34 protein-coding genes and 1 rRNA gene are annotated in these 46,574 nt (G+C 64.2%); 12 read left to right on the top strand and 23 right to left on the bottom strand.

What is annotated here, in order from left to right; translation table 11 throughout:
• Nucleotides 1-88, top strand: a 5S ribosomal RNA gene (gene rrf / locus AB0F86_RS26050); the annotation flags it as partial.
• 54 nt (nucleotides 89-142) lie between these two features.
• Here rrf and AB0F86_RS26045 read toward each other — a convergent pair.
• Complete coding sequence (locus tag AB0F86_RS26045) at nucleotides 143-421, bottom strand: MoaD/ThiS family protein (RefSeq protein ID WP_356986038.1); 279 nt, start codon at nucleotides 419-421, stop codon at nucleotides 143-145.
• Between the two features lie 5 nt (nucleotides 422-426).
• On the bottom strand, nucleotides 427-1,524 hold the full coding sequence (locus AB0F86_RS26040; RefSeq protein ID WP_357171731.1) for an exo-alpha-sialidase: 1,098 nt from the start codon (nucleotides 1,522-1,524) through the stop codon (nucleotides 427-429).
• A 321-nt stretch (nucleotides 1,525-1,845) separates the two neighbouring features.
• Here AB0F86_RS26040 and gntA point away from each other — a divergent pair, with 321 nt between their 5' ends.
• Together gntA and AB0F86_RS26030 are read left to right on the top strand one after the other, a co-directional pair.
• Nucleotides 1,846-2,529 (top strand): guanitoxin biosynthesis heme-dependent pre-guanitoxin N-hydroxylase GntA, encoded by a 684-nt coding sequence (gene gntA / locus AB0F86_RS26035; RefSeq protein ID WP_357171729.1) that lies wholly within the window; start codon nucleotides 1,846-1,848, stop codon nucleotides 2,527-2,529.
• 42 nt (nucleotides 2,530-2,571) lie between these two features.
• On the top strand, nucleotides 2,572-3,450 hold the full coding sequence (locus AB0F86_RS26030) for an ATP-grasp domain-containing protein (protein WP_356986039.1): 879 nt from the start codon (nucleotides 2,572-2,574) through the stop codon (nucleotides 3,448-3,450).
• 51 nt (nucleotides 3,451-3,501) lie between these two features.
• Here AB0F86_RS26030 and AB0F86_RS26025 read toward each other — a convergent pair whose 3' ends face one another.
• The 5 genes from AB0F86_RS26025 to AB0F86_RS26005 form a co-directional block, all read right to left on the bottom strand.
• Nucleotides 3,502-4,407: an ADP-ribosylglycohydrolase family protein gene (locus tag AB0F86_RS26025; protein ID WP_356986040.1), complete on the bottom strand. Its 906-nt coding sequence runs from the start codon at nucleotides 4,405-4,407 to the stop codon at nucleotides 3,502-3,504.
• Nucleotides 4,408-4,470: 63 nt separating this feature from the next.
• On the bottom strand, nucleotides 4,471-4,770 hold the full coding sequence (locus AB0F86_RS26020) for a hypothetical protein (RefSeq protein ID WP_356986041.1): 300 nt from the start codon (nucleotides 4,768-4,770) through the stop codon (nucleotides 4,471-4,473).
• A gap of 8 nt (nucleotides 4,771-4,778) precedes the next feature.
• Nucleotides 4,779-6,272, bottom strand: coding sequence for a hypothetical protein (locus AB0F86_RS26015; RefSeq protein WP_356986042.1), 1,494 nt, complete (start codon nucleotides 6,270-6,272; stop codon nucleotides 4,779-4,781).
• Nucleotides 6,269-6,595, bottom strand: coding sequence for a WXG100 family type VII secretion target (locus AB0F86_RS26010; RefSeq protein WP_356986043.1), 327 nt, complete (start codon nucleotides 6,593-6,595; stop codon nucleotides 6,269-6,271). The genes AB0F86_RS26015 and AB0F86_RS26010 overlap by 4 nt, the downstream gene beginning before the upstream one ends.
• A 37-nt stretch (nucleotides 6,596-6,632) precedes the next feature.
• Nucleotides 6,633-6,959, bottom strand: coding sequence for a WXG100 family type VII secretion target (locus AB0F86_RS26005; RefSeq protein ID WP_356986044.1), 327 nt, complete (start codon nucleotides 6,957-6,959; stop codon nucleotides 6,633-6,635).
• A 381-nt stretch (nucleotides 6,960-7,340) separates the two neighbouring features.
• Here AB0F86_RS26005 and AB0F86_RS26000 point away from each other — a divergent pair, with 381 nt between their 5' ends.
• Both AB0F86_RS26000 and AB0F86_RS25995 read left to right on the top strand, forming a co-directional pair.
• Nucleotides 7,341-8,507 (top strand): hypothetical protein, encoded by a 1,167-nt coding sequence (locus tag AB0F86_RS26000; RefSeq protein WP_356986045.1) that lies wholly within the window; start codon nucleotides 7,341-7,343, stop codon nucleotides 8,505-8,507.
• A complete protein-coding gene (locus AB0F86_RS25995) occupies nucleotides 8,504-9,379 on the top strand; it encodes a DMT family transporter (protein ID WP_181699311.1) in 876 nt (291 codons plus the stop codon). Before AB0F86_RS26000 ends, AB0F86_RS25995 begins: the two co-directional genes overlap by 4 nt.
• Here AB0F86_RS25995 and AB0F86_RS25990 read toward each other — a convergent pair.
• Both AB0F86_RS25990 and AB0F86_RS25985 read right to left on the bottom strand, forming a co-directional pair.
• A complete protein-coding gene (locus AB0F86_RS25990) occupies nucleotides 9,360-10,037 on the bottom strand; it encodes a phosphoribosylanthranilate isomerase (RefSeq protein ID WP_356986046.1) in 678 nt (225 codons plus the stop codon). The two genes, AB0F86_RS25995 and AB0F86_RS25990, sit on opposite strands and share 20 nt — an antisense overlap.
• Before the next feature lie 222 nt (nucleotides 10,038-10,259).
• Nucleotides 10,260-10,409 (bottom strand): hypothetical protein, encoded by a 150-nt coding sequence (locus AB0F86_RS25985; RefSeq protein WP_356986047.1) that lies wholly within the window; start codon nucleotides 10,407-10,409, stop codon nucleotides 10,260-10,262.
• Nucleotides 10,410-11,434: 1,025 nt separating this feature from the next.
• Between AB0F86_RS25985 and AB0F86_RS25980 the strand changes: the two genes are divergently transcribed.
• From AB0F86_RS25980 to AB0F86_RS25970, 3 genes are read left to right on the top strand one after another with little or no spacing between them, the layout of a single operon-like run.
• Nucleotides 11,435-11,899, top strand: coding sequence for a hypothetical protein (locus AB0F86_RS25980; RefSeq protein WP_356986048.1), 465 nt, complete (start codon nucleotides 11,435-11,437; stop codon nucleotides 11,897-11,899).
• Nucleotides 11,896-13,224 carry an AAA family ATPase gene (locus tag AB0F86_RS25975; protein WP_356986049.1) on the top strand — a complete coding sequence of 443 codons (1,329 nt, stop codon included), beginning with the start codon at nucleotides 11,896-11,898 and terminating at the stop codon, nucleotides 13,222-13,224. The genes AB0F86_RS25980 and AB0F86_RS25975 overlap by 4 nt, the downstream gene beginning before the upstream one ends.
• The gene (locus tag AB0F86_RS25970) at nucleotides 13,224-14,681 is read left to right on the top strand and encodes a hypothetical protein (protein WP_356986050.1); all 1,458 of its coding nucleotides are present in this window, start codon (nucleotides 13,224-13,226) and stop codon (nucleotides 14,679-14,681) included. The genes AB0F86_RS25975 and AB0F86_RS25970 overlap by 1 nt, the downstream gene beginning before the upstream one ends.
• A gap of 438 nt (nucleotides 14,682-15,119) precedes the next feature.
• Here AB0F86_RS25970 and AB0F86_RS25965 read toward each other — a convergent pair whose 3' ends face one another.
• Nucleotides 15,120-17,252 carry a DEAD/DEAH box helicase gene (locus tag AB0F86_RS25965; RefSeq protein ID WP_356986051.1) on the bottom strand — a complete coding sequence of 711 codons (2,133 nt, stop codon included), beginning with the start codon at nucleotides 17,250-17,252 and terminating at the stop codon, nucleotides 15,120-15,122.
• A complete protein-coding gene (brxD, locus tag AB0F86_RS25960) occupies nucleotides 17,249-18,562 on the bottom strand; it encodes a BREX system ATP-binding protein BrxD (protein ID WP_356986052.1) in 1,314 nt (437 codons plus the stop codon). The genes AB0F86_RS25965 and brxD overlap by 4 nt, the downstream gene beginning before the upstream one ends.
• A gap of 164 nt (nucleotides 18,563-18,726) precedes the next feature.
• On the opposite strand from brxD, the gene AB0F86_RS25955 reads away from it, so the two are divergent.
• Complete coding sequence (locus AB0F86_RS25955) at nucleotides 18,727-20,634, top strand: DUF2075 domain-containing protein (protein ID WP_356986053.1); 1,908 nt, start codon at nucleotides 18,727-18,729, stop codon at nucleotides 20,632-20,634.
• Between the two features lie 249 nt (nucleotides 20,635-20,883).
• On the opposite strand, the gene pglZ is transcribed toward AB0F86_RS25955, so the two are convergent.
• The 5 genes from pglZ to AB0F86_RS25930 form a co-directional block, all read right to left on the bottom strand.
• Nucleotides 20,884-23,694, bottom strand: a complete 2,811-nt coding sequence (pglZ, locus tag AB0F86_RS25950; protein ID WP_356986054.1) for a BREX-2 system phosphatase PglZ — start codon at nucleotides 23,692-23,694, stop codon at nucleotides 20,884-20,886.
• Nucleotides 23,691-27,596 (bottom strand): phage resistance protein, encoded by a 3,906-nt coding sequence (locus tag AB0F86_RS25945; protein ID WP_356986055.1) that lies wholly within the window; start codon nucleotides 27,594-27,596, stop codon nucleotides 23,691-23,693. The genes pglZ and AB0F86_RS25945 overlap by 4 nt, the downstream gene beginning before the upstream one ends.
• The gene (gene pglX / locus AB0F86_RS25940; protein ID WP_356986056.1) at nucleotides 27,596-31,216 is read right to left on the bottom strand and encodes a BREX-2 system adenine-specific DNA-methyltransferase PglX; all 3,621 of its coding nucleotides are present in this window, start codon (nucleotides 31,214-31,216) and stop codon (nucleotides 27,596-27,598) included. Before pglX ends, AB0F86_RS25945 begins: the two co-directional genes overlap by 1 nt.
• Nucleotides 31,213-35,691, bottom strand: a complete 4,479-nt coding sequence (gene pglW, locus AB0F86_RS25935) for a BREX system serine/threonine kinase PglW (protein ID WP_356986057.1) — start codon at nucleotides 35,689-35,691, stop codon at nucleotides 31,213-31,215. The genes pglX and pglW overlap by 4 nt, the downstream gene beginning before the upstream one ends.
• A gap of 138 nt (nucleotides 35,692-35,829) precedes the next feature.
• Entirely contained in the window at nucleotides 35,830-36,207 is a 378-nt protein-coding gene (locus AB0F86_RS25930) for a DUF732 domain-containing protein (RefSeq protein WP_356986058.1), read from the bottom strand.
• A gap of 127 nt (nucleotides 36,208-36,334) precedes the next feature.
• Here AB0F86_RS25930 and AB0F86_RS25925 point away from each other — a divergent pair, with 127 nt between their 5' ends.
• Entirely contained in the window at nucleotides 36,335-37,798 is a 1,464-nt protein-coding gene (locus AB0F86_RS25925; RefSeq protein ID WP_357171727.1) for a serine/threonine-protein kinase, read from the top strand.
• A gap of 217 nt (nucleotides 37,799-38,015) precedes the next feature.
• Here the strand turns inward: AB0F86_RS25925 and AB0F86_RS25920 are convergent, their stop codons facing one another.
• The 4 genes from AB0F86_RS25920 to AB0F86_RS25905 are packed head-to-tail and all read right to left on the bottom strand — an operon-like array spanning nucleotide 38,016 to nucleotide 42,638.
• Nucleotides 38,016-39,323: an AAA domain-containing protein gene (locus tag AB0F86_RS25920; protein ID WP_356986060.1), complete on the bottom strand. Its 1,308-nt coding sequence runs from the start codon at nucleotides 39,321-39,323 to the stop codon at nucleotides 38,016-38,018.
• Nucleotides 39,323-40,783 carry a hypothetical protein gene (locus tag AB0F86_RS25915; RefSeq protein ID WP_356986061.1) on the bottom strand — a complete coding sequence of 487 codons (1,461 nt, stop codon included), beginning with the start codon at nucleotides 40,781-40,783 and terminating at the stop codon, nucleotides 39,323-39,325. The genes AB0F86_RS25920 and AB0F86_RS25915 overlap by 1 nt, the downstream gene beginning before the upstream one ends.
• A complete protein-coding gene (locus tag AB0F86_RS25910) occupies nucleotides 40,780-41,865 on the bottom strand; it encodes a hypothetical protein (protein WP_356986062.1) in 1,086 nt (361 codons plus the stop codon). Before AB0F86_RS25910 ends, AB0F86_RS25915 begins: the two co-directional genes overlap by 4 nt.
• A complete protein-coding gene (locus AB0F86_RS25905; protein WP_356986063.1) occupies nucleotides 41,862-42,638 on the bottom strand; it encodes a hypothetical protein in 777 nt (258 codons plus the stop codon). The genes AB0F86_RS25910 and AB0F86_RS25905 overlap by 4 nt, the downstream gene beginning before the upstream one ends.
• 158 nt (nucleotides 42,639-42,796) lie before the next feature.
• Between AB0F86_RS25905 and AB0F86_RS25900 the strand changes: the two genes are divergently transcribed.
• Nucleotides 42,797-43,255: a DUF6228 family protein gene (locus AB0F86_RS25900; RefSeq protein ID WP_356986064.1), complete on the top strand. Its 459-nt coding sequence runs from the start codon at nucleotides 42,797-42,799 to the stop codon at nucleotides 43,253-43,255.
• A gap of 19 nt (nucleotides 43,256-43,274) precedes the next feature.
• On the opposite strand, the gene AB0F86_RS25895 is transcribed toward AB0F86_RS25900, so the two are convergent.
• Together AB0F86_RS25895 and AB0F86_RS25890 are read right to left on the bottom strand one after the other, a co-directional pair.
• Nucleotides 43,275-43,655, bottom strand: a complete 381-nt coding sequence (locus AB0F86_RS25895; protein WP_181699370.1) for a hypothetical protein — start codon at nucleotides 43,653-43,655, stop codon at nucleotides 43,275-43,277.
• A gap of 169 nt (nucleotides 43,656-43,824) precedes the next feature.
• A complete protein-coding gene (locus AB0F86_RS25890; RefSeq protein WP_356986065.1) occupies nucleotides 43,825-44,301 on the bottom strand; it encodes a hypothetical protein in 477 nt (158 codons plus the stop codon).
• A 579-nt stretch (nucleotides 44,302-44,880) separates the two neighbouring features.
• Here AB0F86_RS25890 and AB0F86_RS25885 point away from each other — a divergent pair.
• Nucleotides 44,881-45,159, top strand: coding sequence for a hypothetical protein (locus tag AB0F86_RS25885; RefSeq protein WP_356986066.1), 279 nt, complete (start codon nucleotides 44,881-44,883; stop codon nucleotides 45,157-45,159).
• Between the two features lie 647 nt (nucleotides 45,160-45,806).
• Here the strand turns inward: AB0F86_RS25885 and AB0F86_RS25880 are convergent.
• The gene (locus AB0F86_RS25880; RefSeq protein WP_356986067.1) at nucleotides 45,807-46,427 is read right to left on the bottom strand and encodes an ATP-dependent DNA ligase; all 621 of its coding nucleotides are present in this window, start codon (nucleotides 46,425-46,427) and stop codon (nucleotides 45,807-45,809) included.
• Nucleotides 46,428-46,574: the final 147 nt, after the last annotated feature.

Here is a 46,574-nt window from a genome sequence, read left to right as displayed (position 1 = left end):
CGGTCCCATTCCGAACCCGGAAGCTAAGGCCACCTGCGCCGATGGTACTGCACTCGACAGGGTGTGGGAGAGTAGGACACCGCCGGACAATCATTCACGAAAGCCCTCTGACTACGGTCAGGGGGCTTTCGTCGTTTCTGGATCAAATTCGGCCGCCGGCAACGGCCGGAATAATCATCACCTCGGTCTCTTTCTCGACCGCAGTTTCCTGACCGTCGAGAGTCCGGCATTCGTCACCGTCGACATAGAAGTTCACATACCGGCGCAGTACTCCACGTTCATCCCGCAGGCGTCGTTCCAGCCCCGGATACTGCTCACGCAGCGCATCGAGCACCTGGCCCAGATCAGCCCCGTCGATGTCGAGTTCCCTTGCGCCGTCGACGTATGCGCGAAGCACCGACGGCAGACAGACGCGCGCCACTGCCCTTATCCGATCACCGCGGCGCGCACACAGAGCACGTCCGGGAGCTTGTCGGCCACCAGCTGCCAGTGGTCGCCTTCGTCCGCACTGCAGTACACCTCGCCGTTGCGGGTGCCGAAATAGATGCCGGTCGGCTCGGCATCGTCGGCGCACATGGCATCACGCATCACCGCCGCCCAGAACGGCACCTCCGGCAGCCCATCGCTGAGCGCCGACCAGGTCTGCCCACCGTCCTCGCTGCGGTACACGGCGCACTTCGCGTCGGGCGGAAATCGAAAGCGATCCATGTCCGCGACCAGCGGGAATGTGTAGATCACGCCGGGTCGCCGAGGATGCGCGACGATCGGGAATCCGAAATTCGACGGCGGCAGCCCACCATCGATCGACTGCCAGCGCTCCCCGGAATCGGTACTACGGAACACCCCACCATGGTTCTGCAGATACATCGTGTCGGGATCCGCGGCATCGAGCGCCACCTTGTGCACGCACTGCCCCCATTCCGGTAACTCACCCGGCATGAAGTCCGCTGTGACCCCCTTGTTCGTGGGTCGCCACGATTCCCCACCGTCGGTGGTCTGATACACCCCACCGGTCGACATCGCGACAGCCATCCGCCTGGTATCGGCCGGATGCGGAAGGATCGTGTGCAGTGCGAGCCCGCCACCTCCTGGCTGCCACTGCGTCCGATGCGGGTGGTCCCATAATCCCCGCACCAACTCGAAACTGCGCCCGCCGTCCTCGGAACGGAACAGCGCCGACGGCTCAACTCCCGCATACACCACATCCGGCTCCGCCTCGGTCGCCGGCTTGATCTGCCAAACCCCTTGCAGCGCAGCATCTGTGTCGTCCGGAAACGCCAGCGGCGCGTCGTCCGGCTCACTCCACGTCTGCCCGAGATCATCGCTGACCACCATCGTCGGACCGAAGTGACTGTTCAACACCCCCGCCAGCACGCGCGGCGTCTCCGATCGTGTGTCGATCGCCAACGCCTTCACATCGGCAACCGGAAACTGCGGCGGCGATACCTCCCAGGTCTTGCGCCCGTCCCGGCTCCGTGCCAGAAACAGCCCCTTACGAGTCCCTATCCCGAGCAACACGTCCATCGCAGACCTCCAGGTGGTCACCGCAACGCTGACGAATCTCGACGTTACTCTTCGACACCGACAAGCCGAAGGGATCGCGCCGAGCGGTCCGAATTGCTCTGCGAGTGTGCCGACCCGCGCCGCCGGAGGTGATCCGCGACACGCTCGCCCGTCCGATTGTGCCCTCAAGCGGGGCGAATGATTGTCGGTGTCGATTCGATCGATTAGCGCACTGGCTGGTCGGCTGACAGGATCAGCTCGCAATATGGGCCAGGTGGCTGCATTCGCCGAATGGCTCGCACTCCGGCCCGGTAGAGATGTGGTCGGAAAGGAACGCCGGGGTTGACGACGGATGCGCGAGCCGAAGTGGGGAACTTCCTTCTCGGAGACCGGTTCGCCTGTCTGGCGGGTCGCTCCGCCTGGCGCCAGGGCGGAATCACCCATTGCCACTACGACGTGCTCGGCGGCGAAGAATCCGCCCGCCTGATGGCCGCCGACCTGGCCGAATTCGTCGGCGCCGCAGACTGGAGCTCACGAAAGTTCACCAGCTTCATCGCCACCTTCGAACAGCCCCGCGGCGTCGACGAACTCCGCTTCGAAGAACTCCTGTGGCAGCACCTGCAACTCCTCCACGAGGCCGACGCGCAACGCTTCGCCTGGGCGGACGGTTGCTCTTCCGACCCCCAATCCGAAGAATTCAAATACAGCGTCGCCGGCCACAAATTCTTCGTCATCGGCCTCCACGAAACTCACCGCCGCCTCGGCCGCCGCCCACCCTTCCCCATGCTGGCCTTCAACTCCCACGACCAGTTCGCCCGCATCAAAGCCGACGGCATGTGGGACCGCCTGGCCGACAAGATCCGCAAACAAGACATCATGCTCCAGGGCGACATCAACCCGAACCTCATGGAGTACGAAACCCTCTCCGAAGCCCGCCGCTACTCCGGCCGCCCCAAACCCGTCGACTGGCAATGCCCCTTCAGCGCTCGTCCAGCGCTGGAAGGTGCAGAGGCTCAGCCCGCCTGAAATGCCTGACCGCGCGATTACCTCGCCGACTATTGTGCGAGGGTGACCGCCACCCTGCTGTTCTGCTGTGACCCGCTGAACCCGCGAAAGGTCGACGACCACTTCGCCGAGCAGGCCGAGAGCGCACGAGCTGCGGGTGCACCTGTCACGCTGCTGGACCACGACGCGCTCCTGACCGGTGATGTCGATGCTGCCGTCCGCCGTGTGGCTCGGGACAGCGGAGAGCTGTGGTATCGCGGCTGGATGATTCCCACGCAGCGATATCGCGAACTGGCCCAAGCGTTTTCATCCCGCGGCTGCAGCCTGGCCGTCTCACCGGACCAGTACGCCTCAACCCACGAACTGCCGGGTTGGTATCCCTCGTTCGAGGAGCTGACGCCGCGATCTGTCTGGTCGGCGACAGGACCCGGCGAGATCCCCGATGAATCGGCACTCGCACAGTTGGTCGCGCCGCTCAGGGACGGTGCGGGGATCGTCAAGGACTACGTGAAGTCACGCAAGCACGAGTGGGACACCGCCTGCTTCATTCCCGACCTCCGGGATTCCGAGAACCTGCGACGGGTCGTCGAAAAATTCGTCGAACTGCAGGGAGAGTTCTTGGCAGGTGGACTCGTGGTGCGCGAGTTCGAAGACTTCTCAGACACGGCGGGCAGCCCCGCATCGGAGGCCCGAGTCTGGTGGCTCGACGGAGAACCCATTCTCATCGGCCCGCACCCCGACAACCCGGCAATCCACGTCGAACCGGACCTGACCGCAATAGCGCCGACCGTCTCCCGCTTCGGCCGCCGCTTCATCACCACCGACGTCGCCCGTCGCATCGACGGGGTGTGGCGAGTGATCGAAGTAGGCGACGCCCAGGTCAGCGACCTACCCTCAACCATCGACCCCGCCGTGTTGATAGGCCGGCTCGCCAACCGGTGACACGATCTGTCCGTTTCAACTCTCGCCCAGCCTGCCTGACCCTGTCTCAGTTCACATGCGGCGGCGCGCCGAGTTGATCGAGGTGAGCCAGGAAGGCAACGGTTCGCGGGCAGCGAGCCACGCCGAGGGTACTCCGTTCGCGGTACCGGTTCCGGTATACGCGGCAACGATGCCTCCGGTAATGGCGCAGGTCGTGTCGATATCGCCGTCAGCTTCGATGCAAGCGGCGACAGCTGCCGGGTAGTCGTCCAAATATGTTGCGGCTGACCACAATGTGAAGGGCACCGTGTCCTGCGCCTTCACCCGGGATCCGTTGCCCAGTTCATGTGCGGCTTCTGTGACGGTCGCGCCGAGCAGGGCACGAGCGCGGTAGACGCCTCGTGTCGTCTCGCCTGGTTCGAGACGCTCCAGGACGGCGGCGAGGAATTCTGTTGCAGTGGGCCGAGTTCCGGTGCGGCGGGCATGAGCGGCCTGCCCCGCCGCGACGGCCACGGCGACCGCGCCGAGCACTCCGTCGGGGTGCATGTGAGTTACCTGTGCCGACCGGGCCGCTTCGGTGACAGCCCGTTGCGGATCGTCCCAGTAGTAGGCGCCCAGCGGGGGGACCCGCATAGCCGCGCCGTTGCCGCAGGAACCCTGACCCTCGAACGTAGCTGTGGCCGTTTCTCGCCAGCGCGCACCATTGCGGATACGACGAAGCGTGGTGACTGTCGCATGCCCGTAGTCGCGTTCCGGAGAGAATCGGCGCGCGAACTCGATGGCCAGGCGATCCTGATCGATGTGCTCGTGGCGGCGTAGTTCGGCGACCAGACCGCAAGCCATCTCGGTGTCATCTGTCCAATCCCACGGCCCTCTTGGCGGCCTGCCCGACCGAAGTTCAGAGAGCGACCTCCCCATGATGAAGAACTGCGCCCCCAGCGCATCGCCGACCGATAGCCCGTCGAGCGAATCGAGCATCAGTGCCACACGGTCAGCGGCGGTATTCGACCGCCATCTCCATCTCATCACGGAATCATCGTGTCAGGAGTTGATCGGGTTGCCGATGGGATCGAACACACGGCGACCATCCGGGGTGAGCCAGAAACCTTCGCTGTCGCGGAGGTAGACCAGTGCACCGTTCTCGTCGCGCCATTCGTGTCCGTCGGGCGAGACTGTCCAATTCTCCTGAGCGGTGCCGGACCTGCCGTCGTCCTTGATGTGGGTGACATTGCGCGGAGCCGTGGGATCCAGTGAGCGGCGGCGCACTTCGGAGCGCATGTCTTCGAACGCGGCCAGTTGCCGAACTGCCCGCTCGTACTCTTCGTCGTGGGGAGTCGTCATGACTGCGGTTACCTCTCGACCATTTGGATCACGACCCGGCCCGTAGCAGGGTCGACGAACTTGTTGTGCACCATGAATTGACTGTTCGAAGGAAACAGTACTTCGTCGTCCGTGCCGAACGGCGCGCCGTTGTCGGGGTCGGAGTAGGTGCGTCCGTTCTTGGACACGATCTGCATTTCCACATTCCGGTTTCCCGCGAAGACGTCGGAGACACCATCGGGCTTGTTCGACGTGGACATGAATCCGGGGTCTCCCCACGGCTTGTTGGGTTCGAACTCGGCCAGCTGCTCCGGGGTCATGTTGACATGTCGCACCACGGGACCCTCGTGTTTGGGCAGCTTTTCCAATGCTTCGTTCAGTCCGTCGATCTGACGTTGTTGCTCGGGTGTCGGGGTCTCACCGCGGCGCAGCAAACCACCGAGATCGTTGCCGTACTGATCGGACGGCCCCCGCGCCAGGATTTCGCGATCCTTCGGGTCGAGGACATTCGGGGCAAGCCCGTGTCTTCGTGTCGATGGGTTCTTGGCGCGCATGTCGAGGAGGCGTTGCATCTCCTTCTTGTGGTTCGCGAAGTCCGGCACGCTGGTGAAGCCGCGCGCCAGGCCGTTGCTCCTGAACACAGTGATCAGCGGCCGGATCTTCGGGCCGTACCTTGCCACGATATGGGCAACACGGCCCGCCGCGATGGCAGCACCACCGACGGCGGCGGCGCCGAAGGTCACCAGCGATGCCGCGATCGTGATAGTCGCGGTGATCGCCATCTCCAGGGCGATATCTTTCGCCATGTCCTGGAGGAATCCCTCGATGGCCTCGCGCATCGTGACCAACGCGCTGCGATGCGTCTCGGCACTGGCACCGATTTCGGCGAATCCGCGGACAACGTCATCGGCGGCCGCCTTGATCGCCCGGATGTCCTCGTCGATGGAGTCGTATTCCTCGGCTGTGATCTCGGCGAACAAACCGGCGATGCGGTGAAGTTCGGCGACGAATCCGGTGACGGCCTCAGCGGTCGAGAGATTTTTCCAGAGGGTGGCGGCGTTGCCGAGCTTGCCGGTGTCGCCGTCGGGCACGGTGATGCCGACCTCGGAGGCCAACCCGATCAGATCCGAGAGTCCGTTGCCGGGACCGCCGGCAGAGGGGAGCGGAACCCGGCAGAACGCCATCAGCTCCGGTGGCATCTGCGGCTTCGCCGGCAGGTCGGCACCGAATTCCGTGGTGGCGAAATAGTCACCGAGTTCGTGGTTGTAGCCGAGCTCGGTGAGCACACGGCCGTATGCGTCTGCGGCCGAGGCCACCTGGCGGACCGAGTCGATCAGCTCGTTGGCTTTGGTGTCGTACTGCGCGGCCCAGGTTTTGGCTTCCTCATAGGAGCCGCACATGCTGCCACATTGCGCCAACGCCGCCCATTGACCATCGATGGCGGTCCACCAGGATTCGGCGGCCGCGCACAGCGCCTTACCCGCGGTGTAGTAGGTCTCGGTGTCGACATCGACGAGAGTCACGTCCGGTTGCTTTCGTCGCCGGTGGCATTGCCGCCGCCACGGCCGAGCAGGGCCCTGTTGGCGTTGATGGTCGCGGTATAGGAATCGTGGGCGCCTCGGGCAGCCGCCCGCATCTTCTCGATGCCGTCCGCTGCGGTACGCGCCGAGGCGAGCCAATCGACGTGCGCGGTGTCGTAGGCGTCGGCGGCAGCGCCGCTCCAGTCGGCCCGCATCGTCGCGACTCGCTCATCGATTTCGATCAGCGATTCCTCGAGGAACACCTTCAAAGCGTTGATCTGGATCACGGCATCGTCCAGATCGATCAGATTCACCCGGTAACGCATCCCTCTCCTCTTCGGCGTTCCGACCTCCCAGCTGCGATCACAGATCGAGCGAGGAGCCGTCGGCTAGCGATCCTGCCCAGTCACGGTCCTCTTCGGACAGCGTCACACTGGTCACCCCGAGCGCGTCCGCCATGACAGCCAGCGCCTCCAAGACACCGGCTACGCCTGTACATGCCTCGCCCCAGCCCGTTCGAAACGAATCCGATGCCGGACCTTGCCATGTTTCCAAGAGCCCGTCCACGTCGGCATCGGTCGCACGAACCCCCATAAGCAACGACTGTGCGGTCTGCTGGATGTACTGACCAGCACTCTGCACATGGTCGGGGATGATCGAAAATGCCCCGTTCGGAACCTCAGATGTCACCTTTGCCCGCCCCTTCCTGCCTCGATTGCGCCCGTGAGAGTACTCGTTCTCACCGAACTGTCTGTCGCTCAGGTCACCGTCGCGCCGGCCGAGTACGTCGCGAGTCGTTGCGGTAATGAATCCGCCGGTCCGATCCGGAAGCGGTCTGTTTTGCGTCTGTATAAGTGAAAGGACCTGGGGCGAAGTGGCTTCGGAGCAGATCTGTAAGGGGAAGACATGTCCAATCTCGATGAGCGGATGAGACTGGCGGTCGAATGGTTCGAGCGTTACCAATTCTCCGATGGGGCGGGTGGGGCCGGGTGGGGCTGGATTCACGACGTACCGCCGAATCCGCAGAACACCGCCGAAGTGGTGTGCGCACTGACCGCGGCGGGGATCCCGGTGCCGCGGGCCGACGAGGTGTTGCACCTGGTGCGCAGGCAGCGGATCGTGCCGCCCACCGCGGGCGCGGGCGAATTCACCGGGCCGATTGATATCGCGTGGCAGTTGCGGGCGATGCATTGTCTCGGCGTGCCGGACACGGATCCTGATGTGGCCGAATGCATTCGGCGGCTGATCGAGGAGCAGGACGCGGAATCTGGCGGGTATCGGATGTCGGGGTGGATCGGTCCGGTGTCGCTCACCGCGACGTCCGCCGCGATGCACGCCCTCGCACCTTATGCGGCGACAAACGAAGAGGTCGCCAAGGCCACACTGCGTGGGGTGACGTTCCTGGCGTTGACGATGCTGTCCGATGACGTCCGCGCCGAACCCCTGTACACCGCAGCGCACATCGTGACGGTACTGGCGCGCCCGGAGTTCGCGTCGGTCGGCGGCAAACGGGCGCGACGGGCGTCGGAACTGGCGATCGAACGCATTCTCGACGCGTTGGCCGACGGTGGGAATTGCAATGGGGACGAGTACTTTCTGCGTGGCGACATCGCGCACACGTGGCGTCATCTCGGCCTGCACTCGGCAGTGGGCGCCCTCCTCGTCGCGGACGGCAAGCTGATCTTCCATCCGGCGGTTCGCGCCGCACTCACCTCGCTGTTCGAGCTGCAGGAGACCTCGGTGCGGCTCCCGAGTCGTGGTGGGTTCAGGACTTCGAGTGAAGGTTTCGTCACCGCGTACTCGACGACATCAGCCGTCGAGGCGATGGTGCACGCCCGGGCGGCCGTCGGCGAAACAGCCAATCCTGGAAAGATTTTCGACCTGATCTGCCGAGCCGACGGCGCGCACCACAGCGACGGTCAGGTGCTGGCGAAATTGGGACGGCAGCGGCTGATCATGAACAGCTTTGCCGGCTTCGCGGTGTTCCTGTTGGCGCTGACAGCGGGGTTGACCATTGTGGCCCACGGTGCGGAGTTGAACGCGAGGTACGAGAATCCGGACTGGCCGGTAAAGCTGGCGGCGAGGGCGCTCGTGATCTGGGGGACAACCGTGATCGCGTTCGGCACCCTCACCTGGCTCACCAGCCGGTTTCCCAGTTCGTCGTCGCGCGTGGTTGCGGCGGCTGTCTTCGGAGGGTTCACTGCTGTAGTGCTGCCCATCGTGACCTATGCGATTTGACCGTAGCCCGGTCGTCCTACACCCGAGCGTCGCCGTGGATCATGCTCGCGGCGACGCTGGTGTGGGGCGCGTCGAGCGCGGCGTTGGCAGCTGTTGAAGGTGCCCTGACCTCCTCGGCGCTGGTCGCCGCAGGTGGCGGTGCGACGCTGCTGCTCATCGCGGGAGTTCGTCGTCAAGATCCGCTGCGGATCCTGCGGGAGTCGCCCGGGTTGTATATGCGACTCGGCGCGCTCGAAGCGGCCAACCTGATCCTGTTCGTCGCCGCGCTGAAATGTGGTCCGCTGCCCGTAGTCGTTGCGCTACACCTGATCGCGCCACTGCTCTTGCTCGCTGCCGATATCGTTCGCGGTCGACGGCGGCTGACATCGTTGGTTGCGATCGAATTTCTCCTGGTCGGTGCCGCAGTAGCCGTTGCGGTGCCAGGTAGCTCGAGTGAGATCCGCACGGACAGAGCACTATTGGGTTGTATCTTGGCGGTCGGCAGCGCGGTGTGTGTCGCGATGCTGGTCAGCCTGATCGCTCGCGAGTCGGCGCAGCGGCCGACGATCGCGTCGGCCGGCTGGCAGCTGGTCGTGGCCGGAATCCTCGGCGCCGCACTGATATTCACCGACCCACCCGACCCACGTACCGCCGGTGCGCTCGTGCTCGTCGGTGCGCTACTACTCGCCCCCGGTTTTGTGCTGTATTGGCGCGGTCTACGCGGACTCGACGCGACGAAGGCCAGCATCATCGGACTCAACGAGGCAGTGTTCGCCGCGGTGGTGAGTGCGATTTTCACCGATACACCGATCACGACGGGCGCGGTGATCGGCGGGCTGCTCGTCCTGGGCGCGGTTGTGCTGGACGACAAATCTAGACAGACGCCGCCCTGACCCTTTCGACGAAAGCAGCGCACTCCGCCTCTGATTTGTCTCCCTCGGCGTCGTCGACACCCGAATTGACGTCGACGCCGAAAGGCTTCACAGAATCGATCGCCGCACGAACATTGTCCGGCGTCAGCCCGCCGGCCAGGACCACGCGCTTGCCCCGATCCTTCTGCGACTCGACGATCTTCTTGCTGATTCGCCAATCATGCGTCTGACCCGTCCCACCGAGTCGCTCCGAGGTGCGCGAATCGAGCAGGATCACGTCGCAGTGATCGACTATGTCCTCGACGTCGGAGAACACGCTTTCGTCAAGGACGTGCACCGCACGAATGATCTCCCGTGTATCCCTGCGTGCATACACTTTCTCGAGATTCTCCGGGCTCACCAGGCCGTGAACCTGAATGGCATCCACGTCGACGCTGTCGGCGAGCGCCAGAATCTCGTCGGCCTCCGTCAGGTGGGTGACCAACACGCGTTTCACCGACGCTGCGAGCTCGCGGGCCAGTGCGGACAGCTCGCGCGCTTCCACAGCACTGAGCTCATCCTCGCTGAAATGAGTAAGACCGCAGATGAACCCCACGGCATCCGGCCGCGCACGTAGAGCCCGGCGCAGGTCACCTGTTGACCTGATGCCACAGATCTTCACCTGAACGGGCTCTGTCATGACGCCCAGCCTAGTGACGTCACAGGGTATCCAGCCACCTGGGACGTCTGAATCACGGATGCTGTTCGACACTGTCCGTCGGTGCTGATCGATCGCGGATTGTTGACCTGCATGTGCGGTTGTTAGCGTCGTTCACTGCCTTGTCGGGACGGCCGCGATCCCCGCGAGAACGAGGGCACAGGCAATGGCAGGCCGGTCCGGTGGTTCGTCGCCTGGAGCCTCCTACACCAGCAAATCGACCAGTCGATCAGGGTTCAGACACCATGCCTCGGCATCGGACAGAATGCTCTCCGCGTCGAGCGTGCCCGCGGACTCGACCAGATTTACAGACAGCTGATCGAGCACCTGGTTCCTCTCGATGAAGAGGCTCATTCCGCAGCTCAGACCATCGTCGCGAAGGTCCTCTGGGTAGTGCACACGGGCCCAGGTGCCGTTCTCGAATCAGTACACGCAACCCAACTCGTCGTCGCGTCGAGGAAGGTGCATGGGTAGCGAACCGAGGCACGGTTGAGCTCTGCCAGTTCGATGTGCTCCTACGCGATGTGGCCGTGGGCAGCCAGCCACTGGCAGTCGGACAACGCCAATCAGATTGCAGCGTCCTGAGTCCCACAGGACTCGTCGTCGAAGTTTCTGTGCAGCAGAATCATTCGATCGGTGTTGCTGCGGGGAGCGCCGGATTCCGACGAGCCGGCGGAAGGCTTCGCCGCTGCCTGCGGGGGGCGAAGGCAGTGAGCGTGGTGCACCAGTCTCCGACTGAATGACCTGCATGAGCGCAAGCAACGAGGCCGGTTCGGATTGGTTTGTGCCCGCATGGCGCATGGCGGCAACTCTCGCTCTGCCGCGACTCTCGTTACCTCGGAGGTCGTCTGGATGTCGTTCAACGAGCCCGGACACTGTGGATTCCAGGCGTCCTGCTAGGCGGGCGCGGTGATTAAACGGGGACTGCTGCCATGGTGGGTGGCATGGGTCGGGTGGGCCGCAGCCAGCTGGATCTCCTGGGCACTCGGGGCTGCGAGCTGGGCGGGTCGCCGCGTGTGGGGGTTACTGATCGGTGCGGCGTTTCTCGCTGCTGGAGTCTTCGCCACCGGCTGTGTGCTGCTAGCGGCGATCAATGCCACTCACGGACCATGAGGCCAGCCGCTATCGACCGCGCAGTCGGTAACTCGTGAACGGCTCATCGGTCGCAGTCTCGGTACTGACCGTCCCGCCTAGTACCTGCGTCGGACCAGAGATGACGTCGACTGGGAGGTGATTTTGCAACCAACACTTGCAGTTGCGGTCTGACATACTGCGACACGGCCGCAGGGGTCAGTGGTTTCTCATTCCCCGGACAGTGTGGCACTGCCTATGTGTCGGCAGCTGCGGGTGCGAGACATGTTAGGGATAGGATCAACGGCGTGCCGCACACCTCAGATGAAGATCACTTCCGTCGCGCGGCGGAGCGCCATCACGACGATGCAGTGCATCTGCAAGACAGTGCGCGGCTTCCAAACGCGGATCACCACTACGGGTTTGCTGTCGAGTGCGCGCTGAAGAGCTTGATGCTGCGGTACGGCGGCGCCAGTATGGGGCCCAAGAAGAACGGCAAGCTGCCGAACAAGCCCTGGATCGGCAGCGGCCAGAACGATCTCGGGCACCTTCCTGGCCTTTGGTCCGAGTTGCGCCTGCATCTTCATGGTCGCTCCGGCGGGAAGTTGATGGCGCTACTTACCCGCTCCGAACCGTTCGACACCTGGGATGTTTCGGATAGATACCGCGAATGCCCCGGACTGCTCGAATCGACGGTGACACAGCGAAAGAAGGCATCAACGGAAATAATGAGCCTTCATCAGGAAGCGCTCCTAGCCGGGAGATTGCCATGAACGTGACGCCTGAACCGCTTCGGTTCGATGATGTGATCCCGCGAGCACGACTGATCGCGGAAGAGGTCGCCGCGACGGGGCTCGATGTCGTCATTGTGCGAGACATCGTGGGCAGAGTCTCCCTCTTGGTCGACGACCGCACTGCTGCGGATATGTCGGACGATTCGGTCGAGTCATGGACATGCCGGTTGGTTGAAGAATTGGGGCTGTATGCCGGTGAGGAGCCGATGGTGTTCGCATCGGGACTTTTTCTCGCTGAGCAGCTGTTGTCAAGGGCTTCGTTCGGTGTAGTGCCAGGGCAGTCGTCTGCGTCCGGTCGAGTCGGCCGCATCGAGAACACGGTGGTGGGGCAGGACTGGGCACAGGTTCGCGCGCAACGGGCGGGAACCGCGCCGCGCCGCGTTGCGCTCTACGGATTCAAAGGTGGTGTCGGTCGCTCGACTGCTACCGCCATGCTCGCACGGCATTTGGCTGACCAGGGAAAATGCGTACTGGTAGTGGATTTGGATCTCGAATCTCCTGGCTCGGGCCCGATGCTACTAACTGCAGAGGACATGCCGACTTACGGTGTGGTCGACCAGCTGGTCGAGTCGGCGGTCGACAACGCGGATGGGTTAGATCTCGTCGTCGCAGCATCGGGGTTCACCGCTCGTGGGAACGGCGAAATATGGGTAGCACCGGCGCGCGGAATAGGGAAGAGCCCGCGCGCCTATTCCTACGTGGATAAACTCAATCGCGTTTATGGTGAATTTTCGGGCGGGGAATTATTTGCGGATCGAATGGAGGCGGCAGTTTCCGCCTGTGAAAAAATGGTCACAATGCGCAGTCGTCGCCCCGACATCGTGCTCCTGGATAGCCGTGCAGGGCTTCATGATCTCGCAGCGGTGACGATCTCGAAGCTCAGTGATATCGCCCTGCTTTTCGGGGCAGACAACTCACAGACCTGGGATGGTTATCACGATCTGTTCAAGTATTGGTGTGAATGTGGGCAGGCTGAAACCGTGCGCGACAAATTGCAAATGGTTGCATCGATGGTGCCCGACCGCCGGGGGATGTCGAAGGATCAGTACCTGAGCTCGTTCGTAGAGCGTTCGTGGACTTGCTTCTCAACGCTCTACGATGATGTGTCAGGAGCCGACCCGCTCGGCTACAATCCCAGCCCCGAAGATGTCACCGGACCACATTATCCCATTCCTATTCTGTTCACCCAGGATCTCGTCGGAATAGACGCTGTGTCGACCGAATGGGTCCATCTCGACTTCGTACAAGTTGCCTATTCCGCGTTTCTTTCGGAAGTTACGAACTTGATTGGAGGAGAACTGTGATGAGGGCTGACTTGGCGGTCGACGAATATCGCCGTCTACTGAGTGATGCCCTTCCGACAGCGCAGGACGCGGACACCATCGAGCCGTCTATTACAACTCTTTTCACGCCTGACGGGCACCGACGTGCTCTCGATATCGATGCGACCGTCGTACGCGGCGGCCGCGGTGTCGGTAAGACCGTGTGGTGCCGCTCGCTGTTGAACGACGACCTGCGTAAGCTCGCGGCAGCAGAGTATAATCTGGACCGATTGAACCGAGTGCAGGTCTCGGCGGGATTCGGGTCTGCTCTTACAGATCGCTACCCCGGACCGAGCGAGTTGCGTCAGCTCATCGATTCAAAGGCCGACGCGTACCAGCTGTGGAACGCGGTCCTGCTGGTCGCGCTGAATCATCCGGATATCATCGCGATCAGAGGTTGGCGCCTGCGGTTGGACTGGCTGCAGGACAACCCCGGAGAGCGCGACCGATGGATTGCCGGCGCGGACAGGGAAACCCAGGCAGCTGGGAAAACGCAATTGGTCTTGTTCGATGCGCTCGACCACCTGCACTCCGACCGTCGACAAGCTGACCGTTGGGTGCGCGGCATTCTGCAACTTGCACTGGAACTCCGTCTGCGGACCAAGGCGATTCGATTTAAGGTATTCATTCGTCCGGATATGCTGGAAACATCAACCCTGCAATTCCCTGATGCCTCGAAGCTGATATCGAATGCTGCGGATCTGGGTTGGTCAACCTCGAATTTATACGGGCTATTTTATCATAGTCTCGGTAATTCTCGACTCGTCGAGGCGGCTAAATTTCGCGCCGCTACCCCTCGTTGGCGTGAACCAACGCCTGGACGGCATCTTCCTCCGGAGTCGCTTGTCCGCGAGGCGGAGACGCAGCGTGCGGTTTTCGAAAAGATCGCTGGACCCTATATGGGCGCCAATTATCGCAAAGGTATCACCTATACCTGGCTTCCGAATCACCTGATGGATGGCGGCGAACAGGTGAGTCCTAGAAGCTTCATGGGTGCACTTCACGAGGCTGTGCGTGATACCACTGAAAGTCGCCCCTCAAGCATTCACCCGATCTATCACGAGGGCATTCGACGCGGTGTGCAGCAAGCATCCAAAACAAGGGTCTTGGAGATAAGTGAGGATTTGCCGTGGGTAGGTACTGCCGTAGACAAACTCAGCGGTCAGCAAGTGCCGATCGAAGAAGCGGTGGTCGTCGATCTGTGGGAAAAGGAAGGTCTGTCCGGAATTCTCCGTACCGAGTCCGACCGTATGTCTCGTGGGGGAGATGACACGGAAGTTCGAACAGGACCCAAGAACCCTGACAATTACAGTCTTCTCATCGGTGAGCTCATTGAACTAGGGGTCATGAAACGACGCAAGGATGGGCGCCTCGATCTGCCCGATGTGTACCGAATCGCCTTCTCGATAGGGAGAAAAGGTGGCGTACCAAAAGCGTAGTTTGGTGCTCGATTCCGGATGCCTCACTTGAAGTTTCCGAGCGGATCGTCTGCCTGTCAGGCGCATTGTCTTTACGCTGACTCGTGCTCGCGACTAATGCGCGAGCGGTGCGGTTCGAAATGGGTGTTGTCGAATAACGTCGCGTCACTAAAGTGCCCCGTCGAAGGAAGGGCTGCCGGGTATTGTCCGGGGCGCAGGGTGGGCCAACCGCGGTGACGTCCAATGGCCGTTTCCCAGTTATCAGCCGACTCCGTATCGGATCGCGAGGCAATCTCGGCATCGCGAGTTCAAGATTCGGCTCCGACTGGCTTCGGTCATCGCTGCAGTCGCCAGTCTGCGACCTCCAGACGGCCGTGCAGGTGGCCAAGTGGACCGGGCCGTTCTCCGGCGCGAAGGCTACACCGGGTCAGCGATTGACGTCGGGGACGGCCGAATCTGTCAATTCGCGTGTATTTTGGAGGGCTCGCCGAGCACGCGCAGGGCACCGTCGACGTCGGCGAGGCGCGCCGAAACGGTGGCAAGAGCAAGATAGTCCGGCAGGACGTCGGAGAACTTCAGGCCGCGGACGGCGCGCTCATCAGCCTCAGGCAAGACGACCACCGAACCTCGAGCACGTTGCTCGGCAAGAGCTTCGTGCCATAGATGGGTAGTAAGGTCCGGTCGTAGTCGGATACTGAAGTCGTTGGGTCGCTGGGTCGGGTCGACCACGGTGGAGAGGGAGGCAGCGAGGGTGGCGTTCGCGCGGAAGCCGGCCCAGGTCCACCATCGCGCCACATTGTCCGTGCGCTCAACAATGGTGGCTCGGTGGTCCACAGCCCCCGGACCTTTGGTGTCCCGGAGGTCGTCCAACTGAGCGCGTGCTCGTCGGGTGAGGTCGACCGGTGGGTCGGTGCCGAGAAGTACATCCCGAATCGCTCGTGTCAGCTCGAACGACAATCCACGTACACCGGTACTGGACCATTTCGCCTTCCCCCCGGAGTCCGCGGGTTCGACGAAGGCTCGCCGCCTGGCCCAGTCGATGTAATTGACCCGCCAGCTGCGTCCGGCCAGGAGCAGGATTCGGGGCCCGGTGGTCTCGGCAGTGAGGACAGTGGGGTCGGTGTGTCCGATTTCCTGGCGTCCGGCGAGAACCGTGAATTGCGGAGGCGCCGTGAAGGCGGCGGTCAGGTCGAGAAAATGACGCTTACCGAAGCGCTTTTCGGCAGATGGTCCGATGTGCAGCAAACCACCGTCATCCTCGAGGTGACCTTCTTGAATCAGATGACGGAGGATGGGTGTGGCGCTGCCATCGAACGGTGCCAGACCATTCCATCCGTCTACCCAACGTCGATCGCCGATACTGTGCTGCTGCAGGGTCAGGGCGAGTAGCTGTTGGGCAACAAGATGTCGTGGTTCTGGTGGCGGGGTCACCGGTTCGACCCATCCACGGCTCCACAGCAGCAACAGACCCGCTGCTTGCAACAGGGCATCGTCGTCGGTGGTGAGGAACAAACAGTTTCGAATGCTGTTCGCCCGGCGTCCGGTGCGCCCGAGGCGCTGCAGAAATGACGCGACGGTTGTCGGCGAGTCGATTTGGATGACCCGGTCGAGATCGCCGACATCGATGCCGAGTTCGAGGGTGGAGGTGGACACGATCACGCAATCGCGGGCTTCGGCGAAAGCTTGTTCGGCTCGGGTGCGTTCGTCTACCGACAGTGACGCGTGCGACAAGAAGACAGTCACCTGTCGGGTGCGCAATGCTGCGCCGAGCTCCTCGACTTGGCGACGAGAATCGCAGAAAACCAGGCGCTTTTCACCTCGATGCAGTGCCGCAACAACTTTGGCCGCGTTCTCCAACGAGCCCACATAGTCGAGTTCGATGTGCCCAGGCGGCAGTGCCGAGCTGACTTCCGGCTGGGGCAGCGTCACGCCGGGAGCGACCACACGGCCGGGTCGGATATCGGCGCCCGATCCCTGCAACCACGTGAGAAGGTCGTCTGGATTGCCGACCGTGGCCGACAGGCCGACCCGCTGGATAGGCCGATTGGTGACACGCTGCAATCGTTCCAGCACGGCGAGCAGGTGCCAACCGCGGTCGTCCCCTGCAAAGGCGTGGACCTCGTCGATCACCACGGCACGAACGTTTCCGAGGAGCTGATCGTGATCGGTCTTGGTACCGATCAGCATGGCTTCCAGGGATTCCGGCGTGGTGAGCAGAATATCCGGGTGTTCACGGCGGATGCGGTCGCGACGGGAGTTGGAGATATCGCCGTGCCACAGCGCCGCGGTGCGGCCCAGCCACTGCGCGTACCCGTCGACGCGGGTCACGAGGTTGTTCAGCAGTGCTTTGAGCGGGCACAGGTAGAGAATCGAGGTGCCCGTCCACTGACGCTGTGTCATGGTGCTGAGCAAGGGGAAACAGGCTGCTTCGGTCTTTCCGCCTGCCGTCGGTGCGAGGAGGATGGCATCCTCCCCGTCCATGAGCGGCGCGATCGCTTCTTCTTGCAGCGGTCGCAGCCCCGGCCATCCGAGGGTGTTGACGATGTGGTGCACCACGACCGGATCGAGTCGGTCCCAGGCCTGCTCGGTCACAGCTCGAGGTCTATCTCGTCGGCGTGGACGAGGTTGCGCTCGGCATCGGTAAGTTCGGTGACCCCGACTGTCAGCGTGTAATGCTGACGCGGATCGAAATCGGGGAACTGGTCGATGCGGTCGAGTACGTCGCCGACCAGCTTCTTGAGGTAGACGCGCGGCGCGATTCCCACCTTGCCGCCGAGCGTGCCACTGACTGCGGTAGCCAGATCGGCGATGTAAGTGTCATCAGCGACGCGCCGGATACGGTCCGGATCTGTGCTCCCGCCTGCATACAGATCGCGAATCGTGCTACCGAGGGCAACAAGGGACTCCATCGTGAACCCAGGGAGCCGCAGCTGCACGGCCCGTGGATTGTCGAATCGGGGATCGGTGGTGAAGTCGGTGGCGAGACGTTGGGCCAGCGGCGCCAAGCGCTGCACACCCTGCTGTCCGTCGAAGAACGCGGGCGTTCCGGTGATCAGGAGGTACAGGCCGGGGTAGCGGCCGGAGTGGACTTCGTCGATGAGCTGACGCAGCGCATTGAGTGCTTTGTCTCGTGCATCCGAACGGACTCGCTGCAGTGTTTCGACCTCGTCCAGGACCAACAGGAGACCGCGATGGCCGCTGTCACGCAGGACGGTCAGCAGTCCCTGGAGAAACCCGAGCGCGCCGAAATGATCGAGCTCGCCCCGTACGCCGGCGGCCCGTCGTGCGGCGGCGGCGACGTTGGGTTGACCGCCGAGCCAGGCGATGATGGCCGCTGCCGTGGCGTCGTCGTTGTCGAGCAGCGCGCGGTGATAACCGCGAAGCGCGGTGGCGAACGACGGCGCATGCCGCGACACCTCGGCCAACCTTGCGGACATCAGGTCACCGACCGCCTCCCCCAACTTCTCCTCGGTAGCTCCGCTCGCCAGGGCATCTTCCTCGAGGGCGTAGAACCAAGCGTCGACGACCGGACGCAGGGCACTGGGCGGAAAACTCGCGGTGGCGAGCTGTTCGGTGACTCTTCGATACACCGTCTCGAGCTTGTGCAACGGTGTCTCGGTCTCCGAGATCTGGACCTCGGCGACCGCGAACCGCTTGGCTCGGGCCCGCTCGCCGAGCCACCGCGAGAAAAACGTCTTACCCGACCCGTACTCACCGCGCACCGCCTTGAAGACCGCACCGCCAGAGGAGACGGTTTCGAGTTCGGCGTCGAGTGCGGCTTCGAACCGGCCGAGTCCGGTAGCCAACAGGTCGAGCCCATTGCCGGGCACCGCACCGCGCCGCAGGGCATCGATGACGTCGCGGCGGCGGACTGCACTGACCGGGGAGGGGACGCTGCTCACCAGTGCGATCTTGCCATGTTCGACGCCCGGCCCAGCATGTACAGGTTGTAGCCGAACCGCAGTTGTCCTGCCCACGATCCGACGGCTTGCAGCGTGCCAGGGCAGCGTTGTGACTGAAAAGTCTTGCTAGGCAAACGGTTTCAAGATCGCATAGATTTCTTGCTGTGAGGCAACCGTATCGTGCAACAGCTGATGAGATCTCGAAGTACAAGCCGAAGGGTTCGCGGGTCGAGGCCAGGTTGTCGGATATCCTCGCCGAGCATCTCGGTGGTGGAAAGTCGGTGCGGAAGTCGTGGGATGCCAGTTTGCCGGCGTTCGCAAAGCTGCTCGTCGAGGCTGGACTCGGCGACATCGACATGCTCATCGAGTATCCGATGCCAGGGACCGACCTCAGCGCGGCTGACGTCGTACTCGCAGGGATCGACCCACGCGATGGTGCCCAGATCTATTTCGTTGTCGAGCTCAAGCAGTGGAGCAGGACGGAACCAGGTTGGGGAAGTCCGCGACTTGTGCAGGTGCCGAATCTGTCTGTCCAGAACCATCCCATCGACCAGGTGCGTGGCTACTGCCAGTTCATGGCGAATTACGTCGCCGAACTTCATTCGCGCCCACATGCGATCCATGGACTCGCTTACCTGCACAACGCGACGCGGGCAAGTGTGCGCAGCCTGTTCGATCGGCAGCCTGACCAGTACGGGCGGTTGTACACGGGGAGTGACGACGCGGACCTCATCGCCTTTCTTCGCGAGCGGATCACGCCTGCGCCGGCTGTCGTCGATGAACTGCTGGATAGTGAGATCCGTCGTCGACAGGGATTCTTCGATAGCGCTCGTGAGGTACTCCGAGGGCATTCCACCATCGCGCTTCTGGATAATCAGCGACTCGCCGCGACGGCAGTGCTCAACGAGGTCGAACAGGCCTCCGCATCGGAGGGTACACAGAAGCGGTTGGTAGTTGTCACCGGTGGCCCGGGAAGCGGTAAGAGTGCGATAGCCCTGGAAATAATGAATGCACTTCGGGATACAGCCCATACGGTGGTCCACGCGACGGGTTCGAGCGCCTTCACAACAACACTGCGCAGTCGCTCGGAGAAACGTGGTTCGGAGGTGAACGCCTTGTTCACCTACTTCATGCAGATCTACAAGAACCACGGCAACAGCGGCGGAGTCACGGTCCTGATCTGCGACGAGGCGCACCGTGTTCGTCGCGTCTCGGACGGACCGCGCGTCAAGAAGACAGGGCTGACGCAGATCGACGAGCTGGTGAGATGCGCGCGAGTGCCGGTCTTCTTTCTCGACGAACAACAGGCTGTCCGCCCCGATGAGGTCGGGACGGTGGCTATGATCCGGGAATACGCCGACCACAACAACATTGTCGTGCGTCATATTCAGCTGGAAGACCAATTCCGATGCGGTGGAAGTGCGGACTACCTCGAATGGGTGCGCAGTCTGCTCGGGCTGCGCACAGGTACGTACCCGGTACCATGGCGTGGGGACGATTTCACAGTGCGCATTGCCTCCACGCCTCAGGAAATGGAGGACTTTCTCAGAGCGCGCGTCGATGCCGGAGAAACAGCCCGGATGACGGCGGGATTCTGTTGGGACTGGAATTCGCCGGTGGACGGCCGGGCTTTGCCGAATGATGTCGTGATCGGTGATTGGGCACGACCGTGGAACAAGAAGGGTAAAACCGCCGTACCGTCAGCGGCGTCCTCGGATCTCTGGGCAACGGATCCACGGGGATTCGGCCAGATCGGCTGCATCTACACCGCGCAGGGATTCGAGTTCGATTGGGCTGGAGTAATTCTCGGGCCTGATATAGCTCTCGGTAAGGGCAGGTTGGTCGTAGATCCGACGGAGAATCGAGACACACCGCTCAAGGGAACCAAGAACAAGCCGGTCTTCGATCACGACGTCGACCGCCTCATCCGTAACGCCTATTACGTACTGCTCACCAGAGGTCTGCGCGGGGTGGTCATCTATGCCGTTGATCCGGCGTTGCGGAATCTGCTGCACGAGCTTGTCGACAACGGATACCGACGACGAGTCCCCGCAGGAAGTGTTGTGTTATGACCAGAGTCGGCGAGGGCATGATGCGCAACGACTACCCCGCCACCTGCGCGATGTGCGGTTATGGGCTCGGGCCGGGGCAGGGCCTTGTACAGACTCGGTCGAAACGGCCGTTCCCAGTGTTGTGTGACTCCTGTATGACCGAGGTCGACGACGCCGAACGCGAGGCGAGGGATTTCCTTATGGAATGACCCCCGTACCCAGTCGGCGGGTCGGACGGCGACGCAGGGTGCTGGCGCCGTCCGACGAGCCTCAAAGGATGTTGAACTGAGAGCGAAGTAGTCCCACGTTGAGGCGCAGGGTTCGGCCGTCGGCGAGGATTTCCAGGACCTGTACGCCGTCCACATTGAGTAGCTGGCCGAGAATGGCGGCGAAGCTGTTGGCGCGCATCGGTGGGTCGCCGACGCGCTGGGCGAGGGCGGTGGTGGATTGGGGGCCCTCGAGGAGTGCGCGCAAAGCCTTCTCGAGCTTCGAGGTTGCGGGTTTGCGGGCAAGTTGTTCGAGTTGTGCGGCGAATATCTCGGTGTCGAGGAGCCTGGTGACCAGGTCGTCCACCGGCCTTTCCGGCTGTGAGAGTGGTTGTGCAGCGGGCAGCGGGAGGTCGAAGGTGATCTGGTCGGATGCCTGCTCCGTGATCCGGTTGGTGACGCGTTTGGTCGCCTTCTTCACCGCGGTCGGCGTGGGAGGTTCGGCGATGGAATCGGTGTCGTTGCGCCACCACGTCGGGCGTTGATCGCCGAGTTCGCGCCAACCGGATGGACGCTCGGCGCCGTAGGGGAGAAAGGCCAGGATCGGGATGGTGACTTCGGCCAATGCCGCGCCACCGTGGTAGCCGGCTTTCTGGGCCGTGTAGCGAGAGTCGTTGTCCCACAACGCGACAATCGATGCGCCGGGTTCCGGCCAGACGACCCGTGGACCGTGCAGCAGGATTTCGTTGTCGGCGCGGCGGTCGAATTCGGCGGCGGGCAGCCGGTGTCGCGCCGACTGGATGTCCTCGGCGGGGACTGTCTGGCTGTGCCGGTCGATGACGTGCCCGTGATCGCTGGTGATGAGCACGACCATGCCCTGCGCGGTCGCTGCCGAGGCCAGTGCGCGCAGACCGCCGATTTCGCGAGCTTCCCACCCGGAGTCGTCGAGCTTGGACTCCTTGGCGAGGCGGTCATCGATGGTGTTCAGAACAACCGCGACATGACAATCAGGATCGGCGAGTGCGGCATTCAGGTCGGAACCGAAGCGTTCACCGGGCTTGCTGCGCAGGTCGTTCTTGTGGAAGACGGCGGCGCGCTTGTCGCCCCAGAAAGGATGAGCGGGGAAGAGTCGCTGTTCGGTCTTCTGGTCACCCTTCATCAGCTTGCCCGCGAACAGCGACGTGCGCGACACCGCTGTGAGGCTAGGCAGCGCCGCGGCCATGCAGCGGCGGCGGGGGTCGCCGTCGGACAACGGGTCGTGTTCGGCGAACGTGGTGCGCAGTTCACCGGCCAGCTCGGTGGCGATCGACGCGCTCATGCCGTCGACGACGATCAACAACACCCGGTGCTCGGCGGCCACGGGGCGAACCACACGGTGGAGGAAGGTCTCCACGGTGAGCATGGTGCCCGGCGGTGTGCCCGACTCGGTCCAGACCGCGAGAGTCTTCGCGAATTCGCGGTCGAATTCTCGGCGGACGGCGCGAGCTCGGGTGGCGATGCTGTCATAGGCGATGCGCAACGCTGGATCGTCGTCACCGCCGGCATCGAGATAGTCGAGCGCACGGTCCGCCCACGCGGTGCTCTGCATCTGCCGGGTCATGGCTGCCAAGACGCTGCCATCGGCGGTGGGGTCGGGATCGGTGTGCAGCCAGCGATGCAGACGCTGGGCCATCCGGACTCGGGTAATGCGCACCCGATGGTCCTCCGCGAGGTCGTGTGCGCGCAGGGCGTCGACGGCTCGGTCGATCTCGGCCGGCTTGCCGCTGCCGAGCGCGTGTCCTGCCGCACTGAACCGTGCAGCGAGACCGGCGGCAAGGAGAGGGCTCTGCGCAGCTGCTTCACCCGCGCCGAATTGGCGCACCAGCTGATCAGCCTGGGCAAGAACGGTTTTCACGGACTTGTGCGCGGTCAACACGGCTTCGTCGGCTTCGTCGTCGACAACCGATCGCGACTTGACCAGGAGGTCACGAACATAGTCCTCACAGGCACGGCCGTACGTCGCGAGCAGGCGATCGAGCACGTCGCCCTGCGCCGGCGGAGGATCGCCCAGCCAGCGTTCGACGCGACCACGGGCCTGGTAGACCGTGTTGCCCAGTGCCGCGTGCTGCCACAGGGCGGCGCATACGAGGCCGTACGCGAGTGCTTCGGGACCGTGGCCGGCCGCGGTCAGCGCGGCGACCACGGTTCCGGTTGCGCCGGATTGTTCTGGCTCGCTGAGGAATTCGATGATCCCTTCACGTTCCGGCGCGCGCAGGTCGAGGAGCTGCGCGGCCGCGCCCGGTCGTTGGGTCCACTCGAGGAGGCTGACGGGGTCGATGCGATCGGCCCCCGGCCGGATGTGGAGCCGACGCCTGGTCAGGGCGGTGAGGGCGGCCACGCGGGAGAGGTCGAGGCCGACCATTGCTGTGGGCCAGCCTTGGGCACCGGCGGCATCGAGAAGGGCTTCGCACGCCCAGCCCTCGCGCTTGAGTCGTGGGTCGATCGCGGTGGCGCCGAAGGATCCGCGCACGATGTCCCACCGGTCCACCGCGTAGACGCGTCCGCGGTGGGCCCGGGCGAGGATGGCGGAGTCGAGGTCGTGTTCCTCGACGTCGGTGAGCACCACGAGAACTCGTGGATCGGGTGCGATCTCGCGGGCGTGGGCAAGGATCGTTTCGTGGACGGCGAGTGGGGAAGCCGCCATCGAGACGCGGGCGCGCCACTGCTCGGAGAGCACAAGAACGTCGTCACCTTCCCACGCGGGTTCGCCGCGTAGCAACAGGATGACGGGCTCGCCGGCGGTCGAGAGCTCCGACTGGAGGCGTTTGTGTCCCGAAAGGTACTGCGCCACAGTCGCTCGCGAGAGGCGCAGTGCGGTCGTTTCGGTAGTGGTCATTCGTCTAGCACCCGCCACGTGATTTCGATCGACACGTCAGGCTCCAGCGCGGCCAGCTCGGCGAGTTCCGCGGAGAACTCGGCCGCGGCCGCCTTCGCCGTCGTGGTGTATTTGTTGGCCCGCAGTCCCGCGCGTGTGCCCGGTTTCTGCGTGGGGAAGTCCGGGAGCGGGGGGGTGCTCGATTTCGTGTTCAGTGCGACATCGTCGGCGCTCGGCTGCGGTGTGGGAGTCGGCGTCGGGACCACGACAGGTTCGGCGGCGGCCTGTTCTCTCCGACGCTGTTCGAGGATTCGGCGGTTGATCACCGTGATCTTCGCGCTTGCCGTCCGCAAGGCCTCGACCAAGTCGGCCGAGCGCTGGTCGGCGCGAGCGGCCGTACGCAAGGCGTCCAGCACAGCAGCGCCGTCGGGCCCGAGGAGCTTGGCGTCTTCCAGGCTGTGCCACCCGGTGTTCGCCAGCGCGGAGGTGACCTTCTCGGCGGTCTTGATCGAAGTCGCATAGCGATCGGCGTTGACGTCGGCCAGGTCGAAACGGGCCAGCGTCTCCACGGCCTTCTTCGCACCGGACGACCCGCCTGTGCCCGCGGATGCCAATGTGGTCAGCAGCTCGAGCGAACGCTGGGCCAGTGCGAGCCGCTCGCCGGACTCACTGTCGTCGAGCTGCAGGAATTCGGCGTGCTTTTCCAGCTGTTCCACCAGGCGTGCCGCGGTGTCCTGGTATTTGATCGCGGCGCTGTTGATTTGGCGAGCGAACTGCTGGACTGGCCCACCGCGCAGCAGCGTCGGTGCTTTGTCGCCGAAGATCACCTCGAACCGGCCGCGCGCCGCCTCGAAGTCGGTCTCGCTGGGCAGCGGCTGGGTGCGCAGCGCGTCGCCGTGCTGGATCTTGGTGAGTTCCGGGGCGTCGATCGGCACACCCCCGCGGACCCAGATTCTGTCGTCCATCTCGGCGAACGAGGCGATGACGAGATTCTTGATGTGGGGTTCCAGACCACGCGGCGGCTGATCGATCCAGTCGCCGAGTGAGGTCACTGTCAGGTCGCCGGTGCTGCCGTGCTGCTGCGCGGCGCGACGGAAGTGGTCGGCCCACCGCTTCGACAGCTCGAAATAAGCTTCCTTCTGCTGGCCCAGCCCGAGGGGTTCGGCAATGCGGCGCATGAGCGCGCGGTCTTTGGCCGGTACTTCGAATCGTCCGTCGCGTGCTTCCGCGGCGGCCTTGACCTGAGCGAGAACGACTTTCGCGTCGAGCGGCTTCACAGCGGTGCCGGTGCCGTCGGGATCGAGGTTCGGGTGTTCCGGGTATTGATGGGCGAGGAGTTTGCCCGCCAGGTTGCGGATGGCGTTGTACAGGGACTGGCCGATCGGGACGGTGAGGCCGTCGATGTCGGGCAAGGGGTGGAACAACTCGCCGAGATCTTTGGTGACGTCGTCGTCCTTGCGCTCGGCAAGACCGTAGGCCTGTTTGAACGTCGCGAGTACGCGCTGGCGCAGCACCTCGCGCTGTGATTCGAGCAGTTGCTTGGCGCTGGCCCGGTTGTCCGGGTTGAGGTGCTGGGCATACTGGGTGTCGAACCGGTGCGGGTCCGCGAGGGCCTTCGTGATGACCAGCAGCCGCCGGAAGTCTTCCCAACGCGGCTTGGTCAGGTGTGTGGGCAGCCACGCGACGGTATTGGGATGGTTGTCGCCCTGCTCCTCTTTGAGCCTGCGGATCCGGTCGGCGTCCTCGATCGGGGTGTGGGCACCTTCGTCGTAGGGCAGATCGATGACAATGCGCCAGCGGTCGGAGATGGACGGCTGCAGGTCGTGGTTGGGCATGGCATCGTCGTCGCTGACGTTGCCGAACACCACCTCGGCGACACGGTTGGATCCACGCCAGACGAACCGCAGCTCGTCGGCATCGAACCGGCCATTGGCGCGGTCGAGGCCGAACTCCTCGGCGAGCAGGTCGCGGGCCAGGGCGAGCCGGTTGGCCGGGTTGTCGTTGACCTGTGCGTTGGCGATCACCGATTCCACGTCGACACCCGAGAGTTCCAGGCGCACACCGGGATTGACATCGGTGCCGGTGGGCTTGATCTCGGGGAACCGAGCGGCCCATTCGTCGACCATGTCCTTGATCACGCCTTCTTCGCGACCAGGAATCATGGTGGTGATCGAGCCGTAATTGAGTGCGCCGAGACGGCGGATCGTCAAGTCCTTCAAGGCCGGAACGCTGGGTGCGAGCGCGGCGAGCAGCACCGTGCAGGCGAGACGATTCTGGCCGACGAACTTCTTGCAGTTGCCGAGCAGCTTGGCGTCGGTGATGGTGTCGCGCCGGTTGATGTAGGCCTCGATGTCGTCTTCGGTGACTTCGCAGGTATTGAGCAAGTAAGGTCGCAGGCGCGTCCGGTACAGCTTGTCGGCGGCGTCGAAGAGCACCTTCTTGTCGGCGACGAACGGGCGGTCACCACCGCGAGTCAGCTGCGCGTAGAGGTCGCCCAGCGGAACCAGGTCGCCGAGTCGCAGTTCGTTGCGGTGGTCGGCGAGCAGCTGACCCATCAGCTTCAGGCCGGTACGAGAACGCTGCAGGGCGGCCGAGATGTGCACGAGCGTGTCGAGGAACGCGGGGGAGAACGGATAGCTCAGACGAAACGATGCCTCGTCGGCGCCGGTGGTCGACTCGTCGGAGCCGAGCAAGGTGTCCCACACCTTCGGACTGAGCTTCCTGGTCTTCTCGAAGGCGGCGTCGAATTGTGCCTTCGCGGCGTCGTCGCGTGGTTTGAGCAGACGGGCGTGCGCGATCTGGGGCAGGTTGCGGTCTTCGAGGCTGATCAGGTCGAACCGGCCTGACGCGTGGTTGAGCGCGTCCTGGATCGCCGACTCCGCGGCGCCTGCCAGTTCCTCGCCGACGAGTTCGCGCAGGTCGCGCTGGCGGGCGATGAACGAGACGATCGGAATCGCCCGTCGGGCATCACCGCCCTCACGGAAGTTGGTGATCTTGCTGGCTTCGCGCGCTACCCGCTTCTCGTCATGGATCAAGCTTGCGAGCCAGAGAATCAGCTCGTCGAGAAAGAGGATGATGCCGTCGTAGCCGAGCGACTTGGCATGCGAGGCCATGACGCTGAGGCCGGCGTCGAGAGAGATGAAACCGGTCTCGTCCTCGGCGGCGGACTGGGTGAACCCGGGCAACAGGGTGGTGCCCGCGTCGTTCACGAGCTTGGCGCGCAACTCCGACGGGGTGGTCGGGTTCACCAGGTTGAGGCTGTTGCCGTCGTGGGCCTCCGAGGCGGCCAGGGCGGTGTCGAGTTTCTCTGTGGTCCAAAAGGCTGACGAATCACCCCATTCGTCGTCGCCGTCGTCGGCCTGGTCGGTATTCAGCGCCGCGAGGAACTTCTCCTCGCCCAAGGTGTTTCGCAATGCACGCAGATTCGTGAACAAAGCATCGGTGCGGTACACCGGCGGAATAGTCGCCTCGGGATGGCGCTTGCGAACGAAGTCGACGTAGCCGCCGAGCACCCGCTGCTCCATCGCCTTCGCATCGATCATGTGGTACGGCACCATCAGGAACTTCTTGCCGTCCGACAGCAGCCACTCGTGCTTGGTGAGTAGCGGATCGAACTCGCCTCGGGACCGGGCAACCGGGTTACCGGAGAGCAAGGCGTAGAGCACCGCCATGAAGTGCGATTTACCGGCACCGAACGAACCGTGCAGAAACGCGGGCTTGGAGGTGTTCCCGTCGAGAGCCGACTTGATCAGCCCGAGCGCTTGGTCGAAGTTCTCGAGCAGGCGCTCGGTGAGCACATAGTCCTCGACAGCTTTGGTCGAACCTTCCTCGGTGACCGCATCGGCGAGCGCGAGCACATAATCCGACCCGGCGATGTGCTCCTTGATGTCGATGAGATCGCGCAGAAGTGGGCGCTCGTCCATCAGTTATCCCCCTGGGCTGCAGTCTTGTTCGTGGTGCGTTTGGCTGTTGTGCGGCGTCCGCGGGTGGCGGGTTGGGGACGCCAGTTACGCAGATCGTCGTCGGTGAGGCCGTGTTCGGCTTGGCGGTCGCGGCGGTCGCCGGCGAGGAAGGTCGACGGGGCGATACCGAAGTTCGGGTCGACGTCGCTGTGCCATTGGTCCAGCCAGGGTTGCAGTTCGAGCAGGCCTGCCAGGAATGGGGTGATCTCTTCGGTGGAGAGGGCGTTGTCGGCGAGATAGATCGCGATCGCCATTGCCTGTTCACGGTGGTCCCAGCCTGCCCAGCCGTAGAGCTCCGGGGTTGCGACGTTGGTGGAGCCGTAGGAGATGAAGCGTTCCTTGGGGACGTCGAGTTTGCCGCGGGCCTGCCAGAAGGAGGTCCGCAGGAAGTCGGCGGAGGTGTATTTGGGTGGGACCGGGATGGTCTTACGGAAGTCGTTCTTCGCCGCCCCATCGGGCATGGCATCTTCCTTGCGCTGCATGTCCCAGACGTGTTCCCAGTCCTTGCGCTTCTTCAAGCCGGATGGCTTGTAGCGCAGGGCTGAGATGAATGGGACGTGTTGATCGGTGATCAGGTCCGCGACGACCTTCGCAAGGTCGGTGCGGGGCGCGTACAGCGCTGCGACCGAGACGAAGTCCTCATCTGCGGAGAGACGGTCAGTGAGCCTGGGGAGGGTGAGGATCTGCGGTTGGTCGTTGTCGTCGAACCACAGGTCGCGCGATTCCATTCGGTCCAGAAGCCAGGAGCGGAGAGCGGCCTCCTGGAGAGCGTCCCATCCATCGGAGCGCCAACGGCGCTTGTACTCCGGGCGCTCGATCATGCCGACCGCCCGGTTCGAATCGATTGTATCGAGCCGTTTCTGGACTACTTCTCGGTACGATTCAGGCCAAGAGCTAGGGATCTCAGTGGTCGGTGTACCGCCGTGACGGACAAACCATTCGTCAGATGCTTCTCCCCGTTCGAGTCGGCGCGCGAGGGCGATCTCGAATGCGCGCTCACCCAGGCTAAGGTCAGGCACTTCTGTGTCACTAGCGGCGAGTTCTGAACTCTGAAGGCCATAGATGGAATAAACCTGCCAATCCAACTCCTCCTGGAGGCTGATCATCCGAGCGCGAAGTGACTGCCAAAGCGCTTTGCCGTCACGCAGAATGCCGGCTGTGGGCGTGAAGTTGCTGCAAATTGAATTTGGGCTAGTTTTGTCGAGTTCCGCGGCAAGTCGGTCGAGTTCAGTCGCGAGCCCTGTGGGAAATCTGCTTGGAAGTGGGAATTCCTCCAGCTTAGTGCCGGTGAACTCGAATCGATGTTCCCAAAACTCGTCTGAGATCCCGCCGCCAATGCCGCCGTTGCCCTTGCTGTGGCTTACCATCTTGAGCCAGAAGCAGGCGGTGGAGCTGTTGAGCAGCCCGAGCAGCCGCAGATGCTCCTCCTCGCTCGCCCCCTCCGGCAACTTGATCACCGGCGCGGAACGGTTGAACACCTTCCCGCCCCGGTCCAGGACGAAATGGTTGTGCGTTGCTACAAACGCAAAAGGGATCGATAGTGGCGAGCGGTACCGCTTGGCAAAGAACATGCTGTGGTCGAACCATCGTAGGCCCCGTTGTTCAGGAGTTTGTCCGAAGTCGATGCGGCGGCGAAGGACAGTCCGATTCGGCCACAGGAATCGCTCTTCGTGTGCCGATATGGGACGCGGGTTTCCGAGTTCGTCGTAGGGGAAGTAAGTCGCAGTAGATGGTTTGATAGCGAAGTCTCGGACTGTATCGCCCAATACTACCGGGACACAAGAAGATGCCATTCGGCGTGATTCGGCGGCGCCAAAGGCTAGATAGTAAGCATCGTCTAGTCCAGTATGGGTTGTTCTTCCGATTACGTCGATCATGGAACCAAGTTTGGTCAACGCCGCCGAATTTAGCTGGGCGACCATTTCCTGGCCGCCATCTGCCAAGATCCATGGCTGTTTCGCAAAACGCCCTCGATCGAGGTGGTCGACGGAAACCCACTGGCTTACACTGGGTTCGGTTTGCGTGACTTGATTTACGATAGCTCGCCAGACGAGCCCTTGGTCCGGGATTTCGGGTGCTTTTGGCTCGCCCTGCACGCTACGCACAGTTAGTATCAATGGTTGACGGATTCGACCGGATTTGCGAGTGCCGACAAGAATTACCGTCGGTGTCCCGTGGCCGGGAATGTATGCGCCGGATGTATCGATAACCTCGGTAAGCTCGACGGAGTGGGCGAAGTACTCTTCGATGAGCTTTGTTCCGAACTCTCGCTTCATAAAAGAATTTGCAGTGATCTGCCCAACTCGACCGAATCCATGGCCGTCCGTTGTGCCCATCTTGGAGAGCTCGAAGAAGCGTTGCGCGAAAGGCACCGATAGGGCGTATGTGCCAGAGCACGCCTTATAGAGGCCTCGGTAGATTTCGTTGAGATTCTTGTCTTTGACGGTGATATATGGCGGATTGCCAACCACAACGTGGTAGGTGCCTGGCTGCAGGATCCCTGGGTAGTCCTGCACATCTTCAGTGGCATAAGAAAACTCGGCCAGTGGGTCGCCAACTTCGCCATCGAGGCTTAGCTCCAACTGTCGAGCCTTGATCAGCGAGTCACCTACGGCAAGCTTGATCGGCCAGTCGTACCGTGCGGCATCTGCAAGTGTTCGAACGTTGGCTGCGGCCATCGCAGAAACTAGCAAACGAAACCGGGCGATGGCGATGGCGAAGGGGTTGAGGTCTACTCCGTGGACGGAGTTGAGTGCGGCTTGAACTCGTTCGTGGCGTTCCTTGGTTGGCTGGTCCGTTGTCCAACGTTCATTGAGGCGCTTGAATGCGCCGAGGACGAAATGCCCTGATCCGCAGGTGGGGTCGATGAGTTTGATATCGGCGTAGCCGAACTCGCGGATGGCGGGTCCGAGGGTGCGGTCGAGGATGAATTCTTCGACGAATTCGGGGGTTTGGAGGAGGGCGTAGTTCTTGCGGATGTCTTCGGAGAGGTCTTGGTAGAGGTCGCCGAGGAAGCGGGTGTCCCAGCCGTTGATGCCGTCTTCGTCGAGGGGGTCGGTGAAGTTGTGGACGAGGGTGCCGTGCTCGTCTCGGGTGCGCCAGAATTCTATGAGGTCGCGGGCGCCGTCGTGGGAGACGGGGATTTGGTAGAGGGCGTTGTGGGCGGGGTCGAACAGGAGTTTGCCCGCTTGGCCCGCGCCGAGTTCGGCGAAGGCGGTTTCGAGCCAGCCGCGGTACGTGGGGTCGGGGTCGGATTCGACGTAGGCGTCGTAGCGGGCCTGGGCGAGTTCGCGGCGGTCGTCGGTGGGGCCGGTGAGGTAGGGCTCGGGGATGAGGCGGTTGTCTTCGCAGAAGCGGACGAAGACGGTGCCGAGGACCCAGGCGACGGCGACCTGGGTGATGCGTTCATCGAGCCAGGAGGTTTCGGTGGCTGCGGTGCGGTTGAGTTTTCGGGCGTGGGCCCACTCGTCGTGGAGGCGGGCTTTGACCTCGGGCAGGGCGCGCAGCTGCTGGTTCAGGTCGGCCTCCACCGCGGTGACCTGCTTCTTCAGGTCGGTGAGCAATGCGGTGCGGTCGATCATGCGGAGACTCCTGTGTCGTTCGAGGTGCCTGCCCGATGGACGTTCTCGATCCACGAGGCGGGGAGAGGGATCCACTCGTTGAGAGCGGACTGATACGGCACGGCAACCGCACCCAGGTGCGGCGGACGCATCGGGTCGGACTGCGGGCACAACAGCCACAGACCGCCCTTGCCGCGACGGGCCTGCTCGGCGAGACGACCGAGCACACCCATCGCGTCATAGCGGGCGAACACCAGAGTGTCGGTGAGCAACAGCGGGCCGTTACCGGCGATATTGTCGGCCAACTCGGCCTCGATCCGGCCCCACGCGGTGCGCGTGTACTCCGAGAACTTCAGCGCGGCTTTGGAGCCGGGCGGTGCGATGTCGGCGCGCAGGATGGTTTCCCAGCTGGGTTTGGTATCGGGCGGGACCAGGTCATGCATGGTGGCCAGGAACAGCGCTGTCGCCGACAGCGGGCGGGCAGCGAAGCGGTCGCGCAATTCCGCGGCGGCGTTGGGTCGCTTCTGCTCGTCGTTGCGCATGATCGGCGCGGTGAGCACCCGGAAACCGTCGCGCGGGGCGGCACCGGTGAGCAGTTCCTCCGCCCGTGCGGCCTTGGCCAGGTGGGGGTCGTCGGAGTATCGGCTCAGGGCGTGGGAATTGACGGCCGTCGTCCAGCGCGGGGCATGTGCGGTGTAGCTGGAGTTCTGGTCGGCATGTTCGGGGATGTAGCGCTGGATTCGCGACACCTTGTGGGTGGCGACGACCAGACCGAAACCGGCCTCGCGCAGGGCTTTTGTCAGCGCCGTGGTGGGCAGGTCACCGTCGCTGCCTTCGATCACCAGTTCGGGGAACCGCGCCAGGATGCGGTCGAAAACGATTCGCGGCAGCAGGCCGACCTGCTGCTCCAGCGGCACGCCCGGGGTCAGGGTCAGCAAGCCGGCCTGAGTCAGGCGGACCGCGCGCACCAGCTGCAGATCACGGGGATAGATCTCGAGACGCGGGGTCACCGCGGCATTGCGGGAGGCGCTGGCCGCCACCTGCACCAGCCGACGTTCGTCCAATGTCGAGGCGCCCTGCGGCGGGTCGATCGCACCCAGACGGTCGAGAACGGTCGCTGCCGTCGGGAGGGTTTCCTCCTGTGCGAGGGCATCGGCGGCCTTGCCCAGTCGCAGGACGTAATGCGCGAGGGCGTGGGCGCCGGGAAGATCGAGATCGCCTGTCCCGTCAGTTTCCAACGCCAAGACGACGACCGGGTTGGCGCCGGTATCGCGCTTCTGGGCGACGTAGATCGAGGCGTCTTCCGGGGCGAGCTGCTCGACCTCCACCACCACGCGCACCGCGGCCAAACCAAGCGCTCGGCGCTGTGCCCGGTCGTGCAGGCGGGTACCTCGACGCGCGATCAGTGCGTCGGCGAGTTCGGTTGCGGCGGCGACCCTTCCGAATCCCTCCAACAGTTCGAGCACCTGCGCGCGCAGAGCTTGTACCGCCGGGCTGTCCTTCCACTGCTTCCGCTGGGCCTTCAACAACTGCGCGACCCGGCCGGACGTGAGACCGAGGGTCGCGGCCACCGCAGCCTGGGTCGGCCACGCATCGAGTTCGGGAAGATCGCCCGCACCTGGAATACGCAGCAACCGGGAAACCGCGTCGACCTTGGCACCATTGTTGTTGCGTTCAGGAACGAAGCCGGCGGCGAGGGCATCCAGACTGAGCGTGCTCAGCAGGCCCGAGCTGAGATCCGTTCCCGCGGCGGTGAGCTCGGCTTTCGCCTCTTTCCTTGCTTCCGGGGTGAGCGGTGCGGGTTCTTCCTTGCCCAGACGACGGCCCCAGTCCCGGAGCCGGTCCTGAATTTCGCGACGGGTTCGTGCGCCGAGCCCCGGTGCGTTGATCAGTTTGCCCCGGCCGTAGTCGAGCAGCTCGCCGACGGTGTTGACGCCCAGGCCGTAGAGGAACTGCTCAGTCGCCGCCGTCAGCCCGGCTTGCGACAGATGGGTGTCGACGGTGGCCTGATCGGCAATCTGGCGCCGCTGATCCTCTGGCGATACCTCGTCGACATCGACGGGCAGCGCTGGGTGCGCGCTCAACGGTCGTGACGGCACCGAGCGGGTCATGTCGAGGAAGATCTTGCGCCAGGCATCCCGCATCGGCTTCAGATCCGAGAAGCGCTGCGCCACATCGCGATGCAGGGCTTTGCGGAAGAACGCCACCAAGCCGTCGCGCACCGACGGGTCGAACGCGTCCGCGGCGACAGTGGGATAGGGGAACTCGGCGGGATCGAGCTGACGGGGCAGCACACTTCCGTCGCCCCAGCGCGGCAACTCACCCGAGGCCATCTCGTGCAGGGTCACCGCCAGCGCGTACCGCTCGGCATGCGCGTCGTAGACCCCGCGCAACAGGGTGCCGATGAACGGGTCGAGATACCCCTCGGTGCCCGCTTCGGTGTTCTGCACCGGGTAACCGGCCAACGAGAAGTCGATGAGAACCAATTCGCGAGTGCGATTGGGTCGCACGCGAATCGCGATATTGTCCGGCTTCAGGTCACGGTGCCAGACGCCTTCGCCTTCGAGAAAGTCCAAGGCGGAGAACAAATATTCGCTGTAGGTTTCCAGGCGGCCCACCTGCAGGCGACCGTTGTCGCGAAGTTCCCGCGCCACCGTCTCCTCGGTGCGACGCTTCCCGGATTCGTCGTCGAGGCCCTGTTCGTCGCCGACGTATTCGAGAACCAGGGTGGTGCGGTCGGCGAGAGTGACGACCCCGGGATCGACGAGGTCGATGATCCCCGAATGCCGGCGCAGGCCACGCAGAACACCCGCTTCGCGGGTCAGTACATCGGAGCGATCATTGGAGAGCGCGACTTTGAGAACCGCGTAGGGCTTGCGCTTGTCCGAGTCTGCCTGTAGGTCGCGGACGAGAAGGGCACGGCTCGTCGAGCCTGTGCCGAGACGGCGTCGGACTTGCCACCGTCCACCCAGAACGTCGTCGCGAACCGCCTCGAGCGGATCCGTGTCCGGGGTGTCGGTTTCGGACTCGTCCGGCGAGGTGAGGGCGTCCTCGACGTCCTCGAGTACCTCGATGAATTCAGCTATCGAGGTGAGTCGGCGCGCGGGACGGTAGTCCGTCGCGGCTGCAACCAACAGGTCTACGTCTTGGGGCAGGTCATCGATCAGGGCGCTCGGCCGCAGTTCCTCTCCGGCCTCGAATCGCGCCAACAGCTCAGCCTGAGTGGTAGCCGGAGCTTTCCCGGTCACCAGCAGGTAGGTGAGCATGCCGAGACCGTAGACGTCCATGGCGATCGGGTCGGGTGAGCTGGCGGCCGCTTCGGGGGCGAGGTAAGCGTCGGTCTCGGACGAAAGGTGCTGTGCCGAAAGCAATGTCGGCGCGTGACGAGTCATGGACATGGACGTGCCCGCGGCACGCTGGGTGGCGACCTGCCAATCGGAGATCTGCAACAGTGGCGTGCGCCACCGCTGGGTTTCGTTCGCACCGCCACGGGGAATCACATGAATCGACCGTGCGGCGAGGGCGCGGTGGTACAAGCGTGAGGAGTGCGCTGAGCGAAGCGTCTCGGCAAGCTGTCGCACCAGCTCGATCCGATCGCCGATGTCGAGCGATTCGCCATAGCGTGCGAGGTACTCCTCCAGATGCACCGTGTCCGGGTGGTACCGGAATATGAGCGCCGGGCCCGCAGAGTGGCCGGAAGAATCGAAATGCTCCAGCTGGACTGCGCCCGGATGCCGGAATCGCCGCAATACGGCAGCTTCACGGCGGGCCGCGGCGTCCACCGAACGCCGCGATTCCTCGTCGGCGCCGCGCTCACGCAGATAGACGCGCACGCGCACGGGTTCACGCAGCTCGGAGTGGACCGCAAGGTAGTCCTGCCACGTAGGGCCCGCATCGATCGGCTTGCGCTGCAACAGGTACGGGCCGACAGTGAACTCGGCGTCGCTTCGCCGGACACCCGCGTCCTCGAACGCCTTCTTGATCTTGCGTGCCAGGCGCGCATCGATCCGGCGCTTGGCGTCGGTGACCGGGGCGTTGAGCCGGTCCAGCAGCTCCTTCACCGTGTGGGTGTTGGCGCGATCACCCGCCGAAAGATCGAACCGCAGGCCCTGGTTGGTCAGGCAGACGGCCGAGCTCACGAAAACACGAGTTCCATTGTTGGCGAGCAGGCTTGCCAGTTCCTTGCTCTTCTGATTCACCAGGTGCAGCGGGCTGCGGAACGCCCGGCGGTCGCCGCGCTTGTTCGTCTGGACCCAGTCGGTACCCTCCGCGGACAGGCGCCCGCCCCAGTCCTTGAGTTCGATCATGTGCACCCCGTTCGGGGCGATCACCAGCAGATCGACCTCGCGGATGTGACCGGTGTCCGCGGTGAAAGTGAAGTTCGACCAGGCGAACCACGGATCGACATTCGGCAACTGCGTCCGGATCGCTTCCAGCCCCCGGCGCTCGTGCTCGAAACTCGACTCGGTGACTGTTGTCCACCGACCCTCGTCCATACGCGCGCGTCCTGTCCCTCGTGTTCTGTCTCGCAGGGCTCTGGGCCGCTGCGAAGACCACCCTAGCTGTCGGAATTCCAGTCGGAAGCATCACCGGCGATCCGCTCAGGTGTGACCGCCGGCGGCTCCTCGGGATTCTCAGTCCTTGTGCCGCGGGCAGTACGCTTCGATGGCAGCGTGCAGGAAGATGTACGGGTACTCCAGGGTGTCCCTGGTGCTTTCGGCGAGTTCGATCCGGTTGGCTGCGGAGTTGCCGTTCACATCGAGCCACCGGCATTGCGAGTGGGCCAACTGGATGCCCGCGTCTTGTACATCGCAGTCTTCGTCGTCGAAGTAGGACTCGCGCAGAAACAATCGGTCCGCGTCGCTGCGCGGGGCGCAGGCGCTCGCGGAACCGGAGGAACTGCCGGCCGAGCCGGTGCTGGGGGCTGCTGCCGCGCTCGGGGCGACGGCGGTCAGCGTGACGGCGACAACGCCGACGGCGAACAGGGTCGAGAAGGCGGGGAGTGTGCGCATGGGTGGTCCTCGGTGACGCGAAGGGGCATGGGCGGACGAGCCCGCCGACGCTGAGAGATTTACATTGCCTCGCGGGCTTAACCGCGGATGCAAGTAAACCATAGATGCGTGTGAAAACTATGTCAATATGATTGTTGCGCGCTGCCCTATTCGGGATGCGAAGATGGCGGGATGCGGTGGCTCGACGCCGCGTCGTCACGGTCGACTGAGGGAGGTGATTGCCGTGCAACCTCAGGTTGTCGGTGACCGATACGATCTCCTCGAACCGATCGGTGCCGGCGGAATGGGGCAGGTCTTCGCCGGATTCGATCGTCATCTGAAGCGCCGGATCGCCGTGAAGTTCACCCAGCCCAACCTGGACAACGACCCCGGTTGGACCAAGCGCTTCTTCCGTGAGGCGGAGCTGATGGCCCGGATGAGCCACCCCGGGCTTCCCGTCATCCACGATGCGGGTGTTTCTCCCGGTGGACGTCCCTATCTCGTCATGGAATTCGTCGAGGGAATCACCTTCGACGACCTGCTCGCCAACCATGGATCGCTGCCGGTCGGTGTCGTGGCGGCGCTCGGTGCACAAACTTCGGCGGTGCTCGCAGCCGCCCATCGCCATCGAATCTACCACCGGGACTTGAAGCCATCGAATCTGATGCTGTGTCCGGACGGAACGGTCAAGGTCCTCGATTTCGGACTCGCCGTAGTACTCGACGACGACGTGTCGCGATACACCAGCACCGGAAATACTCTCGGCACACCGGCATTCATGGCGCCCGAGCAGGTCGAAGGCAAAGACGTTGTGCCCCAGACGGATCTCTACGCGCTCGGTCTTGTGCTACACGAACTACTCACCGGACAGCGGGTGATGACGGGCGGCACGCCTTTCGTGGTGTGGCAGAACCAGATTCACCAGCCGGCCCCGGAGCTCGCGGCCGCGGACATCGATGTGCCACGGGACATGATCGAGCTGGTGATGATGATGCTCGCAAAGTCGCCGAGCCAACGTCCGTCCGATGCGGCCACAGTGCACGCCGGGCTACTCCCGCATGCGGCGGGACTCGGTGACCTGCCGGAAGTGAATCGGCTCGACGGGTCGGCTGTCATGTACGCCCAGGCCGTCGGTGTGAGCGCCGCGCCGGGGCCCGCGGGGAGCATTCAGCTCGGGGACGGAAGGATCGGGCTACGAGACGCGATGGAACAAACGCGCATGGTCACGCTTGACGCACCGCACGAGGCCGCTGTCGAACGACTGACCACGGTGATCGACAAGGTGGCCCCAGTACTTGGTACGCAGGACAGGGAGGTGGTCGAGGCCCGAATTCAACTCGCTGACCTTCGCTTCGATGCAGGTGAGCATCGCATCGCCGCCGACCTGTACCGCGACCTCATCGACGAACTGACTCCGCAGCGCGGGCCATACAACGACCAAGTGATGTACTGCCAGCGTCGGCTTGCGCGCTGCGAGGCTGCCGCCGGCGATGCACCCGCCGCCGTTCGACGGCTAAAACGCCTTCACACCCAGATGGCTGTTCGGTACGGGGAGCAGGATCGCCGGGTCATAGAGCTGGCCGCGCAGATCAGGGGAATAGCGACGGGGTAAGGAAGCACTCCTGCGGTTCGAGTCGGCGACCCGCGGGGGGGGGGGTATTCAGCGAGGGTGTAGGCACCGTGTCGACAAAGTCCGAAGAACGATGTCGCGAGGAAATCGGGCGTTGATCGGCAACTGACGCTCATCGGCCTCTCGCACGCGCATGATCGGTAATTCGCGGTGTACCCACAACATCGACAACAAGCCTTCGCTTACCGTTAGAGCCTTCTCAGGCTGAGACACGGTGGGCGGCAAGGTGGCTCAGGATGGACTGGTTGGCTTCCCAGCCGTCGGGGAATTTGACCGGCACACCCAGGTGGACCGGTTCTGTGGACGGGTAGGCGTCGAGGAGTTCGGCGATCCCCGCTCGGGCGACGACGATGCAGGCGTGGCGGTGACGGGAGGTGAGGACGCACAGACGGCCGGCTTCGAGGTGGAAGGAGCTCGCGTCGCGGCGCCCCGACAACGGGTGGAGGACGATGGTGATGTCGTATTCGCGGCCTTGGAGGCGGTTGGCGGTGTCGACGGTGACTGGTTCGGCGAGGGTGCCTCGGAGGACCAGGCGGATGGCTTCGGCCTGGTCGCGGTGGGCGGTGCCGATGGCCAAGCGGTCGGCGGTGACGGGGTGGGTGCCCTGTTCGGAGGTGGCGGTGGCGCCGCGTTCGAGGATGCGGACCGCCAGGGAAGCTATGGCGGACACGGCTTCTCGGTCGGTGCGCAGGGTGTTGCGGGCGGGGAGTTCGTAGAGGGCCCAGCCGTGGTCGGCGGCTTCGTCGAGGCAGCGGTCCAGGGGAGTGCGTAGGCCGTGGGTGACGTAGGAGAGTTGGCGGGTGCCGGGGGCGGTGCCTGCGGTGAAGGGGGTGAAGGGGTAGAAGGCGGCGGAGATGACGTCGGCGGCGCTGGTGGGGAGGCGCCAGGAGACGGGGAGGCGGTGGATGGGGATGTGGCGGTCGCGGTTGTTGGCGAGCATGACGGGGACTGCGCTGCGGGTGGGGTCCCAGTCCAGGCCTGCCCAGCGGTCGGATTCGACGGTGGCGAAGGGGTCTAGTTGGCCGGGGTCGCCGACGAAGAGGCCGCGGTCGAAGCGGCCTGCGATGCGGAGGAGCATTTCGGAGCGCATCTGGTAGGCCTCGTCGACGATGGCGTGTTCCCAGGTGCCCTCGGTGAGGGTGGCCCATTTGGCGGCGGTGCCGATGAGGATGGTGCGGTCGGCGAGGTCGTCGACTTTGGCGGCGGCGCGGACGTTCGGGAGGTCGATGCGGTCGCTGGGGCGGTAGTCCTGGGCGGAGAGGCGGCCGATGGGGAGGTCGGGGTGGGCGGCGGCCAGGCGGGCGATGAGGTCGTCGACCTGTTCGTTGGTTTGGGCGACGATCATGCGCTGGGTGCCGTCTTGGGCGAGCTGACCGGCGGCTTTCACGACTAGGGTCGATTTGCCTGCGCCGGGCGGTGAGTCGACGACGATCGCCTTGTGGGAGGTGTCGGCCAGGTCGGTGAGGATGTTGCTGACGGTCGTATCAGCGGCGTGTGCGGCGGACATCAGTTCTCCTCATCGGTTTCCGGTGGGCCGCCGTGGGTCCAGGGAGTTTCCTCCGGGGGCGGGAGGGTGGCGGCCCGGAAGTTGCCGTTGGGGCCGAAGCGGGCCAAGACGATGCGGTCACCTTCGACGTTCACCGTTCCTTCGGCGGGAGCCTTTGCGCTGCGGCCCATTCCGCCGCTGAGTTCGAGCACGATCACGTCGTCGACCTCGAGAACCTTGGCTTGCTGGTTCTTGACGGCGGCGTTGTGCAGTGATTCGCCGGCAACAGGTGTGAAGGGGTCTGTCGTTGTCACGCGGAGCAAGGGGCGCAGCACGCTTTTGCCCTTGTCGCTCAGTGTGGTTCGGGTGGGCTCGGAGTCGATGACGGTGGCGAGACAGGCCTCGCCTGCCAGCCGGCGCTCCAGCATGACGTAGGGGTCGTCGTAAGCCATTGCGGCGGTGAGTCGTTCGAGTGCCTGTTCACGGGCGAGTAATCGCCGGACGGCGGAGGTGGGGGAATCGCGCCGGGACTGGGCCTGGGTTTCGGCGATCTCGGTGAAGTAGGAGAAGGAGCGCACATCCTCGGCCCAGCGGGCAGCCACACTGGATCCCTCGGGGAGCGCGCGCAGGAGCGAAAGGCCTTGCCACATCAGCTCCCACGTCGGTTCCAGCTGGGTTCGGAGTGCCTGTTCGAGGCGCTGGACGGCGCGGGTGCGGGCGATGTCGTCGGCGGCTGTGTCGTAGGCGTTGATGAGTGGGGCGAGGACGACATTGTCGAAGCCGGGATCGGTGGCCGGACCGGCCGGCGGGCAGATGGTCGGGTCCTCGGCGCGGGCGGCGGCTTCGGGACCGGTCAGGTTGTCGGGCGGTGCGATCCAGCCGAGGAGAGCGGTGAGGTTGGCGTCCTCGAGAGCGGATTGCCCGGTGGTCCAGTGCGTGGGCAGGTGTGACGTGAGGGGTGCCAGCGCGGTCGAACCAGGATGTTCGGCGCGGTCGCAGTACCAGGTGAGCCACCGCCCGACGAGCGGGATGGCGGGGGAGACGGCGTCGTCGCCTTCGGTGCGGCGGAAGCGCAGGGACCGTCCGAGGAGCTTCAAGAAGGTGACGGCGGCCTGATTGGGCACCCAGATCTGTGGGGCGTCGACACAGCGGTCGATGGTCTCGTTGGTCTTCTTGTCGATCACGACCGGTTCGGTGTCGTCGGCGTGGCGATTGATGTGGGGCAGCAGGATCGCCGCGAGTTCCTCGGCGAAGCGCAGGCGCAGGACGCGGTCGCGGGGCTGCGGGACGATGAGAAGCCTCGCCTCGTCATGGTGTGCACCGACCAGCACTGCCAGCGGTGCCGCCGCCTCGCCCGCGAGATGCAGGGGGATGAGGACGATGGGCTGCTCGGCAAGGTGACAGTGGCGGACGGTCGCGGTCGGCACGGCGCGGCCGGCGTCGACCGCCTCTACTTTCGCCAGTGCGGACAGCACACTCACGCGATCTCCTGACGCAGACGGTGCGCGGTGCGGAGCAGTTCGGTGATGTCGACCTGGTCTTCCGTGGGCGTGCGCGAACCACGGGCCAGGGTGAGGACGTCGTCGATATTGTGCAGGCCGCCGAGTTCGTCGCGGACGCCGCGACCGAGGGCGTCGACGGAGCCGCAGGCACGGGCTTCGGAGCGGCAGAGGAAGCCGAGTTCGCACGTGGAGATGCACTCGGGGGCGAAGCGGGCGGGGATCGCGGAGATCACCTCGTCCAGTTGCGGGCCGGGTTCGAAAGTCGCCCCGGGCGGGACCAGTTCGACGAGTGACTCGATCGACGTCAGCCGGGACAACTGGCGCGAGACGACAGACAGTTGATTGCGCAGGTCGACGAACGTCGCGGTGGGACGGTTCGAGAAGCCCTTCGTGCACACCAGGATCGCGTTGTGGGACACGAGCTTTTCGGGGTCGGCGCCCAAATCCTCGAGCAGGCGCCGCAACGCGATCACGTACACCGCGGACTGGCGGGCCGCGGCCGCTACCTGTGCGGGGTCGGCCTGACCGTCGATCATCGGAAACGACTTGATCTCGACGATGTGGAACTTGCCCTCGATCTGGAGGGCGACCAGATCCGGCTCGAGGTAGGCGAGTGCGCCGGCGATATCCAGGCGCAGCATCGGATGGTCGAACAGGGTGCCTTCACCGGTGTCGAGCGCCTGTCCGAGCAGTTGACGCGTGCGCTGATACCGCACTGCGTTTCCGGCGTTCTCGCCGACCGCGTCGAGGTTGTGATAGGCCACTTCGGGGATGGTCAGGCCGAGGACGTCGCGCAGGAGCGCCAGCAGATCGGCGCAACCGTTCGCCTTCACCATCGACTCGAAGGCGTTGCCGCGCGTAATGGCGAACGACGACTGGCCGTACTGCGGCGGATAACCGAGTTCCCGTGCGACGACAGCCTTGTCGACGGCTGCGGCATCGAGCAGCGCGCGGCGGGCACAGCCGGGGTTCGCGGTGAGCGCGGCGATGGTCCGGGCGTTGTGACGGATCGAGGGGGCTTCGCCGCGCAGCTCCTGCAGGCGGGCCGAAAGCTCTTTCATCCCATCTCTTTTCGTGTGGCGGCCAGGCTCAGCCGGGTGCCGAACAGTTGGGCGGGCTGATCGAGCTGCTGTGCCGCCCTGGTCGCGGCCTGTTGCCGCTGGAATGCGTCATCTTCTTCATGGACCGCGAGCTCGCGTTGCGCGGCGGTCTTCACATCCTCGGCATCGATGGAATCGGGGGTGCCTGTTACGCCGGGGATGGAGTTTGCCAGGCGCCATATCAGGCGGATGCCGTCCGGTGAAATGTCCGGCTGGCCTCTGACGTGGTCGGCTAGTCGGATCGCCGAGGTCAGCAGGTTCACTCGGGGACTGAGGGGCCCGATCATGCGTTGGGGGAGTGTCCAGCTGCTCAGGGCGAGGAGTCCGCGCGCCGGAGCGAGGAGGTCGGTGGTGAGTGCTGCGCTGATGTAGTACGGGCGCGCGAAAGGTGCGGCGCGGAAGGAACGCTCCTCGTCGCGGCGCAGGCTCGTCAGCCTTGCGGGGGCCAGGTCGCCGGAGAAGAAGGCGGTGTGGACCTGCATCACCAATTTCGGTGCCGACGGTGCGCCTAGCAGGGTGAGTGCGCGGTGAACATGCTCGCGCACCGGAACATTCGGGTCCGGGGTCGGTGCTTCGCCGGGGCCGAGAACTGCTTCGTCCCACTCGGTTTCGACCGCGCGCAGCTCATTGCGCAACTGGCGGGCAGCCAGGCGGTCGCCGGCGGAGACGGCGCGTCTGACGGATGCGCGTAGTTCGTTGATGCGGGCTTCCAGCAGCTCCGCAGCTTCTGACATGGGGCCGAGGGTAAGTGGAAGTTCCAGTGATGTCCAGTATTTGCCAGTAATTGCGAGTCGGGTCTTGTGCCCCCGCTATCGGGTAGGCAATTCAGGTCGCCTCGGTAGTGGGTCGTTGCGAAGGACGCCGCACCTGGCGTCGCGGATAGCATGCGGCGATGGATTGCGACTGCAACCAGAATCCGGACTGGGGCCGAAGTGTGTGCCTGGGCGAACCTGGTCACGGGACATGGGTTCGGCTGTGGAATCGAGTCGATCCCTGGGGTGACAACTCGGCCCGAGTTTGCGTTCAGGTCGGCGGGCCTGGAATGGCCGCCATGCTGCACCAGGTGACGGTGTCACTCATGGGCGACCGGGATCTGGTCTCGTTCTTCCAGAGCCTGAGCGATGACTTCGCGGGGTGGGGCGGTGTCCGGGTGTGGGAAAGCATCGACCGCGACTTGCGGATCGATGCGGTCTTCGCGTCTCGGGGGCGCGTAGGTCTGACATGGACAGTGCGGCCCTGGCGGCATGACGATGGCAACTGGACCGCCTCGACCACCGTGGTACTCGAGGCGGGGGAGCAGATGCTGCGGCTCGCAGCGGATCTTGACGCGGAGATCGGCAATCTGTCGTAGTCGGCGGGAGGACGCTCGGTCAGGGGCGGTCGACGTCGGGGAGGATTACCTCGGGCTTGAAGATGACCTTGTAGTGGTAGCGGTCTACCTCGGCGGGCTCGAGCTGTTCTACGAAATAGCTGACGTTGTCGGACAGGCCGAGGAAGTGCTTCTTGTACTGGTCGTCGCCGGTTTTGCAGGTGACCTCGAGTTGTTTGTTCTCGTCCTTGATCGAGCACTTGCCCTCTACCGAGAGCAGGTACTTGTCGGTGATTCCGTTGAAGAAGACCACGCGGCGGTTGATCTTGAACTGGTCGGATTCCTTGGACAGGTTCTCCGAGACCACGTCGGCATCGGACGAGCAGCCGGTGAGTGTGATGGCGGACAGTGCCGCGATGGCGACGATGAGCGTGGTTTTCATTCCCTACCCCTACCTCGGTGTATCCCCCGGAGAATGACTCCTGGATGACTGATTTTAGCTCTGGGCGTTGGGATTGCCAGGTGATATTTGCTGGGGCACAAAAGCATTGACTCGTCCATCTCGAGCGGTGCGTAAGGCTGGAGAGGCGCTACCGATCGGTGGTGAGGGTTCAGCGGTAGCCGATGATGTCGAGGGTGGAGTCGCCGATTTCCTCGTTGTTCTGGCAAACGACCAGGAGCGATGCGGGGACAGGGAGGAGTGTTGGCTGAGTCGCTTTGGGGCGGCAGGTGGCCTCGATGGGGCCGGCGGTGGGGGAAGCCGGATTTCGGCGGGGCCAGCGCGAAAGCCGCAATGAGGTGTTGTATTCCAGTGCGATGATCTCCTCGGCGAGGACGTGGACGGCACCGCTGTTCGGGCTACTCGGCGACAGCTCGGGGATTCGGGTGCGCGAGCTGCCGTCGTCGGTGGTCAGGCCGACATGGCTCTGGCGGGTCGTCGGGTTGAAGAACCCGACGAGAAGGTCGGATCCGTCGGCGGCTGCGGCGAAGGGTGAGCCCGAGGCCCGGAGTGGGGTGGTGGCGAGCTGATCCGGTTCTTCGACGAGCATGTACGCGGGGTTGTCGGGAGTCCAGAAGTCGATGAGCATCGTGTTCTGTAGCAGCGTCAGTGTGGGCTTGCTCGAGGTCGAGGCGGGGTAGTCGCGGTGGCCGATCAGCGGTGTATGTCAGTGTGCGGGTGCTGGATTGGGGTCTGCGTAGGTAGTGCCAGCGTGGTTCGCCGGTCGCGCCGTCGAAGGCGCGGAGGCCGTCGACGCCGATGACGAGGAAACCGGTGCCCGCTGGGATGACTTCGCGTCCGGTCGCCTCGGGGCGGTTGTTCAGTGGCGGAAGATGCAGTCGAAATGCTTCGGTGCCGAGTCTGTCGGCTGCTGCCGGCGCCGGGGCGGGGGCGGCGGTGCGGTGGTCGACGTTGAGCCTGTCGTCGCCGGCACGCCCGGCGACCACGCTCACCGCAGCGGCGATCGCCAGCCACATCGCCATGGCCGCCGTCGAGGCCCCCCGGCGAAGTGTTCTTGCTATACCCATGTGAAAAGCGAGTGGCAGCGCGGCCCCTCCGGGGAATGGATACTGCCACCTCACCCGAGGCGGATCCGCGACTGCAACAATGCGCAGACCGGTTCGTAAGTTCCTTCTCAACAACACATTCGACCGAGAGGAACACCCCGATGTCCCCCATCTACCTGGTCATCACACTGACTAGTACCGTGGCCAGCCTGGCGATGACGACCGTCGCGCTCACCGTGGTCATCCGCGCCGAGCGCAGCGACATGGTGCCGATCCTGGACATGCTCATCCGCGTCGTGAACCGCCGCGACCGAACCAGCCCCATCCTCCCTACTACGGCTCCCCTTCATTCGCCTGCCGGGCAGGCCTGCGAGCCTGTCGAGCACCTGCCTCAGGCGCGCCAAGTGTGGATACGCGGCATCGGCCAACCTCACCGATGAGGAGAGGTTAGCCCTGCAGTTCCTGATCTGACTCGGGCGAGAACGACAGGAGCGCCACCTTCTTCAGGCGGCGCTCCTGTTCTATTTCTGCTCTGTCAGCCGCGGCGGTAGGCGACGAACAGACCCAGCACCGCCGCTAGGACGGTGACGGCAGCTTCCCAGCCAACCAGTACCCCCGCCGCCGTTGACAAGGCAATAGCCAAGGCTAACGCCAGCAGCGGGTCGCCTTCGGGTGATTCTGGGGGATCCGGCACACAGGGGTGCCAGTTCAGGCCGGGCGGCGCTACTCTCATGACTGCTCCAATGTTCAGGTTTGGCGCTCGGACATTTGGACGTACCGCTGCCCCCACCTGCTGGAACAGGTTGGGGGCAGCACCCTTTTCGTACGGGCAGTTGCCAGTATTGGCGACGTTTTTGCCGGAGTCTATGCGCCAGGCGAATATTCAAGTGTTTTGGCGCACACCCAGCTAACTCTCCAGAGCGTCTCCTTTCACTGACCTCACCGCCCGCGCCGTTCAGGCGGGCCGAACACCGAGCCTGCCCTACACATCTCGGACGCGGAAGCGACTCGATGCGGACAGATTTCTGTCCGCATCGGCCCTCATTCGCCCTGGGTGTCCGGAAAACGACCCTTCGGCGTCGGTGGATCAGATTGGGAGGATGATCTCGGCGGGGGTTTTGTCGGTCCGGAGGCCACGGAAGGACGGGTGTCGTAGCAGGCCGTCGCCGCTAACCTCGCGGTACTCGATGTCGGCGACAAGTACGGGTTGCACCCACCACGCGGTCCGCGCGACCGGTGCCGGTGGTGGGTCGTCGAGTGGGCTGGTGTCGCGGCGGATCTCGTCGAGCCTCGCGCGCATGCTGCGGCGGGTGGCGGCGGTGAATCCGCCGACTCCACCGGTGCAGCGCAGGCGCCCGTCGGGGGTGTGGGCGGCCAGGACCAGGCCGCCGAAGGTGGTGGCGTTGACGCCGTTGCCGGGGACCGCGCCGACGATCACGGCCTCGGTCGTGAGCCGCGACACCACTTTCGTCCACGCCGACGAACGCTTTCCGTAGATGGAATCGCCGCGCTTGCAGACGATTCCCTCGAGCCCGGAGTCCGCAGACACTCGCAGCAGTTCCCCGGCGCTGGTATCGGTCAGCGACCAGAACGGTGGAACCCGCACGCGGGCACCGTCGTCGAGTGTCAGGTCGGCCAGTTCGGCGCGGCGGGTGCGGTAGGGGTCCTCGAGCAGCACGTGGTCGTCGATGCCGAGCAGGTCGAACACGAGGTAGTCGACGCGGACCTGCTGGATCAGCGCCGGGTGGGGCGTTGGACGTGCATGCGTTGCTGCAACCGGGAGAACGACGGGGCGCCGCGGTAGTCCGGGGGGGGGGGGGGGGGGGAGTTGGCCGGCCCCTGGTTCCGCCCAAGG

Source organism: Nocardia sp. NPDC023733 (assembly GCF_040639775.1).
Lineage (GTDB): Bacteria > Actinomycetota > Actinomycetes > Mycobacteriales > Mycobacteriaceae > Nocardia > Nocardia rosealba.
This window is presented reverse-complemented; position numbering and strand designations above follow the sequence as displayed.

Excerpts from the sequence above, each read along its gene's own strand:
- AB0F86_RS26025 (WP_356986040.1), bottom strand. The coding sequence starts at position 4,407 with ATGCTCGATTCGCTCGACGGGCTATCGGTCGGCGATGCGCTGGGGGCG.
- AB0F86_RS25945 (WP_356986055.1), bottom strand. The coding sequence starts at position 27,596 with ATGGACGAGCGCCCACTTCTGCGCGATCTCATCGACATCAAGGAGCAC.
- AB0F86_RS26040 (WP_357171731.1), bottom strand. The coding sequence starts at position 1,524 with ATGGACGTGTTGCTCGGGATAGGGACTCGTAAGGGGCTGTTTCTGGCA.
- AB0F86_RS25885 (WP_356986066.1), top strand. The coding sequence starts at position 44,881 with ATGTCCCCCATCTACCTGGTCATCACACTGACTAGTACCGTGGCCAGC.
- AB0F86_RS25920 (WP_356986060.1), bottom strand. The coding sequence starts at position 39,323 with ATGTCCGCCGCACACGCCGCTGATACGACCGTCAGCAACATCCTCACC.
- AB0F86_RS25925 (WP_357171727.1), top strand. The coding sequence starts at position 36,335 with ATGATTGTTGCGCGCTGCCCTATTCGGGATGCGAAGATGGCGGGATGC.
- AB0F86_RS26010 (WP_356986043.1), bottom strand. The coding sequence starts at position 6,595 with ATGCGTTACCGGGTGAATCTGATCGATCTGGACGATGCCGTGATCCAG.
- AB0F86_RS26020 (WP_356986041.1), bottom strand. The coding sequence starts at position 4,770 with ATGACGACTCCCCACGACGAAGAGTACGAGCGGGCAGTTCGGCAACTG.
- AB0F86_RS25990 (WP_356986046.1), bottom strand. The coding sequence starts at position 10,037 with ATGACAGAGCCCGTTCAGGTGAAGATCTGTGGCATCAGGTCAACAGGT.
- AB0F86_RS25930 (WP_356986058.1), bottom strand. The coding sequence starts at position 36,207 with ATGCGCACACTCCCCGCCTTCTCGACCCTGTTCGCCGTCGGCGTTGTC.
- pglX (WP_356986056.1), bottom strand. The coding sequence starts at position 31,216 with ATGATCGACCGCACCGCATTGCTCACCGACCTGAAGAAGCAGGTCACC.
- AB0F86_RS25890 (WP_356986065.1), bottom strand. The coding sequence starts at position 44,301 with ATGCTCATCGACTTCTGGACTCCCGACAACCCCGCGTACATGCTCGTC.
- AB0F86_RS25970 (WP_356986050.1), top strand. The coding sequence starts at position 13,224 with ATGAGGGCTGACTTGGCGGTCGACGAATATCGCCGTCTACTGAGTGAT.
- pglZ (WP_356986054.1), bottom strand. The coding sequence starts at position 23,694 with ATGACCACTACCGAAACGACCGCACTGCGCCTCTCGCGAGCGACTGTG.
- AB0F86_RS25905 (WP_356986063.1), bottom strand. The coding sequence starts at position 42,638 with ATGTCAGAAGCTGCGGAGCTGCTGGAAGCCCGCATCAACGAACTACGC.
- pglW (WP_356986057.1), bottom strand. The coding sequence starts at position 35,691 with ATGGACGAGGGTCGGTGGACAACAGTCACCGAGTCGAGTTTCGAGCAC.
- AB0F86_RS25895 (WP_181699370.1), bottom strand. The coding sequence starts at position 43,655 with ATGAAAACCACGCTCATCGTCGCCATCGCGGCACTGTCCGCCATCACA.
- AB0F86_RS25985 (WP_356986047.1), bottom strand. The coding sequence starts at position 10,409 with ATGAGCCTCTTCATCGAGAGGAACCAGGTGCTCGATCAGCTGTCTGTA.
- AB0F86_RS25910 (WP_356986062.1), bottom strand. The coding sequence starts at position 41,865 with ATGAAAGAGCTTTCGGCCCGCCTGCAGGAGCTGCGCGGCGAAGCCCCC.
- AB0F86_RS25975 (WP_356986049.1), top strand. The coding sequence starts at position 11,896 with ATGAACGTGACGCCTGAACCGCTTCGGTTCGATGATGTGATCCCGCGA.
- AB0F86_RS25900 (WP_356986064.1), top strand. The coding sequence starts at position 42,797 with ATGGATTGCGACTGCAACCAGAATCCGGACTGGGGCCGAAGTGTGTGC.